Here is a 47,117-nt window from a genome sequence, read left to right on the forward strand (position 1 = left end):
ACCACGCGTGCGCTGCTCTCGGGCCAAACGGCAGAGCCCCAGCTCGCCTGAACGAACCGGGGCTCCACGGGAATCGCTGATCGGCTCGGCCGAATCAGTTGACCGAGTGCATCACGCCTTTCATGAGCACATAGTGCCCCGGGAAGGTGCAGATGAACGGATAGTCGCCGGCCGGCGGCGCCGTGAACTCGACGGATTTCGACTCGCCGGGCATGGCGATCGCCGTAGAGAACAGCACCGCATCGCTTGCGGGCACGTAATTCTTGTCCGGGCCGGCCTGCATACCGGCCATACCGACCGCATTGGCATCCGAGTTCGGCTTCATGATCACCACATTGTGCTGCATGGCCGGGCTCGTCGCGACGTTCTGGAGGGTGAGCTTGACCTTGGTGCCGGCTTTGACGGTGAATTCCGCGGTATCGAACTTCATCTCGTCGCCCACCGACTTGATCACCACGTCCTGCACTTCGTTCAGGCTGGCCGGCTCTACCGGCGTAGCCGTCATGTCGGCCGTGGACGCCGTGGTTTGCGGAGCCTGGCTATCACCACACGCGCCAAGTACAAGCATGGCCGTGAGGAACAAGGATATATGCTTTTTCATGGATGTTTTTTCTTTTGATGAGTGAACGGCCAGACGATCTTCCTCGATCAGCCATTCAATTGTTGTTCTGGAACCGGTTTACGGATACTTAGCAGCGTAGCCACCACGGTCGTAGCCATGAGGCTGGCCCCGACGACCATGTGCGACGTATTGAGCACGACCTGGAGCAGGCTTCGCGCAATACCATGCTCCTGGAGCAGGACCGCGTAGGCGGAAAAGCCCAGGCCGATCTGAATGAACAGCAGCACGGCGATCGCGCCGGCGATCTGGTAGGGCAACGTCCCGGCCGGCGTGGAACGACGGATCCAGCGGATGGCCATGAACAGGATGGCCAGCACCACAAATGCACCCGTCATGTGAATCATGACCAGCGCGACATCGACACCGCGGCCGACGTGGCGCAATACCGCGCCGAGGATGACCTGGATGTAGAGGGCTGTCGCCGGCAGCCAGATCACGCGCCGAAAGGCCTCAGCCGATTCCCCCGTGGCTTTCGCTTCGCCCTGCAGCCACGTGCGTGTGGTGAACAGCCACATCGACGCGAGCAGCGAAAAGAAGAGTTGCGCCACGCAGGCATGCACCACGGCCAGATCCAGCGATTGCCAGACGACGCGCAGCCCGCCCAGGGTACCCTGCACGATCACCAGGGCCAGGGCCACAGCGCCCAGATATTTCATCCAGCGTCTCGGATCCGAGAACCACGTCCACGCCGCGAGAATGACCGTGCAGAATCCGACCAGCATGCCCAGCAGACGGTGTCCGTGCTCGGCCAGCACGGGCGGCAAGGCATACCATTGCGGCATCGGATTGAGCGCATCGTACGAGTCGAACGAAGACGGCCAATCCGGTACGGCGAGACCGGCGTCGATGCTGGTCACGACGGCTCCCCAGGAGAGCAGTACGATCGTGCAGACCAGTGTGACCAGCGTAAACCGGCGGCGCAGACGCATATCCGGCATGATGGATATTTCCTGATTGGGCAAGGGCATCGGCGTGCGGTCGGAAGAGAGGTAGTTTATACGCGGCGTGAAGTCCGGCAAAGGCCAGATGAGCAACGAGCCGTATAAACCGCTGTTCCGTTAAAAGGCGTTGAAGGGCTATCGCTCTACCCGCAGGATGCGTGTCACGACGACGCCGTTCGGCCCTGCCTCGATATCGAATACGACGCTATCCGCTACCGCGATGCCGGTCAGTACCGACGTGTCCGCCACGGCAAAGTGCATGGACATGGCCTCCATGAATCCCGGGATGTCCCCGTGCTGAATCTGGACGAAGCTCCTCGAAGGCGTGATGACCTTTACCACGCCCTCTCCGGAAAAAGTCCGGGTTGTAGGGGTTTCCTCCGCTTCTTTCGTCGCGCAAGCGCTGCTCAGCAGGATTGTGGACAGAAAAACTACCAATGCGGCGAGCGTGGTGCGACGGATGGCCATGGATACGGGGGTGACTTCGCGACGGATAGCGGGGTGCCGTTTGACGTGAAGGCGCGCGGCGAACTGGGCAGTGTCTGAAAAATCGTTCGGATCGTCCCGGTGCATCCAACAAACCTCCCAAACAGCGTTGGATCCTGAATCACGTTCAGGATACGATTCTACCTGAAAGATTTTTCAGACAGAACCTAGTTTCTGCGGTCGTGAAGGTCTTCAAACCAGGAAAGCGGAAGCCCTTCCGAATCGCCGTGAGAGAAATGGTAGGTGGACTGAGCGCCCTGGTGGTTCAGGTAGCGCTGATCTTCGCGTATTTCCCGAATGCCGACCGGAATACTTTCGCCTTCCCGCGTCGCATGCCGGCGAATCATGGCGGCATCGCGATCGACGAGGAGCGGTTTTTCAGGAAAAAAGATACGGCATGCTGTCACCACGACCCAGGTGAGCATGAAAAACAGAATCGGGACAGCGATGATTGCGAATAAGGCAAAAACAGTCAGCATAAAACACAGAGGGGCCGGAAACCAATCTGGTTATCTTACTGGATTGTAGTTGCTTCCCGGCAATCTTTCAAGGGGCGCTGCAAAATCCCTATCGAGACGACGGACAGAAAAGCGATTCGGGGTGACCAGGTATAGTTGACCTACCTTTCGGCCCCGTTGAGGTTCCTAGACAAAAAAGGGCGGAGCGACCGAAATCGCCCCGCCCTGAATACGTCGTGCCGGTGCTCAGTGAGCGGGTGCGGGCGCCTCGTGGCCGGCGGCGGCGGCGTCGCCTCCTTCCAGCGCGCGCTGCTCTTCCTCGATGGTATGCTTCCCTACGTTGCCGATATCGCCCCGATAGGCCGTATCGAACAGCGTGAACGTGAGAAACACGATCACAAAGATGCACCCGACCGCAAAGATCAGCGCATTGACCCGGTTATCCCACTTCAACGCCATGAAGAACGTCACGACCAGGCCGGCTTTCATGACCGCAATCATGATGGCAAGGGCGATATTGAAGGGTCCGAGGTCGACGAATTCAGCGGTGAATACCGTGAAAATGGTCAGGAACACAAGTCCGCCGAAGACGGAGAGGAGTAATTTGAGCGGGATGATGTGATGTCCATGATCCCCAGCGTGGGCGTGTGCCATAATGCCTGATCGAAGTATACGGGTCCTTGAAAATCTCTGGTGAGTGCGCCTAGATGAGGTACATCAACGGGAAGAGGAAAATCCAGATGATGTCGACGATGTGCCAGTACAGGCCCGTCAGTTCAACCGGCGTATACCATTCGCTCGAAAAATGACCGCGTGCCGCGCGGATGGCCAGCCAGGTCATCAGGATCATCCCGACGAGCACGTGAACGCCGTGGATGCCGGTCATGATGAAATAGATGCTGAAGAACTGCGGTGCGTACGGAATCGCCAGCTCGTGGCTGGCATAGTGCGCGCCCGGGAAGATGCCGTGCTCGAACTTGCTGGTGTATTCGATATACTTCACGACCATGAAGACGCCGGCCAGCAACACCGTGACCACGAGGTTCGTGACGAGCAGCTTGCGATTGTTCAGCTGGGCGAAGTGAATCGCCATGGCTACCGTCAACGACGACGCGAGCAGCACGAGCGTGTTGAGGCCGCCGAGGCGCCAGTCGAGCAGCTTGCTCGCCGCGTCGAACACGTCCGGATGCCATACGCGGTACACCGTGTAGGCCACGAACATGCCGCTGAAGAGCAGGATTTCCGTGATGAGGAAAAGCCACATGCCCATTTTTGCCGCGTCGAACTGTTGCTCCGACGTGACGAAATGGTGCTGCAGGTGCGCGGGGTGCGCCGACTCAGCGTGACCGCTGCCTACGGTTGAAGTGGTTGCCATGTGTCTGTTTGGGCTAGGAGTCGCCGGCGGGCCGGCTACGGTAAAAACAAGATCCCTGAATCGGCTCAGCCGCGAACCTGGGGTTCCGGCTCGTTGCTGCGCGAACCGTCGCCACCGAACGTATCGCTCAGCACCTCGAAATCATAAGGTCCGTGCGTGACGATCGGCTGCGAGCTGAAGTTGTGCGGAACGGGCGGCGAGGTAGCGTGCGTCCATTCCAGCGTGGCGGCGCCCCACGGGTTGGCCGGCGCTTTCTGTCCCTTGCGTAGCGAGTGGATGAACACGCCGAGGACGGTAAACAACCCGAGCGCGAGCACCCACGACCCGATCGTCGAGGCCAGGTGCAGGCTGGCGAATTCCGGGATGTAATCGTAGTACCGCCGCGGCATACCCTGGCTGCCCAGAATGAGCTGCGGGAAGAACGTCAGGTTGAAGCCGACGAAGATCAGCAGCGCCGCGATGCGCGCCGGCGCCTCGCTGTACATCTTGCCGGTGATCTTCGGCCACCAGTAGTGGAGCCCGCCGATCGCGGCGATGACCGTGCCACCCATCATCACGTAGTGGAAGTGGCTCACGACGAAGTAGGTGTCGTGCAGGTGCACGTCGATCGCGAGCACCCCGAGCATGATGCCCGTCAGACCGCCGATCGTAAACAGGAAGAGGAAGCTGAGGGCGTACAGCATGGGCACCCGAAGCCAGATGGAGCCCTTGTACATCGTCGCCACCCAGTTACACACCTTGACGCCGGTAGGGATACCGATCAGGTAGGTGATGAGCGAGAACACGATGGACGAGACCGCCGACTGGCCGGAGACGAACATGTGGTGGCCCCACACCAGGAAGCCCAGGAACGCGATCGCCACGGACGACAGCGCCACGAACTTGTAGCCGCTGATCGGCCGGCGCGAGAACGGCGCGATCAGCTCAGAGACCACGCCGAACGCCGGCAGAATCATGATGTAGACGGCCGGGTGCGAATAGAACCAGAAGAAATGCTGGTACAGGATCGGGTCGCCGCCGAGCAGGGGATCGAAGATCCCGATTTGCAGGAAGCGCTCGAAGAACAGCAGGACCATTGTGATACCGATCACCGGCGTGGCCAGCACCTGCACGATGCTGGTCGCGTAGATGCTCCACGAAAAGAGCGAGAGCCGATTCCAGGTAAGCCCCGGCGCGCGCATCTTGTGGATGGTGACGACGAAGTTGATGCCGGTGAAGATCGACGAGAAGCCGGCGACGAACACGGCCATCGTCAGAAAGAGCACCGACGAGTTGGTGGTCGTGGAATACGGCGCATAAAACGTCCACCCCGAGTCGACACTGCCCGCGAAGAGCCCGAGGAGCACCAGCGTGCCGCCGGCGAGGTACACGTAGTAGCTCGCCAGGTTGAGGCGCGGGAACGCCACGTCGATGGCGCCGAGATGCATCGGAAGGATGAAGTTGCCAAAGATGGCCGGGATGGACGGCACCAGGAACAGGAACACCATCACGATGCCGTGCATCGAGAAGACCTGGTTGTAGGCGTCCGGCCCCATGATGGTCTCGCCCTGCGTCATCAACTCGAGACGCACGAGCAGGGCCAGGATGCCGCCGATCAGAAACATGATCGACAACGTGACCATGTACATGACGCCGATCCGCTTGTGGTCGATGGTCGACATCCAGGACCAGACGGTCTTGACATGGTTCAGGTACGTCTCCGAGCCGTGATGGGCAGCGGTGGTTTCGGCGGCATGCGCCGAAGAGGCGGAATGACTCATGAGTGTTTCTCGTGTGGCAGTCTTGCTAATTCACGCGCGGGCGACCCTGTCACCGGCGTCACTTCTGCTCGCTGATAAACGCGATCAGGGCCGAAATCTGGCGCTCGTCGAGGCTCGAATAACTCGCCGGCATGATCGGATTGAAGCCCTGGACGACCTTGGCCGTCGGATTCAGAATCGATTCACGGAGGTAGTTCTCATCGGCCGTGAGCGACGTCCCGTCGGCGAAGGTGCGCGACCGGCCCATCAGGCCTTTGAACGTCGGCGCGATGACCTGCGTGCCGTCGATCGAGTGGCAGGTGAAACAGGCCTGCTGCTGATAGAGGGTGGCGCCGTATTCGGGAAGGGGCATGTCGTCGAAATTGCCGCCGCCCGATTCCACCCATTCGGTAAACTCCTCCTGCGGGAGCACGATCACCTTGGCGAGCATGCCGGAGTGCTGCGTGCCGCAATATTCCGTACAGAAGACCTGTTTCTCGCCTTCGGTCGTGGCATTGAACCAGACCGAGGTGTACCGATTCGGCATCACGTCTTGCTTGACCCGGAAGGTGGGCACGAAGAAGCTATGGAGTACGTCTTCGCTGCTCATCACGAGGCGCACGTTGCGGCCGACGGGTACACGCAGTTCACCGGTGGCGCGGGTGCCGTTGGGGTATTCGAATTCCCACAGCCATTTTTTGGCGCGGACCGTGATCTGGTACGAATCCGGAGGCGCCGTGCCGAGCCGCAGGAACGACTGAAAGCCCCAGGTAAACACGATGAGGCAGAGGATGGTCGGGACGACGATCCAGGAGAGCTCCAGCAGTTTGTTCTCCTCGACATGGGGCGGCATCTCGTCGGCTTTGCGCCGGCGGTACTTCACCACAAAAAACAGCATCGACAGGATCACCAGAATGAAGATGATGATGCTGATCCAGTAGACGAAGTAGAAAAGACTGTCGATCTCAGGCGCCAGCGTCGATTCGGCCGGAGGCAACCACAGCGTTCCTTTAGGTTCCATGTGTGTTTGGTTATTTGAGGGCTGACGTGGCGAGCCGCGCCTGTTCGCGTTTCCAGAACAGGACGAGCGCCAGACCGAGCACGAGCACGGTCAGCAGTCCCCCGAGCTTCATTAAATTGGTCGCTTGCAGCACGTAGGAATTGGCTTCAGGGTCATACCTCAGGCAGTACAGGGTCACCTGATCGATCGGCGATCCGATGGTGCCGTCCGACGCCTCAAGCAACGCCAGCCGCACGGTGCGCGCCTCGAAACTCAGGCCCTGAATATACCTAGAAATCTTCCCGTCTGCTGTCAAAATTGTGAGCGTTGCCGGATGGGCGTATTGCTGGATTTCCTCCACCCACTTGAACCGGAAGCCGATGGCTTCGGCCAGCGTGAGGATGGAGGCTTCGCTTCCCGTGAGGAAGTGCCAGCCTTCGCCGGCCTCCGGTTTGCCCAGTATGTCCAGGTAATGCGCTTTCTGCTGCGCCGCCACCTCGGGCGTATCTTTCGCAGAAAAGCTGATCGTGAGCACCTCGAATTCCTCGCCGGGCGTCCAGTCCATCTCGCCGAGGGTGCTCGTTAATCCGTTGAGCAGCACGCTGCACAGCATCTCGCAGGTCTGGTAGGCCAGCGAGAGCAGCACGGGCTTGCCCGTATTGAAATAGTCGCTCAGCCGCACGAGCCGGCCGGTCTCGTCGTAGAACGCCAGCGTATCGGGAATCGCTTCGCCCAGACGCTGATCGAGCCCGACGCCCTCGAATATCGGAGGGAGCTCACCCGACTTCTGGGCAAGCGCCGGCTCCATTCCTATAAAAAAATGGAGGGCCAGAAAAAGCGGTATGTACAGCCGTACCCGCTTCACCATGTTTTACGGGTTCGGCTGGGCCAGGCGCAGCGCGTTGGAATAATCGCCCTGCGCGCCCTGCTGGAAGGTCTCGGCGGCCATGGCCTTCATCGCCTGCTCGATCGGCACCTGGTAGATGCCGTTTGCGGCGTCTACGACGGCGTAATGATTGAGCCGGGTCGCCGCCGAAGCGCGCGTATCGCGCAGTTCGGGGTACTGGATGGCGGCGGTAGCCACATCGCGGATTTCCATGCTCTTCACCCGCGCCGTCGTGAAGCCGATCGTCGCGAGGATGATGACAATCACGATGGTGCCCAGCATGATGCTGAAGATGAAGCCGGAATTGATGCCTTCGCTCTCGACCTCCGTCGGTCCACCGTCGTGGTCGTGCGCGTCTGCCGTGGATGGATTCACCGTTTTACCTGATTGCGTTGGAAGTACGTCCGGGATCGTCCGCGAACGAAATTACGAGTTCATGAACTTCATCGACTTGTCGAGATTCGGGTCCTGGGCGGGCACGATGCTGTGCCGGCTCAACCGATACATGAACAGGCCGAAAAACACACCGAACAGACCCAGCCAGCACGTAAAGTCGAGCCAGCTGAAGCCGGCGTGGCCTTCGCGCGCGGTGGTCAGCACGGGCATCGCGATCCAGTGCAGGTCGAACCAGTGCATGACCAGCATCCACACGGCCATAAAGCCGAGGATGGCCGGCGTGCGCTTGGCGCCGCGGGAAATCAAGACAATGAACGGGATGATAAAGTGCATGGCCAGGAGCGCCGCGCTGTGGTATTCCCAGCCGTGCTCGAGGCGGTGCCGGAACCACACCGTTTCTTCAGGCAGGTTGCCGTACCAGATCAGCATGTACTGGCTGAACGCGATGTACGTCCAGAACACCGTAAAGCCAAAGAGCAGCTTGCCCAGATCCTGATGATGCTCCGCGGTGATGACGCCCTTGAGCATCCCGCCCGGGCCCTGGACCAGCAGCGTGACGAACGTGATCAGCGCCAGCGCGCTCACGAAGCATCCCGCAAAGAAGTACACGCCGAACATCGTCGAGAACCAGTGCGGGTCGAGCGACATGAGGAGATCGATGCCGGAAAACGCGGTCGTAATCGCGAAGAGCGGCAGCCCCCAGGCGCTGACTTTGCGCATGCGCGCGGGAATCGTCGGATCGCCGGTCAGGTCCTGCTTCAGCGAGAGGCTGTACAGCCGGTACGCGACGAGGGTCCATACCGAGAAGTAGAACAGCAGGCGGACGAGGAAAAACGACACATTCAGGTACGCGGCCTTGCCGGCGATGACTTCGTCGTACGCGGGGCTCGACGGGTCGAACAGCTCGTGATGCGTCCAGTGGTAGAGGTCGTGCATCCCGTAGATGATGGGAAACGACAGGATCGCCAGCAGCGGGAACGTCCACAAGAGCGCTTCCGGTATGCGGCGGACCACGACGCTCCAGGACGCCTTGGTCAGGTGCTGGATCAGCACGAAGAACAGGGCGCCGAGGGCGACGGTGAGGCAGTACACCCACCCCACCAGATAGGAGAAGAAGAACTGCTGCCGGTCGGCGCCGCCGCCGATGGCGGTCACCACGAGGAGCACGAGGCCGATCGCGAGCGGCGCGAGCCACCAGGCCGAACCACCCGAGAAGCGATACGTGGCATCGCTATCCGATCCGGTAGGCCGGAAGGGATCGGCCAGCCAGGTGAGGGGAGAATTTGCTTTGATCTCTGCCATGGAAAAACAACGTTCGGCGGAAAGGTGTCCGCGTCAATAGATGCCGGATCAGGAGAATGCTTCGTTCAATCACCGCCGGCCTGGAGCCGGCTCAGTTCGCTCTGCGGCACATCGGTCGCCGGCGCGTGCTGGCTTCGCTGCAGTGCGCGCACGTACGCGACGATCGCCCACCGGTCGGCGACCGGAATCTGCTGCGCGTAGGCCGGCATGTTGCGGATGCCGTTCGTGATCACGTCGTAGATGTGGCCGTCCTCGATGGTGCGAAGGCGGTCCACATGGAAGTCAGGCGCCGGCACATAACCGTATCCCGCCCCTCCATTGCCGACCATGATGATGCCCTTGCCGTCGCCGGCGAGCCCGTGACATACCGAGCAGTAGATGCCGTACCGTTCCTGGCCCCGGCTGAGCAGATCGGCCGTCATGGGAACCGGGACGGTAGCCACCAGCTGGCCGTTCGCCTCGCGCCCGAAATAGAAGCGGCTGTCGTCACGCAGAAAACCGCGCGCGACGGTGCCCGGAACGGGCGGACGCATCGCCATGCGGTTTTCGAAGAACACGTTCTCCTGCTGGCCGATAAATTTTTCCTGGCGATCCATGTTCGGGTTGATATGGATGGGAGGCTTGGTCGATTCCGTGCCCCGGCATCCGGCCAGCACCAGGATGCCGGCGAGAACCCCATATGTCAGAATACGCTTCATCAGTATCGATCAGTCCGGATCGTGAATAAGCTCGTTGATCAGTGCGACGCCGCGTGCGCGCCGGCGGGCGCTTCGGCCTCATCGGTATCCGCCACGCCGTGATCGTGAATCACCTCGACATGCGAGGCGCCGATCCCCTTGAGAAAGTCGGCCGTTTTCTGCTGGTCGAACTGCCCGTCGGAGGCCGCGATGTGCAGGAAGAAGCCGTCGTCGGTAGCGCGCGTAAACGCGTTCGAATAAAACAGGGGGTTGTACGGGCGCGGCAGGCCGTTGAGCGCCAGCATGCCGGCGACCGCCGCAAAGGCGGAGAAGAGGATGGTCAGTTCGAACATGACCGGAATCGAGGGCTCGACGGCGAAGAAGGGCTTCCCGCTGATGTTGAGCGGGTAGTCCACCTGCCCCGTCCACCACTGGAGCCAGGTCGCGATCGAGAGCCCGGTGATGCCGCCGACGAGGACGATGTAGCCCACCAGCGAGTTGCCCAGCCCCATGGCCTTATCCATCCCGTGAATCGGAAACGGGCTGTGGGTATCGAAATGGGCGTAGCCGGCCTCGCGCGTGGCTTTCGCCGCGTGCAGGAGTGTACCCGGATTCGAAAATTCGGCAAGAAGGCCGTAGACGCCGTCCGCATCGCTGCCGAAGATGCCCATCGAGGCTTTCAGGGCGCTGTAAGGTTTTTTTGACATAGCTCGAAGGATCGAGGTCGCTAAGATTCGTTGTCGCGCTTCCCTGGAGTCCAGGGCGCCGCATTAATGCCCGCCGGGGCGTACTTCATGCGCGGCGTGTCCGGCATGGCCGTCGCCGGCGTGATCTTCATAGTGGTGCGGATCCGCCTCGGGCATGACGCCCTTCACTTCGGCGATCGCCACCATGGGCACCCAGCGGAGGAACAGCAGGAACAGCGTGAGAAACAGGCCGAAGGTGCCGACGAAGGTAAAGATGTCGACAAAGGTCGGCTGGTAGTAGTCCCACGAGCTGGGCATGTAGTCCCGATGCAGCGAGATCACCGTGATCACGAAGCGTTCGAACCACATCCCGATGTTCACGATGATCGACGTCAGGAACATGAACGGGATGCTCTTCCGAAGCTTCTTGACCCAGAAGAACTGCGGGAAAAGCAGGTTGCACGACATCATCGTCCAGTACGCCCAGGCATAGGGCCCGGTGGCGCGGTTGATGAAGGCGTAGAGTTCGTATTCGACGCCGGAGTACCAGGCGATGAAGAACTCGGTGATGTAGGCGAAGCCGACCATCGTACCCGTGAGGAGGATGATGATGTTCATCTTCTCCAGGTGGTTGATGGTAATGAGGTCCTCGATGCCGTAGATCTTGCGCGATATCACCATCAGCGTCACCACCATCGCGAAGCCGGAGAAGATAGCGCCGGCGACGAAGTAGGGCGGGAAGATGGTCGTATGCCAGCCCGGAACGACGGACACGGCAAAGTCGAACGACACGACCGAGTGCACCGAGAGCACGAGCGGCGTGGCGAGCGCGGCCAGGATGAGATACGCTTTTTCGTAGTTGCGCCAGTGGCGGTTCGCGCCCGTCCACCCGAGGGCGAAGAAGGCGAGCACTTTGCGGCGCAACGCCTTCGAGGTGCGGTCGCGCAGCGTGGCGAGGTCGGGCACGAGGCCTACGTACCAGAACACGAGCGAAACGAGGAAGTAGCTCGACACCGCGAACACGTCCCACAGGAGGGGGCTCTTAAACTGGGGCCACATCTCCATCTGGTTCGGGATCGGAAACATCCAGTACGCGACCCAGATACGGCCCACGTGGATGCCCGGAAAGACGAGCGCACAGATCACGGCGAACAGCGTCATCGCTTCGGCGGCACGGTTGATCGAGGTGCGCCACTTCTGCCGGAAGAGAAAGAGGATCGCCGAGATGAGCGTGCCGGCGTGGCCGATACCCACCCAGAACACGAAGTTGACGATGGCCCAGCCCCAACCCACCGGGTTGTTCACCCCCCAGACGCCGACCCCGTTCCAGACGAGGTAAGCGATCATGACCAGCAGCAGCAACGCGATGCTGCTCGCCATCCCGAAGGCGCCGTACCACGCCAGCGGCGTTTTTTTCTCCGTATGCCGCGACACCATTTCCGTGATGTCGTGAAACGAGAGATTGCCTGTGATGAGCGGGGGATCGAGATGCAGCCCCTCACCGTGTGTCGCTGTTTTGCTCACGATACGTTCTTTAGCTATAACTCAGTGTCCCGAAACGGCTTGACCGATCGAATCCTCGCGGATCAGGCGGTAGCGCGCTCGAGTTCCGGATTCGGGTTCGTCACGCGGCCCAGGTACGAGGCGCGCGGCTTGGTGCTCAACTCGGCCAGCATCTCGTAGCGACGGTTGTCCTGCCGCGCTTTCGATACCTTGCTGTTCGGGTCGTTAATGTTACCGAAGACAATGGCGCCGGCCGGGCAGGCCTGCTGGCACGCCGACTGCACTTCGCCCTCCTGGATCGAACGGTTTTCCAGGCTCGAGCGGATGTTGGCCTTGCGGACGCGCTGGATACAAAACGAGCACTTCTCCATGACGCCGCGGGACCGAACGGTGACGTTCGGGTTCTGGGCCATGTGCACTTCGAGGGGCAGCGTTTTCGACCAGTTGTAGTAGTTAAACCGGCGCACCTTGTACGGGCAGTTGTTGGCGCAGTAGCGCGTACCGATACAGCGGTTGTAGATCATCTGGTTCGTGCCGTCCGGCGAGTGCACCGTCGCGGCGACCGGGCAGACCGATTCGCACGGCGCGTTCTCGCAGTGCATGCACATCACCGGCTGCATGACCATCTTCGGATCGGCCTCGCCGCCTTCTTCGCTGACGAAGTAGCGGTCCATGCGAATCCAGTGCAGTTCACGCCCGCGGCTGACCTGATCCTTCCCGACCACCTGCACGTTGTTTTCCGACTGGCAGGCCACCACGCACGCGTTGCATCCCGTGCAGGTGTTCAGGTCGATCACCATCGCCCACTGGTACTCGTGGTACGGGTTGTCCTTGAACGCCGGCTGCGTCGTCGGATGCCGCTCCTGCCACAGGGCCGGATAATCCGCCCAGGGCTCGCCGCCGGGGAGGGTCTCGACGGCGTCGGCCGCAAAACCGGGCTCCTCGCGGTATTCCTCTACGGTCGCCATGCGGTACAGCGGCCGGCCTTCCATGTAGCCGTGGTCCTGGGTGGTGGCGACCATGTAGCCGCTGCCCACCTTGCGCACCGTCGCGCCGGTAGCGATCCGCATCGCGCCCGGGGTACGCAGCTTCGCCACGTTCACGCCGACGCCGGTCGCCACGGCGCCATGACCGTAGATGTCGGTCTGGTCGTCGGTGTCGAAGAAGTTGGTGACCCGATCCGGCCGATGCGACACGATGTCGCGCCCGTAGCCGAGCGTCACCGTCAGCGAGTTGTCCGCATGCCCCGGAACGATCCAGACGGGCATGTCTACCGTGGTGCCGCCGGCGGTGATCTCGATCCGATCGGCGTAATGCTTGCCTTCTACATAGGGCACTTCGAGCCCGAGGCGTTCCGCCGTGGCCGGACTGATGAGCGCCACATTGTCCCAGACCACCTTCGTGGTCGAGTCCGGCAGTTCCTGCAGCCAGGCGTTGTTGGCGAAGCTGCCGTCCAGCACCTTGCCGTCGAGGCGGAAGACCACTTCCAGCTCATCGCCGGCCACCTGATAGGGCGAAGCGCCCGAAACCGGCCGCATCGCGGGATCCACCGTGGCGAACCCGCTATCCGGGAGGAAGCCGTCGTGGATGACCTTTTTCCAGGCAGCCTCGAAGTCGTTGCTCAGCACCGGACGCCACGTGTCGCGCACCAGATCGTAGCCCGACACGTCGAGCCCGGTGGCGAAGGCGTTCAGTACCTCGATATCGGAACGGGCGTCGTCGTGCAGCGGCGCGATGAGCGGCTGGATGACCGAAAGCGTGCCGTCGTGCGCGCGCCCGTCGCCCCAGGCTTCGAGATAATGGGCCTGCGGGATGTGCCAGGTGCTGGCCACGGCCGTTTCGTCCTGATGCGATCCGAGATGAATCGACGTCGGCACGCGCTGGAGTGCGCCGGCGAAGTCGAGTTCGCCCGGCATGTCGTACACCGGATTCACGCCGAGCATCAGCAGGGCGTCGACCGAGCCATTGCCCATGTCGAACACGAGCTGCTGGAGCTGTTCGGACTGCGCCGGCTTGACCTCTTCTTTGGTGTCGTACAACATCACCGTATTGCCGATGCTGCTGAGGCGCTTGTTGATCGCCATGCACAGGGCGTGCACCGACGCCGGCTGCGTCTCGCCGGCCAGCACCACCCCGTGCGACCCGGCGCGCAGGAGATCGCGCTCCATGGCCTGGACGTAGGGATGGTCGATAAATTCGGCGCCCACACCCTGCACCCCTTCGACGCCGAGCCGGACCGCCAGCGCGGCGGCAAAGGACGGAATCTGGCTGGAGCGCAGGCGGAGGCGGTTGTCGGCGCTGCCGCCGGTCACCGAATAGGTGCTTTCGACGACATAAAGCCGGCTGATCTCATCCTGCGGCGCGTTCATCTTGCGGCTGGCCGCAAAACCGCGCGTATTCGCGACAAAATTGCGGTCGGTCGGGCTCAGGAAGTCGGCGTCGAGGCTGACGATCACTTCGGCATGCTCGAACCGATAGGACGGGCGGAGCGCCATGCCGTACGCGGCCTGCATCCCCATCCGCTCCGCGTCATCGCCTTCCGGCGCGTAGGTGACCCAGCGCAGCTGCGGGAAGACCTGCGCGAGCCGGCCACGCAACGCGAGCTGCGTCGGCGACGAGGAAGGCGCGCAGAGCACCGCCACCTTGCGCGAGGCGGCCTGGGCCAGAAAACCCTGGCTGAACGCGACAAAATCGGCCCACGACACCTGGTTACCACCGCGCGTGACATGCGCCGACCGGTCCGGGTCGTACAGGTTGAGCAGCGAAGCCTGTTCGAAGACGCCGGAGGCGCCCATGCTCATCGGATGGTCCGGATTCCCCTCCACCTTCGTCGGCCGGCCTTCGTGGCTCTCCACGAGCAGCGGCGACAGCACGCCGCGGAACGGCATCGACGTAGCGTAAAAAAGCGGAATCCCGGGGATGATCTCTTCCGGTTTCCGCGCATAAGGGAGGGTAAGCTCTACGGGCCGGCGGCATGCAGACAGCCCGGCCAGCGCCATCGAAGCCCCCATCAACTGCAGGAACTGACGGCGGGAGCTGCCACCGGGAGCATCGCTGGCCCCCGGCATAAACTCTTCCTGTCCGATCCGCTTGAAATGAGGATCCTGACGCAGATGCTGGATGCTGCGCCAGAAATGCTTCTTCTGGTCTCCCTCTGCCGACGAGGCGGCGTCAATCACGGGTAGTTCGATCATAACGGGCTAGACGTTTCAGGCATAATGCGCCGAATCTCACGACCGAGAACCGGGTACAGCATCTGCCGATCTGTATCCGATTAATAATGGCAAGCAGAGCAATTCGTGGGCGGGGTAATGCCCTCGGTGGCGATCCGGTCCAGGTTGCGCTCCACAAAGTCCGCCGGATGCACATACCCCATCGTCGTCACCTGATCCTTGGGGCGGAGGTACAACTCGGGCTGACGATGGCACTCCAGACACCACCCCATCGACAGCGGCTCGACCTGGGAGACAATCTCCATCTGGTCGATGCGGCCGTGACAGGTTTCACATCCCACGCCCTGATTGACATGGACGGCGTGGCTGAAATTGACGTACTCGGCCAGGTAGTTCACCTTCACCCACTCGACCGGATGACCCGACGCCCAGCTCTCGCGCACCGGAAGCAGCTTGGGCGACTCCGTCTTGATCTGGGTGTGGCAGTTCATGCACGTCTGGGTCGCCGGCACGTTGGCGAGCGACGATACCTCGACGTTGGTATGGCAATACCGACAGTCCAACCCCAACTGCCCGACATGCAGACGATGGCTGTACGGGACGGGCTGTTCGGGCCGATGGCCGACGTCGATGTACTCCGGCGAAAAGTAGTACCAGACAAATGCGATCGTAACGACGCCGCCGAGCAGGGCACCAATGAGCGACAGGGCCGGCAACATATTGGCCCCCTTTGAGAAGGACTGAGGCATTCGGAATCGACGCTAGGTCAAGACTCAGGTGATAAAATAAGTGGCTGCGAATTTAGCCCAATCGAACCAAGAAAATACCCCGTTTCGATTGAATTTCGAGTAAAAAGAAAGCGAATTGTTATAGTTTCACACGCCCCTGAAACTCACTAAACATTCACTCTGAAACCGGCGCGGCACACCGGTCCGACTCGCCCGGACGAGCGTGCACGAGCCGCGCTATCAAAGTCCGGGCCCATTGCCTAACCACCCCAAACATCGGATACACTGATCGGATATGAGGGGGATTCAGCCACGTTTTGGACCCTTTTACGGAAGGATACCCCGGGCATCCGTCGCGCTTCCGGGAGGAAGCTGTCGCCGGCGGGGCGGATACTTTTTCCGCTCCCGATTCCCGGCGGCTGGCAACGGCGCCTCACGTGGAAGCCTCCGCGGCGAGGCGGTCTCCCGCCACGCGCGCCGCATAGACGAAGCGCCAGATCAGCGCGAGCGCCGCGACCATCAGGCCGACGACCAGACCGGCCCAGAGGCCAGCCGCACCCATGCCGGCCCAGAACCCGAGCGCATATCCCGTCGTCATCCCCACGCCCCAGTACGCCAGCGCGCCGATGAGCATCGGGCCGCGCGTATCCTTCAGACCGCGCAGCGCACCCGAGGCGCTCACCTGCGCGCCATCGAACACCTGAAAGACCGCGGCGAAACCCAGGAGCTGCACCGCGAGGCGGACCACCTCCCGGTTCGCCGGCTCGTCGACATCGAGATAAAACCCTACGGCCGTCTCGGGGGCGAGCCATAAAAACAGCGCCGCACACCCCATGAACGTCATCGCCAGCCCGATCCCGATATAGCCCGCCATGCGAATGCCGACGGCATCCTGCCGGCCTACCGCCTGGCCCACCCGGACCGACGTCGCGATCCCGATGCCGAGCGGCACCATGAACGTAAAGGCCGCGAACTGGATCGCGACCTGGTGCGCGGCCAGGTCGTTGGTGCCCAGCACGCCGATGAGGAGCGCCGTCACCGAAAACAGACCCGCCTCGACGCCATGCAGGGCGCCGATGGGCCATCCGATGCGGAACAGCTTCCGGAAGTACTCCGTGTCCGGTAGCCGAAGCCGGGAAAAGACGGCGAACCCCCGAAGCGCCGGCTGCCGGCCGGCCAGCAGCGCCAGGACCACGCACATAAACCAGAACACGACGGCGCTCGCATAGCCGGTGCCCACCACACCGAGCGCCGGAAATCCGAGCTTGCCAAACATCAGGACATAGTTGGACCCGATGTTCAGCCCCAGTCCGAGCAGGGTGATCAAGGTTACGGGAAACGGCCGGGACACGCCTTCCACGAAACTCCGCAGCGCGGCAAACCACATGAAGGGCAGAAAGCCCCAGAGGATGGCGCGCAGGTATGCCGTCGCCAGGGACGCCGTATCGGCGTCGTGCCCCATGAGGGCGAACAGCCGGTCCGCGTTGTACAGGAGGGTGATCGAGGGAATCGACAGCGCGACGCCCATCCACAGCCCCTGACGGACACTTCGGCCGATCACGTCGTAGTCACCGGCGCCATAGGCTTGCGACACCATCGGCCCGACCGCGAACACGACGCCCATGCTCACGATGGCCAGAAAAAAGAAGAGCGTACTGCCGAGCGCGACCGACGCCAGGGCCTGCGGGCCGAGCCGGCCGACCATCACCGTATCCACAAACCCCATCGACATCTGGCCCAGCTGGGAGCCGACCACGGGGAGCGCGAGCCACAGGGTCTCCCGAAGCTCCGTACCGAGGGTATGTGAACGATCGAGCGTCATGCGCGGGCTCATGGGGGGACGGCAAGGAGGTGCGACACACGGCGCGCTCCGTTGCCCGGGCACACCTGAACGGAATTCGACGCGCTACGATCCCCGCAGGCATTCCTCACTCCAAACTTCGTAAGTTGTTCACGCAGCGACCCCCACCGCCCCAACCCCCCTCGTCCAGCCTATGACCGACCACCGGCGCCTTGCGCTCTGGGCATTCATCCATGCGATAGCCATGCTGGTCGCCGGCGCCCTGTCGTTCGCCTTCCGCACCCCGATCCCGCTGGTCGCCGCCGCGGCGGGCTCGTTTGGCGGTCTGGCGATCGCGTTCCGGCGTCAGTGGACGCCCGAGGGCCGCTTCGGCCTCGCCAACGCCATCACGGCCCTGCGCCTCGGCGGTTCGCTCGCACTCGTCTACCTGGGCGCCTCGATCCCTCCGGGCATCCTGCAAGCCCTGCTCTGGATCGCGCTGTTCGCGCTCGATGCGGCGGATGGGTATGTGGCGCGCCGGCGTGGACTCGCCTCCCCGTTTGGGGCCTTCTTCGACAAAGAGAGCGATGCGTTGTTCGTGGGCGTGCTGGGGTTCGCCCTGTACATCCAGGACCTCCTCGGCGCCTGGGTCCTCCTCCTCGGCGCCCTGCGCTACGTGTTCGTCATCGCCATGCAGTTTGTTCGGGTCGATGGCGAGTTCCGGTCGCGATCGGCGCGCTACATCTATGTCACCTGCGTCATCGCCCTGCTCGCCGCGTTCGTGCTGCCGCCGCTGCCCGCCGCGATGGTCGCCGTCGCCGGCGGCAGCCTCCTCACCTTTTCCTTCCTGCGCTATTTCTACTGGCTTGCCGGGCAACGCGCGCCGGCCTGGGTGAAGAAGCCCGGCCTGCCCGGCTTTTTGCTGGCCTTCGCAGCGTTGAACGGCCTGCTCCTCCTGCCGGCGTATCTCGGCGTGGCCTCGACCAGCACCTTCTTCCCCGTGCCCGAGACGGCATCTCCTACGACCACCTTAACCTGGTCGCGCGGCTGGTACGACATTGCGCTGTACGTCTTCGTCCGCCGGCCCAATCAAGACCTCTTCCGGCTCAGCTTCGACCTGACGTTCATGGTGTTCGTGCTCGTCTGGTTCCGCGCATCGCCGCGCCGCGCCGCGATACGACGAACCGTGGTGGCGCTCTACCTCTTTCTTGTGGCCTTCGAGGCCTACGAGTCGCTGGCCCTCTCGTTCTTCCATCGCCCGGGGCTGCTCTTCGAGGACGCCCGTTACCTCGTCAACCTCTACTATCTGCTGCTGGACTCGTTTTCCCCGCGTTACGCCGGCTGGTTGTATGCCGCGCTCTGCGGCCTGGGACTCCTCCTCTCTCTTGTGCCGCGTCTGTTCGGGCTGATGGACCGGGCGCTCGACGCCCGCCGGCTGGCGGACACCGTCCGGTACGCGGCCCTGGTCTTCATCCCGGTCACCGCCGGCCTCTGGGCGTGGTACGGCCCCCTTGCAAACGGCCCGACCCTGCGCTCCACCCTGCCCCGGGTGACGGCGAACGCGGCGTCGTCTATCCAGTTCGCCCGGCAGGAACGCGCGCGCCAGTTCGAGCGCGTGGATTCCACCTACTTCGGATACGACGCCCTGGCGCTGACGCGGCGCCCGCCGATCTACATGATCCTGATCGAGTCGTACGGCCGCATCCTGGAAGACGACCCCACGTTGAACGGGACCTATCATGCCCTGATGGATACCCTGGACACCCGGCTCCGCGCCGGCGGATGGCACGCCGCGACCACCACGAGCACCGCGCCGATCACCGGCGGTCTCTCGTGGCTCAGCATGAACACAGCGCTCTCGGGCCTGACGATCGACAACCGGACCACCTACCTGCGTTATCTGAGCCGTGTGGACGCCTACCCGCATCTCGTACGCTTTCTCGACCGGCACGGGTACGAAACCATTAGCTTGCAGCCCCCCACCCGCGCTCGTCCCGGACTGCCGGCGGAGAATCCGCTGGCGTTTGACCGCACGGTGTATTTCGACGATCTACGGTATACGGGGAAGCCCTACAGCATCTGGATCATACCGGATCAGTACAGTCTGAATTACACGCACGCGCACTATATTCCGGATGACGGATCGCCCTATTTCCTCTTTTTCGAAACCGCATCAACGCATGCGCCCTGGGACGACACGCCGCCGCTCGTCGCCGACTGGCGACAACTGAACCGCGCCGACGCGCCGCCGGCCGCGCCGCCGCTCACGCTGGCGGATAAACTGGCCGCGTCGATCCGGGATCACCTGCAGCAACCCCGGGGCGACGCATCGACCCGCTACATGGAGAGTATCGTGTACGATTTCGAGGTGCTCGTCCGCTACATCCTCGAAGACGCCCCCGAGGAGAGCATCTTCCTCATCCTGGGCGACCACCAGCCGCCCGTGCTCCGGAGCGAGCACTTCGACACGCCCGCGCATGTGATCGTTCGGGACACGACGCTGCTGGATCGTTTCCAGCCGTACGGATTCCGCCCCGGCATGCGCATCACCCCCCTTCAGTCCCCCATCAACCACGGCGGGCTGTACTCCATGCTCGTGGATGTGCTCACCGCCGACGCGGATGTGCCGCTGCCCGGGCCGGCCTACCGCCCGGCCGGCATCTCATCCTCCATCCTCTGGAAGACGGAATGAGCGTAATCCGCGCGCGGCTCCAATCGACGCCGGTTCGGAGCAAGGCAGACATCCAGCGCTTCTTCGACGGCTTCGCCGAGCATAACACCGAACATCACGGGGCCGCAGACCGCCTGCTGAACTACCGGCTCGCCGTCCTGGCGAAACACGCTGCGTTTCGGCCCTCCGACACCGTGTTGGACATCGGGTGCGGCAACGGCCATCATCTGCTGGCGCTGGAAGGCCGCATCGGGAGGGGCATCGGCGTCGACCTCTCCGCCGGCATGGTCGAGGCGGCCCGGCGCCGGGCCGGCCAGCCGGGCGCGCGCGCGTCCCACTTTGAATTTCATCAGGACGACGCCGAGAGGCTCGCCGGCGTCCCCGACGCCAGCGTGGACGTAGTGATGTGCGTGGGAGCGATCGAGCACATGCCCGACAAGCGGTCCGTCCTTCGCGCCGTGCGGCGGGTGCTACGTCCGGGCGGGCGGTTTGTGTGTCTTACGCTGAACGACGCGTGGTTCTGGTACCGCCGGCTCGCCCCCGCGCTGGGATACGAAACACGCCACCTCGCGTCCGACGAGCGTCTGGAGCCCCGACAGGCCCGGGGCCTGCTGGCCGAGGCCGGATTCGCGCCGGCCGTGGTCGATTACTGGACCTTCATCCCCGCCGGCGATATGCCGGCGCTCTGGCATACGGTATTCCGCCTGCTCGACGTCCCCGCCCGGCGTCTGGGCATCGCGACGCTGCGGGGCGGCCTCGTTCTATCGGGGACGGTGCGCGCCGCGTGAACGGCGGCCGGGCGTGCCACGACGGGAGGCGGTGCGTCAGATCGCCAGATGCCGCTGCACGACGTCCGCGGCCGCGTCCCACCCCGGGAATGCGCGGCTGGCCGCCCGGGCGCCTTCGCCGAGGCGGCGCCGCAGCGCGGGGTCGTCGAGCAACCGGCGCGTGGCCTCGGCGAGCGCCGGCAGGTCGCCGGCCGGCGCGAGCAGGCCGCTCTCCCCCGTCGCCACGCTCTCCGGCACCCCGCCCACGGCAAACGCAATAACAGGCAACCCCGACGCCATCGCCTCGCGGATCGCCATGCCGAGCGACTCGAAGCGCGACGGCGCGAGCAGCAGATCGGCGGCGGCATAGCGGTCGGGCATCGCCTCCGGCGGCAGCGGGCCGAGGAGCCGGATCCGGCCCCGCAGCGGCGAGGCGGCGACGGCGTCGGCAAGGCGGCGGCTGTAGGCGCGATCCAGCGCGTCGTCTCCCACGATATCCCATTGCCAGTCCCGATTCGAGAGCGGAGCAAGGGCATCGACGGCCTCCAGGAGCCCTTTTACCGGGAGCTGGGATGCGACCGTGAGCACACGTACGGGGCCGCTAAACGCCCGCGCGGGCGGGGGAGGCGGGCGTTCCAGACCGGGATAGGCGACGGCGATGCGGGCCGGCTCCACGCCGCATCGCACCAAGCCGTCACGCATGAACCGACTCGGCGCGATGTAGCGATCGCAGCGCGGGACGGGGGCTCCGAACGCCGGCGCGGCGGGATCGCACGCCGCGAGATAATGCGCCAGAAGCGCTGTAGAACGCGATCCGATGCGTTTTTGGAGCATCGCCCAGACGCCAGGATCGACCGTCAGCAGGCTATCAACCAGCACCACGGCGTCCGCCGGCCAGGGCGCGTCCGCCTCGGGCGTCCCCCAGACGACGCGGCGCCAGACCGACGCGTCGAGCCGGCGGAGCAGCGCCTCGTTGTAGCGGTTTCCGCCGGTCGGAATGCCCTGGATCGGCGGGAGTAAAAAAACAGCCTTCATGGTTGCGTGGCCCGAACTTTGAGGTGGACTCTCACAGGACGACGCAGTATACTCCGGTTTGGCGTCGTTTTCCGGTGTACCGCAGCATGCGCCGGGTGCCGTTCCTCCATCTGACCCTGCCGATCCACCCTACCGCCAGCACGTTTCGGAGCTTATGTATACTGCGTCCCCCCCGCGTCCGCTTGGAAGCGGCCCGGCCCACGACGCTGATGCCGATCTGATCGACCTTTCCGTCATCATCGTCAACTACAACGTACGTGAGTTTCTCGAGCAGGCGCTGCGGTCGCTCGAGCGTGCCTGTACGGATCTCTCTGTCGAGATCATCGTCGTCGACAACAACTCGTCCGACAGTTCGCTCTCCATGGTGCGCTCGCGGTTTCCGCGGGTCCAGGTCATCGCCAACACGACCAACGCCGGCTTCAGCAAGGCGAACAACCAGGCCATCCGGATTTCGCGGGGGCGGCATCTGCTGATCCTGAACCCTGACACCATCGTCCAGGAAGACACCCTCTCGACGATGGTCCGCTTCATGGAGCGCCATCCGGAGGCCGGCGCGCTCGGCTGCAAGATACTCAACCCGGACGGGACCTTCGCGCCCGAGAGCCGGCGTGCGTTTCCGACGCCGACCGTCGCCTTCTACCGCCTGATCGGGCTGAGCAAGCTCTTCCCGAAAAGCCCCACCTTCGGGCGCTACAACCTGAGCTACCTCCCGGTGGACGAGACCGCCGAGGTGGATGCCCTGAGCGGTTCGTGCATGATGGTGCGCCGGGCCGCGCTGCTGTTTTCGCAAGAGCACGCCGAGCGGCTCAGCCGCGAGCAGCCGGGGTTCTCGTTCGACGAGATGGGGCACCTGAACGGGTCGGCCGGCGCCGGCCTGCTCGACGAGGACTTCTTCATGTACGGCGAGGACCTGGACTGGTGCTACCGGATCCAGAAGGCCGGCTGGAAGATCTACTATACGCCCGACACCCAGATCATCCATTACAAGGGCGAGAGCACGAAAAAAGGCGAGCTGCGGTACGTGCAGCTCTTCTACGGCGCGATGCTCCTCTTCACCGAGAAGCATTTCAAGAAAGGGCATGCGTGGCCGATCCGGCTGATCCTGCGGATCGGCATCTTCATCCGCGCGATGGCGCAGGTGATCATCAACAACAGCAAGCGGTATCGCTGGCCGCTGGTGGACGTCGCCGTCATTTACCTGCTGATGGTCCTGGCCGGCTTCGCGCGGTTCGCCTCGCTCAACATCCCGCCGCCGCGCCTGTTCATCACGTGCGTGGCGCCGATCTACGTGCTCAGCACGGTGGCCGGCACGGCCCTGGCCGGCGGATACCGGGGCACCGGGCATACCCGCATTCGCCCGATCATCGTGGGCAACATCCTCGGGGTGATGACGCTGGCGACCGCGGCGGTATTTTTCCAGAGCATCGCCTTCTCGCGGTTGGTGGTGCTGATCGCCTTTTCGTCCAGCCTCGCCTTCGGCTTTTTGATGCGCGTGGTGCTGCGCGTGCGCCGGCACCTGATGCGGGAAGGCTTCCACCGGGCGCTGCTCGTGGGGAGCCCCACCGAGGCCAACCGCCTCGAACGCACCCTCATCAGCCACCCCAACCCACCGTGCAAGCTGGTCGGCTTCGTCTCGCTGGATGACGAGCCGCCCCGGCAGGCCGAACGCATGGTGCCCTACCTGGGCTCGCTCCGGCATGTGACGGACGTGATCAAGCTCCAGCAGATCGACGCCGTCGTCTTCGCGGCCAACGGCGTCCCGAACCGCACCGTTTTCGCCCAGATCCAGGCCTTGCAGGATCTCGACGTCGAGTTCAAGATCCTGAGCGAGAGCGGCAAACACCTCATCGGCCAGTCGACGGTAGACGACCTCTCGTTCCCCACGCGCCTCACGCCCGACCCGACGCTCGGCCGCCGCCGCAGCCAGTGGGGCCGGCGGTGCTTCGAGGTGCCGGTCGCGCTCATCGGCATCATCCTCCATCCGCTGATCGTGTTCTGCTCGGACACGTGGAAGGACTCGCGCTGGTTTCGCGGTCTGCGCCGGCGGACCCGGCAGTTCCCCGCCGTCCTCCGCGGCACCCGGTCGCTCGTCGGCTACCGCGTGAACGAGCCCATCGCCATTCCCACCGAATGGAACCTCAAACCGGGCGTCTTCACCATCACCGAGACGCTCGCCACCGACGACCCGGACGATCACGAGATCAACCGGGCCTACTGGTTCTACGTCCGCCACCAGTGCGCCACGCTGGATCTGGACATCATCCTGCACACGATCAAGAAGAAGCTGCAGCGGTGATGGGCGCCCCGCGCGCGGGCTCCCCCACCTCCTCCCCGGACGCCGCCGCTCGCGTCCGCCTTTGCGCCATCCATGCGCTTCGCCCCGGCGTGTGACGAGCAGAAACAACTCCCTCGCCCCTGTGTACTTTGGCCGCTGCGCCGTACATTGTGCGGGCAGCCTCGAACTGATTCTCTGGATATCCCGGCGTCTCCGCGTTGCACCCACGCGCCTTCCGAGCCGCCGGCCCACGGTTATCTACCCATGGCAAAGCCTACCCCACAGTATCTCCTGGATTTCGAAAAGCCCCTCTTTGAGCTTGAGCAAAAGCTTGACGAGATGCGCGCCTTCGACAAGGAAGATCGATCCATAGACCTCTCGAAAGAGATCGAGGCCCTCTCGAACCGGGTGGAAGAGCTGCGCGTGTCGATCTACGATGACCTCACGCGCTGGCAGCACGTGCAGATCGCCCGGCACCCGCTTCGCCCCTATTCGCTCGACTACATCGAGACGCTGACGCGCGATTTCATCGAACTCCACGGCGACCGCACCTTCGCCGACGACCCGGCAATGGTGGGCGGTTTCGCCCGCTTCCGGGGCAGCAAGTTCGGCGCGCAGGACCGCACCGTGATGATCATCGGGCACCAGAAAGGGCGGGATACCAAGGCGCGCAAATACCGCCGCTTCGGCATGCCCAACCCGGACGGGTACCGCAAGGCGCTGCGCATGATGAAGCTCGCCGAGAAGTTCAACAAGCCCGTCGTGACCCTGCTCGACACCCCCGGCGCGTATCCCGGCCTCGAGGCCGAAGAACGGGGACAGGCCGAGGCCATCGCGCGCAATCTGTTCGAGATGGCGCGTCTGAAGGTGCCGATCGTCACGATCGTGATCGGGGAAGGCGCCTCCGGCGGAGCCCTCGGCATCGGCGTGGGCGACCGCATCCTCATGCTGGAGAACGCCTGGTATTCCGTGATCGCGCCGGAAAGCTGCTCGTCGATTCTGTGGCGCTCGTGGGATTTCAAGGAAGAAGCCGCGCGCGCCCTCAAGCTGACGGCGCCCGACCTCATCGAGGTGAAGGTGATCGACGAGATCATCCCCGAACCCATCGGCGGCGCGCACCGCGACCCGCAGCAGGCGTTCACGGCCGTCGGCGAGGCCATCGCCCGCAACCTGGCCGAGCTGGATCCGCTCTCGCCGGCCGAGCTTATCGCGAACCGGCTCGAAAAGTTCGACGGGATGGGCGTCTTTCATGACCCCAGGGCCGGCGAAAAAAACGGCAAGGCCGCGTCGCCCGCCAAAAAAGCGTCCTCCCGCAAGAAAAAGCCGACCTCGTAACGCGCTTCCCCCTTCGTCATGTTCGTCTACACCTATCTCCACCGGGTCCGTTACCGCGAATGCGACCCGATGGGTGTCGTGTATCATACCCACTATATCGATTACTTCGAGGCCTCCCGCACGGAGGGCCTCCGCGAACTGGGACTGGCGTACAAGACGCTGGAAGCGGAAGGCATCCGGATGCCCGTCATCGACCTGGCCGTGCAGTACAAGCGCTCCGCGCAGTACGACGACCTCCTCGAAATAAAAACCATCTTCGCCGGCGTCCCCTCCACGCGCATCCGGATCGATTATGAAGTGCGCCGCCAGAACGAGCCCGACCTGCTCGTGACCGGTCATGTCACGCTGTGCTTCTTCGACGAGGCGCGCAACCGCCCGATCGCCGCGCCCGAGCGCATCCGCCGGCTCTTCGAACCCCAGCCCTCTTCCTGACCGCCGCATGCTGCCCGACTACCTCCCGCTCGACGAGCTCGACCGCATCATCGACAACGCCCTCCGCGAGGACGTCGGCCCCGGCGACGTGACGACCGAGGCCACGGTCGCGCCGGACCAGGCGGCCACGGGGCGATTTCTGGCGAAGCAGGAGGGCGTCCTCGCCGGCGTTTTCGCCGCCACACGCGTCTTTCACCGGGTGGATCCCGCCGTCGACATCGCCTGGCGCGTCGCCGACGGCGATCGCGTGCAGCCCGGCGCGGAACTGGGCACCCTGAGAGGCCGCGCCCACAGCCTGCTCGTCGGCGAGCGGCTCGCGCTCAACCTGATGCAGCGGATGAGCGGCATCGCCACCATGACCCGCCGCATGGCCGATGCCGTGGGCATCCATCCCGCCCGGATCCTCGACACGCGCAAGACGGCGCCGGGCTTGCGCCTCGTCGACAAGTGGGCCGTGCGCCTCGGCGGCGGCGAGAATCACCGCATCGGCCTCTACGACCGCATCCTGATCAAGGACAACCACATTGCCGCCGCCGGCGGCATCGCCACCGTCCTCTCCGCCGCCGCGGCGTATCGCTCGGCGAAGGACCCCGCCCTGCGGATCGAAATCGAGGCGCGCACGCTCGACGAAGTACGCGCCGTGCTCGCCGCCGGCGGAGCCGACATCATCCTGCTCGACAACATGGTGCGCCTCGACGCCGACGGCCGGGTGGACGCGTCGATGCTGCTGGAGGCCGTACGCCTCGTCGGCGGCCGGCTCGTGACCGAGGCGTCGGGCAACGTGACACTCGACACCGTGCCGGCCATCGCGGCGACGGGCGTGGATTTTATCTCGAGCGGCGCCCTGACCCATTCGGTTTCGGCGCTGGATATCTCGCTGAAGATCGACCTGGTGGCGGATCCCACGAACCTTCGAAATCGAGCCGGCTGAGGCCGGAAGCGGGATATGGAATCGGAACGCACATCCCTCATGGAGCTTGCGCGGCATTTCTTCCGGCTGGGGCTGATCGCGTTCGGCGGGCCGGCGGCGCACATCGCGATGATGGAGGACGAGTTCGTGACGCGCCGGCAGTGGCTTTCGCGCGAGCATTTTCTCGACCTCGTCGGCGCGACAAACCTCATCCCGGGGCCGAACTCGACCGAGATGACGATGCACATCGGCTACGAGCGCGCCGGCTGGCCGGGGCTGTTCGTCGCGGGCGCCTCCTTCATCTTTCCGGCGGCGGTCCTGACCGGCCTGCTCGCCTGGCTGTATGTGACGTACGGAACCTTGCCGGCGGTCGAACCCTTTTTATATGGCATCAAGCCGGCGGTGATCAGCGTCATCCTCGGCGCCATCTGGAAGCTGGGGGGGAAGGCCGTCAAGGACTGGCGGTTCGCCGTGCTGGGCGTGGCCGTGGCCGCGTCGGTGCTGCTGGGGCTCAACGAGATCCAGGCGCTCTTCGCAGGAGGATTTCTGGGGATGGTGTGGTTCCGGGCGCCGGGATCCGCGGCGCGGGGCGCCTTCCTGCCGCTGCTGCCCCAGGACTCGACGGCGGTGGCGGCCGGCAGCGCGGCGGCGGGCGTGGCGGCCGGCGTGTCGCTCACCCAGCTGGGGTTGTATTTCCTGAAGATCGGCGCCATCCTGTACGGCAGCGGCTATGTCCTGATCGCCTTCCTCGAAGGGGGGCTCGTGGACGATCTCGGCTGGATCAGCCGGAGCCAGCTGCTCGACGCCATCGCCATGGGGCAGTTCACGCCGGGCCCCGTGCTCACCACGGCGACGTTCCTGGGTTACGTGATATCCGGGGCGCCGGGCGCCGTGGTCGCCACCCTCGGTATTTTCCTGCCGTCGTTTATCTTCGTGCTGATCCTGAACCCGATCATCCCGAAGCTGCGTCGTTCCCCCTGGACCGCCGCGTTTCTCGACGCCGTCAACGTCGCCGCGATCGCGCTGATGGCTGCGGTGGTCGTCCAGCTCGGGATGGAGACGCTTGTGAGCTGGCGCAGCGTCGTCATCGCCGCCGCGGCGGCGGTGCTCGTCGTGCGCTACAAGACGAACGCCGCCTGGATCGTCCTAGGCGGCGCGGTAGCCGGCTGGCTGCTGCTTCACATCGGCGGTTGACGGCATCGCCGGCGCAGCGCGATGCGCCATTCGCTCGCCTGAATCCATGATCCCTACCTCATGACCACCCGACCCCTTTTCGCCGGCATCGAGGCCGGCGGCACCAAATTCGTTTGCGCCATCGCCTCGGGGCCGGACCACATCGTGGCTACCGAGCGCTTCCCGACGACGACGCCCGAGGAGACGTTCGGGCGCGCCCTCGCCTTTTTCCGCTCGCACAAGGTCGAGCTCAGCGCGCTCGGCATCGCCTCGTTCGGACCGGTCGATCCCGACCCGGCGTCGTCCCGCTTCGGCTACATCACCTCCACCCCCAAAAAGGGCTGGGCGAACACCGACTTCGCCGGCTACCTGAGCCGCGAGCTGAATGTGCCCGTCGGGTTCGACACCGACGTCAACGGCGCGGCGCTGGGCGAAGCCCGCTGGGGCGCGGCGCGGGGGCTGGATACCGTGTTGTACCTGACCGTCGGCACCGGCATCGGCGGCGGAGCGATCGTGCACGGGCGCTGCCTGCACGGGCTGGTTCATCCCGAGATGGGGCATCTCATGCTGCCGCGCGCGGAGGGCGACACCTTCGCCGGCCACTGCCCCTACCACGGTCCATGCCTCGAAGGGATGGCCACCGGGCCGGCGATCGAGGCGCGCTGGGGCGTGCCGGCGCCGCAGCTGGCGCCGGATCATCCGGCCTGGGAGTACGAGGCGCATTACCTCGCGATGGCGCTCGTCAACTACATCGTCACCCTGTCCCCGCAGCGCATCATCATGGGCGGCGGCGTGATGGATCAGCGGCATCTGTTCCCCATGATCCGCTCGCGGGTGCAGCGGGCCCTCGCGGGATACGTTCAACATCCGGCGATCCTGCAAAACATCGACACCTACATCGTTCCGCCGGGGCTGGGCGACCGGGCCGGCGTGATGGGGGCCATCGCCCTGGCCGGCGACGCCTTGAACGTTTGATGCCAGGCGCGTTTAATTGAGGGGATTGCGCGCTCGCGCTCAACGGACGGAACGATGCTCCAGGAACAAAGCCGGCTTTTCCAACGACTGCTCTTCGTCGCTGACCTCGCGCTCGTGAGCCTCGGGTGGATCTCCGCGTGGTTTATCCGATTCCAGGTGCTGACGCCGCCGGAGTGGCTCCCGCTGTCGCGCTACATGGAGTTTTTCCCGTGGGTGCTGGTCGTGTCGATGGGCGTGTTCGGCCTGTCCGGGCTGTACGCGCCCGACCGGGCGCAGCGGCTGCCCCGCCTCATCTTCTCCGTGGCGCGCGCCGTCGGCCTCGGCCTGCTCGTCGTGGCCGCCTCGCTCTCGTTCTACCGCGCGCTGTATTTCTCGCGGCTGCACATGATCCTGTTCGGGCTGCTCACGCCGACATATATGATCCTCGCGCGCGTGATCGTTTTTTCGCTCATCCGCCGCGCGCGGGCGCGGGGGCACTATCAGCGACGGGTGCTCATCGCCGGCGCCGGCAAGGCCGGCCGGCGGCTTCAGAACGCCTTCGAGGCCTATCCCTGGATGGGCTTGCACGTGGTGGGATTCCTCGACGACCACAAGTCTGACGCCCCCGACGTGATCGGCCGCGTCGAGGACGCCGCGGCCCTCGTCGACCGGTTCAACGCCGAGGGCCAGCCCATCGACTACCTCTACATCGCACTCCCGCTCTCGGCGACGGGGAAGATCGAGCACATGGTCAATGCCCTTTCGACGCGCCTGACGCACGTCTGCCTCGTGCCCGATCTGCTCCAGTTCGACCTCCTCAACAGCCGCGTGACGGATATCGACGGGTTGCCCGTGCTGCATATCGTCGACGAGGGACCGATGGAGGTGCGCCGGTTTGTGAAGCGGCTGGTGGACATCGCCTTTTCGGCGCTGTTCCTGCTCGTGGCCGCGCCGGCGATGCTGCTGATCGCGCTCGGCGTCAAGCTCTCGTCGCCCGGCCCCGTATTTTACCGGCAGGAGCGGATGGGGCTCAACGGGCATACGTTCGAGATGCTCAAGTTCCGGTCGATGCCCGTGAACGTCGAGTCCGCCAGTGGGCCGGTGTGGGCGAAAGCCGGCGAGGTGCGCGCGACCCGGTTCGGCTCGTTCCTCCGCAAGTCGTCGCTCGACGAGCTGCCGCAGTTCATCAACGTGCTGCGCGGCGACATGTCGGTCGTCGGCCCCCGCCCCGAGCGGCCGGTGTTCATCGAGAGTTTCCGGGACAAGGTGCCGGGGTACATGCTGCGGCACAAGATGAAGGCCGGCATCACCGGGTGGGCGCAGGTGAACGGGCTCCGGGGCGACACGTCGATCGAGCGGCGGATCGAATACGACCTGTATTACATCCAGAACTGGTCGATTCTGCTGGACTTGCGCATCATGTGGATGACCCTGTGGCGCGGGTTCGTGAACGAGAACGCGTATTGAGCCCGATGCGTGGGCGTCGGGCGTTGCAGGTTGGCGCATCCCGTAACCCGACACGCACCACCACAACGCAACGGGCCACCACGCCATCCGAATCGCGTTGTATGGATTCCCGCGTGCGCGGGAATGACGAGACGAGCCGTGGTGGAATACAGGACCAATTCAATGTCGGGTTACGCTTCGCTAACCCGATCTACGGCTAACCCGACCTGCGACAGCTGCCAGCATGGAATCTGGGTCGTGAGGGGTAACGGCGGCTGTGCATCCGTGCATGTTATCGTATCAGCACGACCTTGCGGATCTCCCGGTACCCATTTGCCTGCATTTGCACCATGTATACGCCGGCCGCCACCGCCATGCCGTTGTCCGCCGTCCCATCCCAGACGCTCCGCCAACGCCCGGCCGGCATGGTGCGGTTGTCGATGAGTACGTTCACCCGTTGACCAGCTATGTTGACGATTTCGATCCGAACCGGACTTTCTTCCGGCACATGGTATTCGATCGTCGTCGTGCTGTTGAAGGGATTGGGATAGATCGCGTTCAGGTCAAATCCGTCAGGGATTTCCCGGGCCGCCAAGGCCAGCACGTGCGTATTGTCTCCGCCGGCCATCGACTGGGCAAGCGTTCCCGGGATTTCGACCGTCGTTCCGGTTACGCCAAATTCACCCTCGTTCGGCGCGCCGTCCCACATGTCAGGCGTAATGACGAGGTCCCCGCTCACCATGCCGGCGTTGATGCCTTCTACAACGGTGTTGATGCCCACCAGGTGGACCACTTCGTTGGTGCCGAAGTCCACCGATGCCAGCAGGTGATCGCTCGGTAGCGGCGTAAAGGGCACCAGGGCGAACTTGTTGCGATCGATTTTCCACGCGCCGTTGTCGAACACCACCGCGATCAGGTGATCGGCATTCCAGGCACTGGGCGGATTATCTGCAAAACGGGTATGGACAGGCTCTTCGGAGTACATGATGTAACCAGGCCCCGTGCGCTGATCGTGCGCCGCGATACCCAGTTTCAGGTCACCGAGTGCGAGAGGGATGGTGGTAGATGGATCGCCGCTGTCAACCGTCCAGCTAAACGTCGTGGTGTCGCTGCCGCCGGCTCCATCGGAGGCCGTCACGACCACGTTAAAGACCCCAGCGGCCGAGATGGTGCCCGTGATTTCGCTGCCCGATACGCCGAGCCCGGGTGGCAAACCGGTTGCCGAGAACGAAATGGGATCCCCATCGCTGTCGGTTGCTGAAAGGCCAAGCGCGACCGCTTCATCGACGTCGTTGAACTGATCCTCGATGGCCGCCAGTACGGGCGAGCGATTGAGCCCCGCTGCGTTGATCACCACTTCGGTTCCCGATACCCAGAACTCACCTATGTCCGGCGCGCCGCCCCACATTTCAGGGGTGACCAGCAGGTCGCCGCTTACGTATCCCGCGTTGATCCCTTCCACCGCCGCGTCAACGCCGGCCAGATGGTTGGCCGTATTGGCGCCGAAGTCGATCTCTACCAGCAGTCGGTCGCTGGAACGCGGCGTGAACGGCACGAGCACGCTTTTATTGCGGTCGAAAAGCCATGCTCCATCTTCGAACACAACGGCAATCAGGTGGTCGGCGGCCCATGCGCTGGGGGGAGCCGAAGCAAAACGGGTATGCACGCTTTCTTCAGAGTACAGAATGTACCCCGTCCCTGTGCGCGGATCGTGGGCGGCAACGCCGAGGTTGAGATCGCCCAGAGCAAGGGTTGCCGTTTCGACGGGTGGCTCGACGTACGGCGACACGGCCGCCTCGAACGGTGCCGCGGGTAGCCCCTCGCCGTTATACAGGTTGGGATTAAGGGGATTGTTCTCCCAGGCATAGCGAACGAGTACCGGCACGGGCACGTCGTCGTGCCAGACTACCACCTTGTCGCCCTCGATGGCGGCTTCTCCCCTTACATACGTGCCATTCTCCCCGAGGAGGGTAAAGCTGCCAGGCACGCCGTCCGGATCGGCGACCAAACCACTACCTACGTGGTCGTACGGGATACTGACGCGTCCGTTGACATGGACGACGTCGCCTGCGGGGACTGGGCCGGAATCGACGATATCCTGGCCGTATACCTGTTTGCGGGCGATCAGGGAGAGTCGGTAGCCAACGGGTTCTTTATCGGGAGGATGGATATTGACGGGGTCGCCGATATCGATGGTGATAGCCTGGCCCGTATTGGGCAACACCAGGGCGGAATCCTGACTTGCGCGAAACAGGGGCCACAGGTGGCTTTGAGAAGGGATCGGACCGGGTACGCCGCCAAAGTTCGGGAGCTGGACCCAGAAAAAGGGCAGATCACCGAGGCCCCACGAGCTGCGCCATCCCTGAATCAGGGTCTGAAACTGTGCCGCATAGGCAGTTACATCCGGCAACGTTGCGTTATTGGATTCCCCCTGGTACCACAAAAAACCCTTCACCGGAAAAGGGAGCAGCGGGTGGATCATCGCGTTGTAGGCCAGGGTCGGTTGCCGATACGGCGCGCCGTCAGCCAGGATGACATCTTCTTCGTCGTAGCCGAGCATCTCCTCGCTCATCCAGGTCTCGATCCGACTCCCCCCGTAGGTCGCGTTGATGATCCCAATGGGTACATCCACATGGTCGCGGAGGTGTTTGGCGAAGAAGTAGCCAACCGCGCTGAAGTCGCCGACAGTGCTCGGGGTCGCTTCCTTCCAGGAGCTGGTCGCCGGCAAGGTCGTCTTGGGCTCGCTCGTCAGCGAACTCGAGACCTTGAATTGACGAATCTCCGGGTCGTTGGCGGCCGCGATCACCTCGGACGCAATCGGAAGCTGGCTCACCGTCCATTCCATGTTGGACTGCCCTGAAGCCAGCCACACATCGCCGAGGTACATGTCTGTGAGTTGGATCGTTTCCACTCCAGACGTAACCGTCATGGCGTACGGTCCGCCGGCATCCATCGCCAGAAAATCAACACGCCAGTTGCCATCAGCATCCACCTGGGTCGTCTCGGTGATGCCGTTGAATGTGACCGTGACGCTCGCCCCGGTTGAGCCGGTGCCCCAGACCGGCAAAGCCACACCGCGCTGCAGTACAGCCCCGGTGGCAAAAATAGGGGAGAGTTGAAGTGGGGTATCAGCAGCCGGTACTACCCTCTTCAAGGTTAAAGCCGTCGCATTGGGCACCCCCCTGTCTGATGCCGAGTCATTCAGGTAGTGATCGCTGAGATGGGCCCGGGCGGGAAGGCCGATAAAGGCAAACAGGATGATGGCACACATCCAGGCGAGTGAACGATTCATGGTTTTCGACGAACGTGGTGCGGGCTTTCCCTTAATCACTGATTTTACGCAGCCGTGTGCCTGGTAATCTGATGCAGGATGCAAGATGCAGGATTTTGTACCGGGCAGCAGGCTTTCCGGACGAAATCCTGCATCCTTCATCTTGCATCCACAGATGGACACGATGCCTTGCGTAACACGAGTTAATCAGTCGCATCGCGTAAACGGAACTGGCGGAGCTACGGAATGAAACTAGCCGTTTATGCGGCCATCGATTAGGGGAGAATGGATCAACCTCTTATCATTATTTGGCTTTTGCTAACTGTCCTCCGCTTCCCCCCGATTCGATCGCGCTCTGGGGATTGATGGCCCCGGGTATAGGTTGAGGATCATCCGCCCTAAAACGTGGAAATCAGCTTTTCACGTCAGTTTGTTGGGGTGCACGCCAGGTAGGGTTTAAACAGCGCGTCCACACCGTGCCGGCCTCGATGACCACGGGCAGTCCGGCATAATCCAGGGTTTGCCGTAGACAACACGACCCCGGGTTAGCCCAAAGTTAACGGATCATCCCCGCCCGGTTCGCTGTTTGAGCCCTGCCCCTGAGGCCCGCTTCAGCGCCATCCTGACCGCTGAAACCGAGCACGCCTACGATACCTTCCGCCAGCGCGGGAGCCGCCTCAGGACAGGCCTGATATCGCCCAATGATCCAGCTTCAGAACATAGATCTCGCCTTCGGAGGCCGGCCGATTTTCGACCGGCTCACGTGGACCATCAAACCCGGACAATCCATCGGCCTGATCGGGCCGAACGGAGCCGGCAAGTCGACCCTGCTCCGCGCGATCGCCGGCAGCCAGCCGATCGACGGCGGCGAGGTGACGATGGGAGGCACCACCACCGTCGGCTTCCTCGAACAGGACATCCAGGAGGCCCCGACCGACCGGACGATCAAGGAGGAGGCCATGCTCGCCTTCGCCGAGATCCTCAAACTCCAGGCGGAAGAGGAGCGCCTCGTGCATCAGATGGAGGCCCAGACGGACCACGAGTCGCCGGCCTACCACAAGCTCCTCCACGCCTTCGACGACGTCCACGCCCGCCTCGCCGGCTTCGAGGCCCATCGCATCTCGGACCGGACGGAATCCGTCCTCGCCGGCCTCGGGTTCGAGGCGGACGACATGGACCGCCCCCTCCAGACCTTTTCCGGCGGCTGGCGCATGCGCGTCGCGCTCGCGAAACTCCTCCTCCGCCAGCCCGACTTCCTCCTGCTCGACGAGCCCACGAACCACCTCGACATCGACAGCATCGCCTGGCTCGAGGAATACCTCAAGGCCTATCCCGGCACGGTGGTCATCGTTTCGCACGACCGGTACTTCCTCGACCGGATGGTGCGCACCACCGCCGAGCTGATCCGCGGCAAGATCGTCGAATACGCCGGCAACTACTCGTTTTACCTGAAGGACCGCGTCCTCCAGCGCGACATCCAGCGGGCCGCCTACGAGAACCAGCAGAAGCAGATCGCCGAGGCCGAGCGCTTCATCACCCGGTTCAAAGCCAAGGCCACGAAAGCCAAACAGGCCCAGTCGCGCGTGAAGATGCTCGACAAGCTCGAGCGCATCCCGCCGCCGCCCGACGAGGAAGCGGGCATCCACTTCCGATTCCCGGAGCCCAAACCCGCCGGCCGCGTCGTCCTCGAACTCTCCGAATACTCGAAGCGCTACGACACCCCCGAAGGCCGGATCGACGTCTTCAAAAAGGCGCGCCCGATGATCATCGAGCGCGGCGACAAGATCGCGTTGACGGGGAAAAACGGCGCCGGGAAGTCGACCCTCGCCCGTATCCTGAACGGCACCGAGCCGTTCGAGGGGACGCGCAAGCTGGGCTTCCAGGTCGAAATGACCTATTTCGCCCAGCACCAGGCCGACACGCTCAACCCGAATCACACCATCCTCGACTCGATGTACGAGGTGGGCCGCGGGCACACCGAGACCGAACTGCGCTCCGTGCTCGGCGCCTTCCTGTTCTCCGGCGACGACGTCTTCAAGTACACCAAGGTGCTCTCCGGCGGCGAGAAGAGCCGCGTGGCGCTGGCGCGGACGCTGCTCCGGCCGGCCAACTTCCTCATCCTCGACGAGCCCACGAACCATCTGGACATCCGTTCGATCAACGTGCTCATCGAGGCGCTGAAGCAGTACACCGGGACGTTTGTCGTCGTCAGCCACGACCGCCACTTCCTCGACCAGATCGTCAACAAGGTCTGGCGTGTGGAGCACGGCGAGGCGCGCGAGTACCTGGGCAACTATGCCGACTACCTCTGGCAGATGGAGCACGGCACCGCGGGCCAGGTCGCCCGCCGGCAGGATAGCGCCGCCGCCCCCCAGAACGGCGCCACCGCCGAAGACAAGGCGGCCAAACGCAGCGGAGGACCCAAAACCAAGGAGCAGAAGCGCCTGGAAGCCGAGGAGCGGCAGCGCCGGCGCGATGCGGAACGCCAGGGCGGAGCGGCAGCCGGCAACGGCAGCGCCGACCTCTCCCCCAAACAACTCCGCGCCGCCTACCGCGACGTGGAGGTCCGCATCGAGAAGAAAGAGGCCGAGAAGAAAAAGCTCGAAGCCGTGCTGGCCGATCCGACGCTGTACGAGGACCCCGAAAAGTCGCGTGCCACAACCGTCGCCTACCAGACGATCAAAGACGAACTCGCCTCGCTGTATGCGACCTGGGAGCAGATGGCCGAGCAGCTCGCCGAGGTCGAATCCTAGTCGAATCCTAGCAGGACGCCAACGGGACGCGACGCCCACCGCAGGGCCATCGCATGCTCGCCCTGGCCGCGAGAAGCGTATGGGAGTTTGGGTGCATGGGGGCATTTTTTACCGCAAAACCTACCATACCCCCCATGCTCCCATACCGGGAGATGCGCATGTTTGAAGAGAAGGCGATTGCCCTGACTCTCATCGCAACCCGATTGCTTCCCTGATGGCCGGCGATTAGCTTAGGGGCTCCTGTCTCCTCTACCCTAGCCGAATGTGCCGCCATGCGTCTGTGTCGTTTGCTGTGTCTCGTCGTACTGGCATCGTTCTTCCTTTCCGACACCCTGGCCCAGGACCGCCCCCCGCTCGTCCTGCACCGGATGACGGGCCCGATCGTGCTCGACGGCTTCAGCGACGAGCCCGACTGGGAGGCCATCGAGCCGCTTCCCGTCGTCCAGTACGAACCCCGTTACGGCGTACCCCCCTCCGAGGACACCGAGATCCGCTTCGGGTACGACGACCATTACCTCTATGCCTCGCTGCGCGCCTATGACAAGGACCGCAACGGCATCCGCGCGAACACCCTCTACCGGGATCGACTCAGCGGGGACGACCATTTCGAGATCCTGCTCGACACCTACAACGACAACGAGACCGGCATCCTGATCACCACCACGCCGGCGGGCAACCGGCTGGACGCGTCGATCTCCAACGACGCCAGCGGCGGCGGCATCTCGAACAGCAGCTGGCTGAACCGCAGCTTCAACACGTTCTGGGATGTCAAAACCCAGGTTACTCCCGAAGGATGGTTCGCCGAACTGCGGATCCCGTTCTCGAGCCTTCGCTTCGAGCCCCACGACGGGAAAGTCATCATGGGGATGACCGTCCAGCGCAAGGTCGCCCGGCGCAGCGAGCGCCTCATCTACCCCGACATCCCCCCGACCGTCAACTGGGCCTTTCTGAAACCATCCAGGGCGCAGAAAATCGTGATGGAAGACATCACGCCCAGCAACCCGGTGTATATCACCCCCTATGCCCTGGGCGGGGGCGGGATGACCCAGAACCTGAATCCGGAGATCAACGCCTTCAACTCCCATACGGACTGGAAGCACGAGGTGGGCGTCGACCTCAAGTACGGGCTCACGAGCAACCTGAACCTGGACCTGACGGTGAATACCGACTTCGCCCAGGCCGAGGCCGACGATCAGCAGGTCAACCTCACCCGGTTCAACCTCTTCTTTCCGGAGAAACGCCAGTTCTTCCAGGAGCGTTCGGGGCTGTTCGATTTCAAGACGGGCGGCCAGAGCCGGCTCTTTCACAGCCGGCGCATCGGCCTGACCGAAGCCGGGCAGCCGGTCCGCATCCTGGGCGGCGCGCGCGTCGTCGGCCGGGTCGGCGGGTGGGAATTCGGGTTTCTGGACATGCATACCGCCGAGTTCAACGCGCTCCCGTCGGAGAACTTCGGCGTCCTGCGCGCGCGGCGGCAGGTGATCAACTCGCAGTCGTACGCCGGCGTGATGAGCACGACGCGCATCGGCGTCGACGGCAGCTACAATCTGGCCTACGGGATCGACGGGCTGATCCGGATCGTCGGCGACGACTTCCTGAATTTCCAGTGGGCGCAGACCTTCGACAAGCGGGACCTCGCCGGCGCCGATGTGATGAGCGGAGGCCGGCTCACGGCCGAGATCGAACGCCGGCGCCGCGCCGGATTCGGCTACCGCAGCGGCTGGGTATGGTCGGGCGAGAATTACAACCCGGGCATCGGATTCATCCAGCGGAACGACTTCCTGCTCTCGGATCAAAGCGTGTCCTACACCTGGCTGCCGGGCGAATCGTCGAAGCTCATCTGGCATACCCTGGCGCTGGGGGGCAATTCGTACTTGCGCAATGCCGACGGCACCGCCGAGTCGGCCGAAGGCACGATCTCCTGGTCGTACAGCGACAAACGATTGTCCAGCGGCACCCTCGAGGCGCGCATCGTCTACGAGGACCTGCTGGAGCCCTTCGTGTTGTCGTCCGACGCCCAGGTGCCGATCGGCTCGTACACCAACGCCGCCGCCTCGTTCGAATACACCATGCCCCAGACGCAGCTCAAGAAAGTCAGTTTCGCTGTCGACGCCGGCTCGTTCTTCGACGGATGGCGTAGCAGCATCGCCCTGACCCCGACCTGGTACGTCTCCAAATACCTCGAACTCACCGGACAGTACGAATACAGCCGGATCCGCTTTCCGGACCGCGACCAGGAATTCGATGCCCATATCGCGCGGCTGCGCATCGGCACGGCCCTGAACACCATGCTTTCGGCGAACGCCTTCATCCAGTACAACAGCGCGGTCGATCGCATCTCCACGAACCTGCGGCTCCGGTACAATTTCCGGGAAGGAAACGACCTCTGGATCGTGTACGACGAGCAGCTGAACTCGGACCGCAACCGGTTCGCCGAATACGTGCTGCCGACATCGAACGGGCGCACGTTGATCGTCAAGTACACCTATACGTTTGCGATCTAGGGGAAGGGCTCAAAAACGCCGGCTCCGTAAACCCTATGGGGCGCCGGGCGTATGGTGTTGGAGCAGCCGTCGTACGTCGATTCGCGCATCGCGACGCCGCGTCATGGCCATGCCGGCAGGTGCCGGAGCAGGCCATGCGGAAACGCGAGCGGATTACGAGCGCTGGCGTGCTCGCGTGTAGTTTAGGCAGCCTGTACGTGACGGTCAGCCGGCCGTCACCCTGTCAGAGCGAATCCCAAGTCTGCATGAAAGCGAACCCTACGTCCCGCGTGATCGTGGCACTCGGCCTCCTGGCCGTGATCGTCGTCTCGTTCACGGCGTCGCCGGCGAACGGCCAGATCTTCAAGATACCCTACGCGGACACGTCCGCCGCGAGCGCATTCGGCGTCTCGGTGGCCATCGACGGCAACCGGGCCCTCGTGGGCGCGAGCGCGGAGAACAACTGCGGCCCCAACTCGGGCGCCGTGTATGTCTTCGAGCGCGACTCCGAACTGGAGACGTGGGTTCAGATGGCGCGCCTCACGCCGCGGGATTGTGTCGAGGGCGACTTTTTCGGCCATGGCCTCTCGCTGAGCGGAAATCGGGCGCTCATCACGGCCTCGGGCAACCTGACCAGCCGGAATGCCTCCAATGCGGCGTACGTGTTCGAGCGGGACTCGACGTCGGGCGAGTGGGTCGAAGCGGCCAAGATCGTCGATGAGCGGAAGGAGGAAGAAGGCTCCTTCGCGGCGTCGGTGTCGCTCGATGGCGACCGGGCGCTGATCACGACCTCCGGCGATCCGATTCGCCATCGCTACGCCGGCGCCGCGTACATCTACGAGCGCCATCCCGTCTCGGGACGCTGGATCCGCTCCGCGCGCCTCTCCGGCAGCGGCGGACTGGCCCAGGGCGTCTTCGGCGGCAATGCCGCCCTCGACGGCGACGTGGCCGTCATTACGTCCTCGATGTATTACCGCGAAAAACCCGGATCGATCTACGTGTTCGAGCGCGACCCGTCCACCGACACCTGGCATGAAGCGAAGCGTTTCGGCGGCATCGACGACATCCTGATCTCGGTGGATATCAGCCACGGCCGCATCCTCGTGGGCGAAAGCCGCGACGGCGACCACGAATCCGGCGCCGCGACGCTGTACGAAAAAACGGACGCCGGCGAATGGACGCTCTCGCAGACCCTGCATCCGCGCGTTCCGTATAAACACGGCGCGTTCGGCTCCGAGGTCTCGTTCGATGGCGACAGCGCGCTCATCGCCGGCTACGACGAACAGCTCGGGAAGAACTTCAACATCGACCGGGTCGTGTACGAATTCAAACGCAAGCCGGACGGCGAGTGGACCCAGCGGCGCATCTTCGACGTCGGGGCCGTGGCGTTCGGCTACTCCCTCGCCGCCAGCGGCGAATTCGCCGTCATCGGCGAACACTCGGACCAGGAGCCCGGCGCCGCCTACGTCGTCCGCCTCCGCTGACAGGGGGGAGCTGGGTTCGAGGTTCGAGGGGTTGAGGTTCAGAAGCTATTGCGAAACTTGGAGTGCATGCTCTTCACGCCGTCAACGTGAGATTCCTGGCCCAGCTTCGCAGGGCTTCAAAAACATGCTACAAGGCCGGGTTGAATCAGGCCTGCAGTCAGCGAAAACTCGGCAGAGGGAGGGACTCAGAATGGCGCCGAGTGGTGTGCTAATGACTTCGCCATGCCATCCCTCGTGTTTTCGATCAATAGCTTGCTTCTGCCGCTTTGATCGCATGAGCAGCCGGCACAATGAATTCGGGCCATGACGAATGCCCGTCCGCGCGAACGCGGGGAGACCTCTCGAACCACCGTGAGACGCTCATGGGAGCCCTGCGCGAGTGATTCGGGAGGTCGTCCCGCGTTCGCGGGGGCGGGCTTTCGACAACCCCGTCGCAAGCGCCGGGGGGCTCAGGAAGACAACCCATTTTTTATTTCTCAACAGTTTCTCAAGGGTGCATACCTCGAACCTCGAACCTCACCCCTTGAACCCTTCAGCCCCCTCCCCGAGTCTCAGTTCTCATTTCGAGACGGTTAGGACCCGCTTAATGCTGCCTTTTTGACCCTTTTCAGCCCGAACAGCCTCGCGCCGGCACGGGCTTTGTCTTTTCCGCCGGCATCCCACCGTCCCGTGCATCCCCACCCGCACGGAGGTCGTCGACCTCGGCTATTGGCGCATCGCGCGCACCTCATCCGCCCTTACCCCCTAACGGTTCCCCCGGCGTATGAGACGATTGATCGTTATCCCTGTCCTGCTCCTGCTCCCCCTCCTGTCTAACCCCTTTTCCCGTACCAGTTTCACCCCGGCCCCGGCACAACCGGATACGCTGGCTTTAACACCCGATGCCTGGCCCGCGACCTCGGCGGCCGAGCTGCTGACGGACTCGCTCCACGAGGCGGTGTGGGATGGCGACTCGACCCGGGTGGCCGATCTGCTGGCCGCGGGCGCGCGCCCGGATAGCCTTTCGCTCTTCGATGGGTACGCCCCGCTCCACCGGGCCGTCGAAGCCCGCCGGCTCGACCTCGTCAACCTCCTCCTCGACGCCGGCGCCGACCCCAACCAGATGTCACGCAACGCGGACGGCAACGACCGGACGCCGCTGCACATCGCCGCCGAAACCGGTTCGGTTGCCGTGGCGGAGGCACTACTCGCCGCCGGCGCGCGCGTCGACGCCGTGACGGCGTTTGGCGAGACCCCGCTGCACGGCGCGCATACCATGGTCAAGGACCCGCAGATCGCCGCCCTGCTCGTGGCGCACGGCGCCGACCCCAACGCGCGCACCGTATTCGGGACGACGCCCATGCATCATGCCGCGCTTTCCGGAACCACCGCGCTGATGCGCGTCCTCCTCGACGCCGGCGGCAACCCGTCTATCGCCAACCGGATGGGACAGACCCCGCTGCATCTCGCCACGCGGGAAGGCTACTCGGGCGTCGTCGACCTGCTTCTGAGCCGCGGGGCTGACGTACACGCCGTCGACGCCGACGGCAATACCGCCTTCGGCTACGCCACGTCCCGCAACTTCCCGGACATCGTAAGCCTGCTCGAACGCCGCGGCGCCGGCGAACTCGCCCAGGGCGACCGCGCGCATTGAAATTCTGGCAGCGCCGCTGTAACCTCCGGTCACCGACTCTCTTCCCCGCTCCGAGATCACATGGCCGGCAACGACGTAACGACCCGTGTCACGCAACTCCTCGATGCCCTCCGCCAGGGCGACGACGGGGCCTTGAACCAGCTGTTTCCGCTCGTCTACGATCATCTCCACGAGATGGCGCACGGCCAGCGGCGGCACTGGCAGGGGGATAACACCCTCAACACCACGGCGCTCGTCCACGAAGCCTATCTCAAGATGATGGGAGGGCCGGCAGCCGAATGGAACAACCGCGCCCATTTTTATGGTGTCGCCGCGATCGCGATGCGCCATATCCTGATCAACTACGCCAAGAAGCGGCAACGCAAAAAACGCGGCGGCGACCAGATCAAATTGTCGCTCCAGGAAGAGCGGCTCGTGGCTTCCGGGATGATGGACCTGTCGCCCGAACACGCCGACGACCTGGTGCTGCTGGATGAGGCGATGAAGCGGCTCGAGACACTCAGTCCCAGACAGGTCCGCATCGTGGAGTGTCGATTTTTTGGCGGGATGAGCATCGCCGAGACGAGCGAGGCGCTTCAGCTGTCGCCGGCGACGGTAAAACGCGGATGGGCGATGGCGCAGGCCTGGCTGTTCCGGGCCATGACGGAGAACGCCTGAGACCTCAGGTGGCCGTCAGCTTTTCGACGGTATCGAGCAGTTCGACAATCGAGAACGGCTTGCGCAGGAAACCGTCGAAGCCGGCGCGGTGCATCGCATCCTGCTCGCTGAAGCCATCCGTGCTGTAGGCGACGGCGATGGCCGGCGTGTTCAGGTACTGCGGCATGCTCCGCAGCCGGTGCAGCAGCTCCAGACCGCTGAGTTCGCCTTCGAGGTGGACGTCGAGCAGCAGCAGATCGAAGGTCTGCTGCCGGGCCTCTTCCATCACGCTGGACATCGTCGGCGCGATCGTCAGCGTGTAGTAGGGCTGGAGCAACGAGCGCACGATGCGCTGGATCTCCGCATTGCCCTCGGCAACCAGCAGACGGGGTCCGGCCGGCTCTTCGACGTCGGCATGACCGTTCGTCGCGGCCGGAGCGGCGGGCTCCGGCGGCATCGGCTCCTTCGCGGGCGGCGCGGGCGGTTCCGGCGCCACGGTTTCCGGCGGCCGCGTGATCATCGGCTGACGGCGCCCGACCTTCTCGGGCAGGGCGTCGCCCGTCACACTCGCGTACGGATCTTCGGCAAGCGGGAAGCCGAGCACGAAGGCCACGCCGCGCTGCGGGTGCTCCTCGATCTTGAGGCTGCCGTTGAGCAGTTCGACCAGCTTGCGGGCCAGCGAAATCTCCAGCCCCGCCGTATGCATCAGCGTGTCGCCGGCGGCGTTTTTCTTGCGGTAATTCCCCACCAGGTTCGTGAGGAACGTGGCCGGAAGCACGGGGCCGATATCCTTGATCCGGACGAATCCGATGTCCTCATCCGCGCCGATCTCGATGCCGATAACCCCGGTCTGCGTATAGGGCAGCAGGTTGCGCAGCAGATTCTCCATGATGCGGTGGAGCATCAGCTCGTCGGTGAGCACCATCACATCGTGAGGCTGCGCCTCGACCCGCAGCTGCGGGCCGCGCTCCAGCGTCATCGGCTGGATGATGCCCAGAGTGCGCGCCGTGACTTTCTCAAGCAGCACCTTGTGATGCGAGATCGTCGCCGGCGCCGAGCGGACGCTGGCGAACGAAAGCACCGACTGGATGGCGATGTGCAGCTGCTGGCCGGCATGGTGCATCAGCGCCTTCAGGTCCTCGTGGCTGATGCCGGAGGCATATTCCACCAGGGCGTCGGCGATGCGGACGTTGTCCGACAGCACCGTCGCGTTGTCCGCCCGCCGGCAGACCGTCAGGGCAGACGAGAGGTCGGACAGATCCACAGCCTCCTGCACGGCCCGCGTGAATTGCGATTCGACCGTCTTGAGCGCGGAGATATCGATCGCCGTGCATACGTAGCCGTCGAAGACCCCTTCGGCGTCGACCGTCGGCACACAGGTCTCCTGCATCCACCGCTCGACGCCGTCGTGCCGGCGGTAGCGGTACACGAGCTGCATCGGCTCCTGGTCCTCGAAGCGGTCGTTGTAATAGGCCGTATAGCGGTTGAAATCCGCCCGGGCGATGCCCTTGCTCCAGCCCGAGCCGGCGAGCTGCTCGAACGGCATGCCCGTAAAGTCGCGCACCTTCTTGTTGACATAGGTGCACATCCGGTCCCGGTCCAGAATCCAGATCAGGAACGGCAGCGGGTCGGTGAGCGGGCGCAGGTCGGTCTTCGTGCGCGCCGGCGGCTCCGGCCGTTTCGCCTGGACCGCCTCGCGCAGCACCGCATAATAGACGCCGTGCTCCTTGCTCGGCGTGGCGTCCAGGGTGACGTTGAGGTAGGCGCCGTCGCGGGTCCGATGACGAAATCCGTAGTCCCGCACCGCCTCCTCGTTTTCGAGCCGCTCAAACTGCCGCAGCATCCCCTTGTGGTCGTCGGGATGCAGAAAATCGAGGAACGACCGCTCCTCGAGCTCTCCCGCGGCATAGCCGAGCGACCGTTCGAACGCGGGGCTGACGCGGCGGTACAGGCCATCCATCCCGACCAGGCACAGCATCTCGCCGGACACCCCGAACAGGTACTCCACCACATCCTCGGCCAGCGACAGGGCTTCTTCCGACTGGGCGTGCGCGGCCTCGAACTCCTGGATGAGTGCCTGGAGCTTTTCGATCTCCTCGTCGCGGGCGGCCAGCGCGGCGTCGATATCGTCCTGGCTGGTCGTCGACGACGAGCGCAGTTTTTCCTCGGCCGCGGTGAGGGCCTCCTCGGCTTCGCGCCACGAGGTTTCCACCTTGCGAAGCGCATGCTCCGCTTCCTTGCGCCGCGTGATGTCGGTGATCTCCGCGGCGAAACTCGTCACCTTGTCGTTCGCGTCGTGCACCGCGGACACGCTGAACAAGCCCCACAATTCCTTGCCGCTCTTGTGGACGAACCGCTTCTCCTGCTGGAAAAAGTCGATTTCGCCCACGATCATTTCGCGCGCGTAGACATCCTCCATCGAGCGGTCGTCCTCGTGCATGAGCTGCTCGAGCGGCATCTTCTTGAGCTCGTCGAGGCTGTAGCCGACCCACTGGGCGAGCGCCACGTTGGCATCCAGAATGACCTTGTTCGGGATGATGAGCGCCTTGGCGACGGCCGCGTTGTGGAAGATCGTCGTGTAGCGGTAATACTTCTCGTCCGAATCCGCCTCCGACACCTTGCGGTCGGTGATGTCCTGGATGGTGCCGACGATCATCTGGATGCGCCCGCGGGCGTCGACGACCGGCCGGCCGCGGTTGTAGATCCAGCGGACCGTGTTGTCGGGCAGGACGATGCGGTATTCCACCGTATAGGCTTTCTGTTCGGCCATGCCGAACTGGATCGAGTTCTGGAGCCGCTGCACGTCATCGGTGTGGCAGCGTTCCAGAAATTCCTGCATCGAAGGCGCCTTCGGGGTGATGGGGTAGCCGTAGATGGAAAAGACCCCCATCGACCAGATCATTTCCTGCGTGCCGGGATGGTATTCCCAGAAGCCGAAACGCCCCAGCTCTTCGGCTTCGGTGAGGCGGATCTTCGTCTCGTCGAGCTGGTCGACGACCTGTTTGAGCCCTTCCGTCCGTTTTTCGACGATGGAATTGAGCTGCGCGGTCTGCCGGCGGGTCTCCAGCTCGATCTCCGCCTGGCGGTGCGTCAACAGGGTGACGGCGCCGATTGCGAAGACCGACATGAGGCGATTGAACAGGCTGAAATAGCCCTCGGCCGCGTCGGCCGTAAAATCGGCGGTAAAAAAGAACCCCAGCATGGCCGCGACGGCGCACGCGATGCCGAACGGCCGCACCTGATCCGGTTTGATCATCCACAGGATGACCACCATGCCGATGATGTACAGCCAGCCGCCGGCATCGCCGAGCGGCAACAGCAGCTCGGCCACGAAGATCACCAGAACGATAAAACCGCCTATCCAGGTGAACAGGCCGTCGTTTTTTTCATCCTGCTTCATGATCTCCCTCCAGGGCTATCACAACGGGCATAGCATGCATGGCAAGGACTCGGGTGCCGGGGGGCTGAATTTCGGATACAACGGGAGGCAGAGCGCGTAAAACGGGCGTTCGCTCAAGAAAGGGAACGCAGCAACGTTCGGAGAGATGCCGGCTGAGGCGAAGGTCGTGAGAAGGTGTTGCTAACACGCGCATGAGGGGGTGTTGATCCGCACCGGAGGCCGCCCCACATCGTGTAGCCGCGCCCGGTGTGCTTCTATTTTGGATCGATTGCCAGGAAACATGCCGGCAGATCCGGATGGAAGATCCGCTTCGGACGGCACGCGGCAACGCGTTACGCGTGGCGCATGAATTGTGCCGACTCCCTGCAACGATCCCGCCGGATGGCAGGAAACGGGAGGCAGAAGGCCCTTGCGCTGCCGCGCTTATCCCCGTCGCATCGTCCTTTCCCTGTTTGATATCTGTTCGCAACACCCGTGTTGGGCCACGGAAGCTCCATATTTTACGCACATTTGCGCCGAGGGCGACCCGCCCCACGCCGGCTTCCGGGGGACAACCTATCCCCTGTACGGGACGATTGTGCCGTCCGACCGCCTCACGAGTCGCCCCGGAGCAGGCGTTCGGGCCATTCCTTGATGTAGAGGTCGCGCTTGGGAAACGGAATCTCGATGCCGGCTTCGTTCAGCGTGCGATAAATTGCCCGGTTGATCCG

The 47,117-nt window shown here is 63.8% G+C and carries 35 protein-coding genes (1 of these 35 only partly in view); 15 read left to right on the plus strand and 20 right to left on the minus strand.

Translation table 11 applies throughout. The features are described from left to right. A protein-coding gene (locus R2834_19150; protein MEZ4702458.1) for a chemotaxis protein crosses the window boundary here: on the plus strand, positions 1–51 show its 3' end. 912 nt of this gene lie to the left of the window's left edge; only the last 51 of its 963 coding nucleotides appear in the window; its start codon lies beyond the left edge, outside the window; the stop codon is at positions 49–51. A gap of 43 nt (positions 52–94) precedes the next feature. Here the strand turns inward: R2834_19150 and R2834_19155 are convergent, their stop codons facing one another. The 17 genes from R2834_19155 to R2834_19235 all read right to left on the minus strand — a co-directional run bounded on the left by R2834_19155 (position 95) and on the right by R2834_19235 (position 17,794). Then, on the minus strand, positions 95–601 hold the full coding sequence (locus tag R2834_19155; protein MEZ4702459.1) for a plastocyanin/azurin family copper-binding protein: 507 nt from the start codon (positions 599–601) through the stop codon (positions 95–97). Positions 602–648: 47 nt separating this feature from the next. Then, the gene (locus R2834_19160) at positions 649–1,560 is read right to left on the minus strand and encodes a COX15/CtaA family protein (protein ID MEZ4702460.1); all 912 of its coding nucleotides are present in this window, start codon (positions 1,558–1,560) and stop codon (positions 649–651) included. 138 nt (positions 1,561–1,698) lie between these two features. Next, positions 1,699–2,031 carry a copper-binding protein gene (locus R2834_19165; GenBank protein ID MEZ4702461.1) on the minus strand — a complete coding sequence of 111 codons (333 nt, stop codon included), beginning with the start codon at positions 2,029–2,031 and terminating at the stop codon, positions 1,699–1,701. A gap of 185 nt (positions 2,032–2,216) precedes the next feature. Beyond that, positions 2,217–2,528: a hypothetical protein gene (locus R2834_19170; protein MEZ4702462.1), complete on the minus strand. Its 312-nt coding sequence runs from the start codon at positions 2,526–2,528 to the stop codon at positions 2,217–2,219. A gap of 225 nt (positions 2,529–2,753) precedes the next feature. Next, positions 2,754–3,161 carry a cytochrome C oxidase subunit IV family protein gene (locus R2834_19175; protein MEZ4702463.1) on the minus strand — a complete coding sequence of 136 codons (408 nt, stop codon included), beginning with the start codon at positions 3,159–3,161 and terminating at the stop codon, positions 2,754–2,756. Between the two features lie 49 nt (positions 3,162–3,210). After that, on the minus strand, positions 3,211–3,882 hold the full coding sequence (locus R2834_19180) for a cytochrome c oxidase subunit 3 family protein (protein MEZ4702464.1): 672 nt from the start codon (positions 3,880–3,882) through the stop codon (positions 3,211–3,213). Between the two features lie 65 nt (positions 3,883–3,947). Then, positions 3,948–5,642, minus strand: coding sequence for a cytochrome c oxidase subunit I (ctaD, locus tag R2834_19185; GenBank protein MEZ4702465.1), 1,695 nt, complete (start codon positions 5,640–5,642; stop codon positions 3,948–3,950). Positions 5,643–5,700: 58 nt separating this feature from the next. Beyond that, a complete protein-coding gene (coxB, locus tag R2834_19190) occupies positions 5,701–6,642 on the minus strand; it encodes a cytochrome c oxidase subunit II (GenBank protein MEZ4702466.1) in 942 nt (313 codons plus the stop codon). Positions 6,643–6,652: 10 nt separating this feature from the next. Next, positions 6,653–7,489 (minus strand): SCO family protein, encoded by an 837-nt coding sequence (locus tag R2834_19195; GenBank protein MEZ4702467.1) that lies wholly within the window; start codon positions 7,487–7,489, stop codon positions 6,653–6,655. A 3-nt stretch (positions 7,490–7,492) separates the two neighbouring features. Then, complete coding sequence (locus R2834_19200) at positions 7,493–7,882, minus strand: hypothetical protein (GenBank protein ID MEZ4702468.1); 390 nt, start codon at positions 7,880–7,882, stop codon at positions 7,493–7,495. Between the two features lie 51 nt (positions 7,883–7,933). Further along, positions 7,934–9,205 carry a hypothetical protein gene (locus R2834_19205; protein ID MEZ4702469.1) on the minus strand — a complete coding sequence of 424 codons (1,272 nt, stop codon included), beginning with the start codon at positions 9,203–9,205 and terminating at the stop codon, positions 7,934–7,936. A gap of 65 nt (positions 9,206–9,270) precedes the next feature. Further along, positions 9,271–9,903 carry a cytochrome c gene (locus R2834_19210; GenBank protein ID MEZ4702470.1) on the minus strand — a complete coding sequence of 211 codons (633 nt, stop codon included), beginning with the start codon at positions 9,901–9,903 and terminating at the stop codon, positions 9,271–9,273. 38 nt (positions 9,904–9,941) lie between these two features. Continuing rightward, positions 9,942–10,589 (minus strand): DUF3341 domain-containing protein, encoded by a 648-nt coding sequence (locus tag R2834_19215; GenBank protein MEZ4702471.1) that lies wholly within the window; start codon positions 10,587–10,589, stop codon positions 9,942–9,944. A gap of 63 nt (positions 10,590–10,652) precedes the next feature. Then, positions 10,653–12,092, minus strand: a complete 1,440-nt coding sequence (nrfD, locus tag R2834_19220; protein MEZ4702472.1) for an NrfD/PsrC family molybdoenzyme membrane anchor subunit — start codon at positions 12,090–12,092, stop codon at positions 10,653–10,655. 62 nt (positions 12,093–12,154) lie between these two features. Continuing rightward, entirely contained in the window at positions 12,155–15,265 is a 3,111-nt protein-coding gene (locus tag R2834_19225) for a TAT-variant-translocated molybdopterin oxidoreductase (GenBank protein MEZ4702473.1), read from the minus strand. An 80-nt stretch (positions 15,266–15,345) separates the two neighbouring features. Beyond that, entirely contained in the window at positions 15,346–15,993 is a 648-nt protein-coding gene (locus tag R2834_19230) for a cytochrome c3 family protein (protein ID MEZ4702474.1), read from the minus strand. 412 nt (positions 15,994–16,405) lie between these two features. After that, positions 16,406–17,794, minus strand: coding sequence for an MATE family efflux transporter (locus R2834_19235; protein ID MEZ4702475.1), 1,389 nt, complete (start codon positions 17,792–17,794; stop codon positions 16,406–16,408). 172 nt (positions 17,795–17,966) lie between these two features. Here R2834_19235 and R2834_19240 point away from each other — a divergent pair, with 172 nt between their 5' ends. Beyond that, on the plus strand, positions 17,967–20,444 hold the full coding sequence (locus R2834_19240) for a CDP-alcohol phosphatidyltransferase family protein (GenBank protein ID MEZ4702476.1): 2,478 nt from the start codon (positions 17,967–17,969) through the stop codon (positions 20,442–20,444). Continuing rightward, the gene (locus R2834_19245) at positions 20,441–21,211 is read left to right on the plus strand and encodes a class I SAM-dependent methyltransferase (GenBank protein MEZ4702477.1); all 771 of its coding nucleotides are present in this window, start codon (positions 20,441–20,443) and stop codon (positions 21,209–21,211) included. Before R2834_19240 ends, R2834_19245 begins: the two co-directional genes overlap by 4 nt. 36 nt (positions 21,212–21,247) lie before the next feature. On the opposite strand, the gene R2834_19250 is transcribed toward R2834_19245, so the two are convergent. Further along, positions 21,248–22,225: a glycosyltransferase family 4 protein gene (locus R2834_19250; protein ID MEZ4702478.1), complete on the minus strand. Its 978-nt coding sequence runs from the start codon at positions 22,223–22,225 to the stop codon at positions 21,248–21,250. A 154-nt stretch (positions 22,226–22,379) separates the two neighbouring features. On the opposite strand from R2834_19250, the gene R2834_19255 reads away from it, so the two are divergent. From R2834_19255 to R2834_19285, 7 genes are all read left to right on the plus strand, one after another. Then, positions 22,380–24,521 carry a glycosyltransferase gene (locus R2834_19255; protein MEZ4702479.1) on the plus strand — a complete coding sequence of 714 codons (2,142 nt, stop codon included), beginning with the start codon at positions 22,380–22,382 and terminating at the stop codon, positions 24,519–24,521. Positions 24,522–24,764: 243 nt separating this feature from the next. Further along, complete coding sequence (locus R2834_19260; protein MEZ4702480.1) at positions 24,765–25,835, plus strand: acetyl-CoA carboxylase carboxyltransferase subunit alpha; 1,071 nt, start codon at positions 24,765–24,767, stop codon at positions 25,833–25,835. 18 nt (positions 25,836–25,853) lie between these two features. Continuing rightward, the gene (locus tag R2834_19265) at positions 25,854–26,267 is read left to right on the plus strand and encodes a thioesterase family protein (protein ID MEZ4702481.1); all 414 of its coding nucleotides are present in this window, start codon (positions 25,854–25,856) and stop codon (positions 26,265–26,267) included. A gap of 7 nt (positions 26,268–26,274) precedes the next feature. Continuing rightward, positions 26,275–27,198 carry a carboxylating nicotinate-nucleotide diphosphorylase gene (gene nadC / locus R2834_19270; GenBank protein ID MEZ4702482.1) on the plus strand — a complete coding sequence of 308 codons (924 nt, stop codon included), beginning with the start codon at positions 26,275–26,277 and terminating at the stop codon, positions 27,196–27,198. Between the two features lie 15 nt (positions 27,199–27,213). After that, on the plus strand, positions 27,214–28,371 hold the full coding sequence (gene chrA, locus R2834_19275) for a chromate efflux transporter (GenBank protein MEZ4702483.1): 1,158 nt from the start codon (positions 27,214–27,216) through the stop codon (positions 28,369–28,371). A 60-nt stretch (positions 28,372–28,431) separates the two neighbouring features. After that, entirely contained in the window at positions 28,432–29,325 is an 894-nt protein-coding gene (locus R2834_19280) for an ROK family protein (GenBank protein ID MEZ4702484.1), read from the plus strand. Positions 29,326–29,379: 54 nt separating this feature from the next. Next, complete coding sequence (locus tag R2834_19285; GenBank protein MEZ4702485.1) at positions 29,380–30,771, plus strand: undecaprenyl-phosphate glucose phosphotransferase; 1,392 nt, start codon at positions 29,380–29,382, stop codon at positions 30,769–30,771. A gap of 271 nt (positions 30,772–31,042) precedes the next feature. Here the strand turns inward: R2834_19285 and R2834_19290 are convergent, their stop codons facing one another. After that, positions 31,043–34,042, minus strand: coding sequence for a sialate O-acetylesterase (locus R2834_19290; GenBank protein MEZ4702486.1), 3,000 nt, complete (start codon positions 34,040–34,042; stop codon positions 31,043–31,045). Between the two features lie 680 nt (positions 34,043–34,722). Between R2834_19290 and R2834_19295 the strand changes: the two genes are divergently transcribed. The 5 genes from R2834_19295 to R2834_19315 all read left to right on the plus strand — a co-directional run bounded on the left by R2834_19295 (position 34,723) and on the right by R2834_19315 (position 43,028). Continuing rightward, the gene (locus R2834_19295; protein MEZ4702487.1) at positions 34,723–36,774 is read left to right on the plus strand and encodes an ABC-F family ATP-binding cassette domain-containing protein; all 2,052 of its coding nucleotides are present in this window, start codon (positions 34,723–34,725) and stop codon (positions 36,772–36,774) included. Positions 36,775–37,046: 272 nt separating this feature from the next. Beyond that, a complete protein-coding gene (locus tag R2834_19300) occupies positions 37,047–39,275 on the plus strand; it encodes a DUF5916 domain-containing protein (GenBank protein MEZ4702488.1) in 2,229 nt (742 codons plus the stop codon). Positions 39,276–39,520: 245 nt separating this feature from the next. Then, the gene (locus R2834_19305) at positions 39,521–40,738 is read left to right on the plus strand and encodes a hypothetical protein (protein MEZ4702489.1); all 1,218 of its coding nucleotides are present in this window, start codon (positions 39,521–39,523) and stop codon (positions 40,736–40,738) included. 763 nt (positions 40,739–41,501) lie between these two features. Continuing rightward, positions 41,502–42,371 (plus strand): ankyrin repeat domain-containing protein, encoded by an 870-nt coding sequence (locus tag R2834_19310; protein ID MEZ4702490.1) that lies wholly within the window; start codon positions 41,502–41,504, stop codon positions 42,369–42,371. A gap of 60 nt (positions 42,372–42,431) precedes the next feature. Continuing rightward, entirely contained in the window at positions 42,432–43,028 is a 597-nt protein-coding gene (locus tag R2834_19315; protein ID MEZ4702491.1) for a sigma-70 family RNA polymerase sigma factor, read from the plus strand. A 4-nt stretch (positions 43,029–43,032) separates the two neighbouring features. On the opposite strand, the gene R2834_19320 is transcribed toward R2834_19315, so the two are convergent. After that, positions 43,033–46,407, minus strand: coding sequence for a PAS domain S-box protein (locus R2834_19320; protein MEZ4702492.1), 3,375 nt, complete (start codon positions 46,405–46,407; stop codon positions 43,033–43,035). Positions 46,408–47,117: the final 710 nt, after the last annotated feature.

It is taken from the genome of Rhodothermales bacterium (assembly GCA_041391505.1).
In the GTDB taxonomy this organism is placed as follows: domain Bacteria; phylum Bacteroidota; class Rhodothermia; order Rhodothermales; family JAHQVL01; genus JAWKNW01.

Bases quoted from the DNA above. Each gene is read 5' to 3' on its own strand.
- R2834_19155 (MEZ4702459.1), bottom strand. From the start codon at position 601: ATGAAAAAGCATATATCCTTGTTCCTCACGGCCATGCTTGTACTTGGC.
- R2834_19160 (MEZ4702460.1), bottom strand. From the start codon at position 1,560: ATGCCGGATATGCGTCTGCGCCGCCGGTTTACGCTGGTCACACTGGTC.
- R2834_19165 (MEZ4702461.1), bottom strand. From the start codon at position 2,031: ATGGCCATCCGTCGCACCACGCTCGCCGCATTGGTAGTTTTTCTGTCC.
- R2834_19170 (MEZ4702462.1), bottom strand. From the start codon at position 2,528: ATGCTGACTGTTTTTGCCTTATTCGCAATCATCGCTGTCCCGATTCTG.
- R2834_19175 (MEZ4702463.1), bottom strand. From the start codon at position 3,161: ATGGCACACGCCCACGCTGGGGATCATGGACATCACATCATCCCGCTC.
- R2834_19180 (MEZ4702464.1), bottom strand. From the start codon at position 3,882: ATGGCAACCACTTCAACCGTAGGCAGCGGTCACGCTGAGTCGGCGCAC.
- ctaD (MEZ4702465.1), bottom strand. From the start codon at position 5,642: ATGAGTCATTCCGCCTCTTCGGCGCATGCCGCCGAAACCACCGCTGCC.
- coxB (MEZ4702466.1), bottom strand. From the start codon at position 6,642: ATGGAACCTAAAGGAACGCTGTGGTTGCCTCCGGCCGAATCGACGCTG.
- R2834_19195 (MEZ4702467.1), bottom strand. From the start codon at position 7,489: ATGGTGAAGCGGGTACGGCTGTACATACCGCTTTTTCTGGCCCTCCAT.
- R2834_19205 (MEZ4702469.1), bottom strand. From the start codon at position 9,205: ATGGCAGAGATCAAAGCAAATTCTCCCCTCACCTGGCTGGCCGATCCC.
- R2834_19210 (MEZ4702470.1), bottom strand. From the start codon at position 9,903: ATGAAGCGTATTCTGACATATGGGGTTCTCGCCGGCATCCTGGTGCTG.
- R2834_19215 (MEZ4702471.1), bottom strand. From the start codon at position 10,589: ATGTCAAAAAAACCTTACAGCGCCCTGAAAGCCTCGATGGGCATCTTC.
- R2834_19225 (MEZ4702473.1), bottom strand. From the start codon at position 15,265: ATGATCGAACTACCCGTGATTGACGCCGCCTCGTCGGCAGAGGGAGAC.
- R2834_19230 (MEZ4702474.1), bottom strand. From the start codon at position 15,993: ATGCCTCAGTCCTTCTCAAAGGGGGCCAATATGTTGCCGGCCCTGTCG.
- R2834_19235 (MEZ4702475.1), bottom strand. From the start codon at position 17,794: ATGACGCTCGATCGTTCACATACCCTCGGTACGGAGCTTCGGGAGACC.
- R2834_19240 (MEZ4702476.1), top strand. From the start codon at position 17,967: ATGACCGACCACCGGCGCCTTGCGCTCTGGGCATTCATCCATGCGATA.
- R2834_19245 (MEZ4702477.1), top strand. From the start codon at position 20,441: ATGAGCGTAATCCGCGCGCGGCTCCAATCGACGCCGGTTCGGAGCAAG.
- R2834_19250 (MEZ4702478.1), bottom strand. From the start codon at position 22,225: ATGAAGGCTGTTTTTTTACTCCCGCCGATCCAGGGCATTCCGACCGGC.
- R2834_19255 (MEZ4702479.1), top strand. From the start codon at position 22,380: ATGTATACTGCGTCCCCCCCGCGTCCGCTTGGAAGCGGCCCGGCCCAC.
- R2834_19260 (MEZ4702480.1), top strand. From the start codon at position 24,765: ATGGCAAAGCCTACCCCACAGTATCTCCTGGATTTCGAAAAGCCCCTC.
- R2834_19265 (MEZ4702481.1), top strand. From the start codon at position 25,854: ATGTTCGTCTACACCTATCTCCACCGGGTCCGTTACCGCGAATGCGAC.
- nadC (MEZ4702482.1), top strand. From the start codon at position 26,275: ATGCTGCCCGACTACCTCCCGCTCGACGAGCTCGACCGCATCATCGAC.
- chrA (MEZ4702483.1), top strand. From the start codon at position 27,214: ATGGAATCGGAACGCACATCCCTCATGGAGCTTGCGCGGCATTTCTTC.
- R2834_19280 (MEZ4702484.1), top strand. From the start codon at position 28,432: ATGACCACCCGACCCCTTTTCGCCGGCATCGAGGCCGGCGGCACCAAA.
- R2834_19285 (MEZ4702485.1), top strand. From the start codon at position 29,380: ATGCTCCAGGAACAAAGCCGGCTTTTCCAACGACTGCTCTTCGTCGCT.
- R2834_19290 (MEZ4702486.1), bottom strand. From the start codon at position 34,042: ATGAATCGTTCACTCGCCTGGATGTGTGCCATCATCCTGTTTGCCTTT.
- R2834_19295 (MEZ4702487.1), top strand. From the start codon at position 34,723: ATGATCCAGCTTCAGAACATAGATCTCGCCTTCGGAGGCCGGCCGATT.
- R2834_19300 (MEZ4702488.1), top strand. From the start codon at position 37,047: ATGCGTCTGTGTCGTTTGCTGTGTCTCGTCGTACTGGCATCGTTCTTC.
- R2834_19305 (MEZ4702489.1), top strand. From the start codon at position 39,521: ATGAAAGCGAACCCTACGTCCCGCGTGATCGTGGCACTCGGCCTCCTG.
- R2834_19310 (MEZ4702490.1), top strand. From the start codon at position 41,502: ATGAGACGATTGATCGTTATCCCTGTCCTGCTCCTGCTCCCCCTCCTG.
- R2834_19315 (MEZ4702491.1), top strand. From the start codon at position 42,432: ATGGCCGGCAACGACGTAACGACCCGTGTCACGCAACTCCTCGATGCC.
- R2834_19320 (MEZ4702492.1), bottom strand. From the start codon at position 46,407: ATGAAGCAGGATGAAAAAAACGACGGCCTGTTCACCTGGATAGGCGGT.